Genomic DNA, 56,262 nt, shown 5'->3' with positions numbered 1-56,262 from the left:
CGTCATCTGCGCGATGCCGGGGATTTGCGAGAGCTGGCGCTCCAGCGGCTGTGCCACGGAGGAGGCCATGGTTTCGGGGCTGCCGCCCGGAAGCGATGCGGAAACCTGGATGGTCGGAAAGTCGACCTGGGGCAGTGGCGCAACCGGCAGCAGAGGGTAGGCCACGAGGCCAACGAATAGGATGCCCGCCATCAGCAGCGAGGTGCCGATCGGATAGCGGATGAACGGAGACGAGAAGCTCTCTTGCATGCCCTGCGACCAAAGGCGGGCCAGCGCATCTTCTCTCCGCGTATGACGGAGCCGCGCAGGGGAGTCCCGAGCGCGAATGTGCGTTTCCTTCAGCCCATATGTTTGTTGATTGCCCTGGAACGTCATCGGTCCGGGGCCGGCGTTGTGATCGAAAGACTAGTCCGTTCGCTCGGGCCTGCGAACGGTTTCCTGCTCCGACTGCCTGCGACCTTTGTCGAAGGAGGCTGCAGGGAGATATGCGTTCAATGCAGGCTCGACACAGAGCGTGTTCGCGATTTCGGATCGTTACGGCGCTGTGTCGCACCGTTTTTGGTGTGTCTCACAAGCGGGAGAGGTATAAACAGGAACGATCGCTTCTCCCGCGCTGTTGTGCCATATCGAAATGACATAACGCCTGCCGTTGTCACCGATTCGAGGAAATGTCCGATGCGCCTCCCTCTCCTGACTATCGCCGCGATTGCCACGCTGCTCGGGGCGGCAGATGCGAGCGCCCAGACCTATGATCCGCACTATCCGGTGTGCATGCACGTTTACGCGGGCGGCGGCAGGAGTGGTGGCGGCGGCAGCTGGTTCGACTGCTCCTTCACGTCGCTGCCGCAGTGCCGGGCCACCGCGTCCGGCCTCGCCGCAAGCTGCGACCTCAACCCCTATTATGCCTTCAACGAGCCGCGGCCCCCGCGCCGGCGTCACAAGAACGTGAACTGACGGCTCGCGATGCGATGTCCGGCGGACATGTTGATGCGTCGCTCATGCGGCCTGATCGTCACCACCGGTGCCTTACTGGCGGCCGCGCCGTCGTATGCGCAGACTTACGATCCCAATTATCCCGTCTGCATGCACGTCTATGCCGGCGGGAGTGATGGCGGCGGCGAGCAGCGGCATGACTGCTCCTTCACGTCGCTGCCGCAGTGTCGTGCGACGCCTTCCGGCCAGGCCGCGATCTGTGAACACAATCCGTATTATCCGGTCAACATGCCGCCGCCGGGCTCGCGGCATAAGCGTAGCAGCTAGCGTCGGATGATCGCCCGTGAGGGGGGCGATCCGCCTTGCGCGCAGAAGCTCCAGGCTATTCCTTCTTGATCCCGGACAGCTCCACCACCTTGCGCCAGCGGTCCGTCTCGGCGGTGAGCATGCCGCCGAACTCACCTGCATTGCCGTGCAGCGGGATCGCGCCGAGCTCGGCGATGCGGGCCTTGATCTCCACGTCGGACAAAGCCGAGTCGACCTCGCGATTGAGCAGGTCGACGATTTCGCGCGGCGTGTCGTAGGGCGCGCCGACGCCATAGAACGAAGATGTCTCGTAGCCGGGCAACGTGTCCGCGATCGGCGGCACATCAGGCAGGATCTCCGAGCGCTCACGCGTGGTGATGCCGAGTGCGCGAAGCTTGCCGGCGCGCACCAGCTCGAAAGATGATGTGACGTTGTCGAACATGCCCTGGATCTGGCCACTCATCACGTCGGTCAGGCCCGGCGCGGAGCCGCGATAGGGCACGTGGGTGAACTGGACGCCGGCCGTCGACTTGAACAGCTCGCCAGAGAGATGCAGTGACGTGCCGATGCCCGAGGAGGCGATCGACATCTTGCCGGGATTGGCCCTGGCGTAGGCGACGAAGTCGGCCACGCTCTTCACCGGCAAATCGTTGTTGACGACCAGCAACAGGGGAATCCGCGCGACGCCGGCGACGGGCGTGATGCCCTTGGCGAAGTCATAGGGCAGCGCCGGATCAAACGAGGCGTTGATCGCGTTAGCGGTCGAGGTCAGCAGCAGTGTGTATCCATCCGGCGCGGACGTGATCACCGCCTGCGTGCCGATATTGCTGCCGGCGCCGGGCTTGTTTTCGACAACGAAGGCCTGGCCGAGCCGGTCGGATAGGCGCTGGCAGATCAGCCGCGACAGCAAGTCGGTGGCGCCACCCGGCGCATATGGCACCACCCATCTCACGCTGCGCGACGGATAAGAGGGGTTGCCGATCGCAAAGGCGCGCGGAGCGATCAGTGTAGCAGCGGCAAACGCGGTGGTCTGAAGGAAATGTCGCCTGGTGATCATCGTGGCCTCCAGTTCATCTCTCGCGGGGCGAGGGGTCGCGCGCGACGCGCTCGGATGGCTGGTTGCTATCGCAAGAATCGCGCCAGGCCGCACGACCTTCCCGTCGGCTTGGTAAAGGATGATCGCAGTTAATCGAGAGCTAACCGAGTTTTACCTTGTCTCTTAACACCTGGGCAGGACGCGCGGGCTAAGCTGCCGGGAACAGGCAGATACCGCCCGAAAGAATGAACGGAATGACCACCGGCGTCATCGAGCACACGAAAGCCGCGCGCGCGCCTTCGGCTTCAAAGATCTGGCTGAAGGCGATCGAGCTGACCGCGCGGATCGAGACGCTGCCTGGCCGCCTGTTCGCCGACGTCGTCGACGATTGGGCGCGGCGCCAGCCCGACCGCATCGCGCTGCTCATGGACGACGTAACGCTCGACTACGATGGCCTGTCGAAGCGCATCAATCGCTATGCGCGCTGGGCGCATTCGGTTGGCGTCGCCAAGGGCGATACGGTTGGCCTGATCATGCCGAACGGCATCGACTATCTCGCCGCCTGGCTGGGCATCAGCCGCGTCGGTGGCGTGGTGGCGCTGATCAATACCAAGCTTGTCGGGCAGTCTCTTGCGCATTGCGTCGACGTCGCGAGGCCTTCGCATATCATCGTCGCGCATGAGCTCACAGAGGTGCTGGAGAGCGCCGCGCCGTATCTGAAGACCGAAGCCAAGATATGGACCCATGGCGATGCCCGCAGCGAGCGCGCGATCGATGTTGCGCTGGCCGCGCTCGATGACGGGGCGTTGTCGCCGGAGGAGCACGGCGACGTCACCATCGATGACCGCGCACTGCTGATCTACACGTCCGGCACGACTGGGCTGCCGAAGGCCGCCAGCATCAGCCATCGCCGCATCCTCAACTGGGGTTTCTGGTTCGCCGGCCTTACCGGCGCGACGCCGCAAGATCGTCTTTATGATTGCCTGCCGCTGTTCCACTCGGTCGGTGGCATCGTCGCACCGTGCAGCATGCTCGCCGCCGGCGGCTCGGTGGTGATCGCGGAGAAGTTTTCGGCCTCGAACTTCTGGCCCGACATCGTGCGGCACGACTGCACGCTGTTCCAGTATATCGGCGAACTCTGCCGCTATCTGCTCAAGGCACCACCGTCGGAATACGAAAACCGTCACCGTCTGCGGCTGGTTTGCGGCAACGGCCTGCGCGGCGACATCTGGGAGGATTTCCAGAGCCGTTTCGCCATTCCCCGCATCCTCGAATTCTATGCCGCAACCGAAGGCAATTTCTCGCTGTTCAACGTCGAAGGGCAGCCGGGCGCGATCGGCCGCATCCCGCCGCTGCTTGCGCATCGCTTTCCCGCGGGCCTCGTCAAGCTCGATCCCGACAGCGGCGCGCCGCTGCGCAATGAAGAGGGCTTTTGCATCGCCTGCGCCCGCGGTGAGGCTGGCGAAGCCATCGGCCGCATCGGCAGGGCGGATCAGGGCGGTGGTCGCTTCGAGGGCTATACTGACGCGGGCGAGACCGAGAAGAAAATCCTTCGCGATGTCTTCGCCAGGGACGATGCCTGGTTCCGCACCGGCGATCTGATGCGGCTCGACGACAAGGGCTTCTTCCATTTTGTCGATCGCATCGGTGACACTTTCCGCTGGAAGGGCGAGAACGTCGCGACCTCCGAGGTCAACGACGCCGTGCGCGATTTCACCGGCGTGGTCGATGCCACCACCTATGGCGTCGGCATTCCCGGCACCGACGGCCGCGCCGGCATGAGCGCGATCGTCGTGAACGAGGGCTTCGATATCGCCGCACTGTCTGCGCATCTCGCGCAGCGGCTGCCGGCCTATGCCCGCCCGGTCTTCATCCGCATCTCGCGTGAGCTCGATGCGACCGAGACGTTCAAGCAGAAAAAGGGTGAGCTGGCGCGCGAGGGCTTTGACCCGGCGGCGATCAGCGATCGGCAGTTTATGCTCGATCCGAAATCAGGCGCCTATGTCCCGCTCGGTTTCGACACGTATGCGCGGATCGCGGATGGTACGATCCGGCTGTAGCCGCAGCAAAAATCGGGAGATAGGTCCAATTTTATCTGAATTGTCCAAGAGGCCATTTACTTCTGTCCGGTAAACAGACGGCCATGGGAGGCGGTCATCAAGAGCCGCCGCAAGACATACCAACGATTAACTAAGCAAGAGGCGAGCCAGCCATGTCGGTAAGGTCCAAAGTCATCGAGGCGATCCAGCAGATCGCCAAGGAGCAGCACGTCGCGCTTCCCGCACTCTCGGACGATCTGTCCCTGCACGAAACCGGGTTCGACTCGCTTGCCTTCGCGATCCTGGTCGCGCGCCTCGAGGACGAGACCGGCGTCGACCCCTTCACCATTTCAGAGGACGCAGCGTTCCCCGCCACAGTGGGCGATTTCGTGCGGGCCTACGAAAATGTCCCCGCGTGAGATCTTTGCGCTCCGTGACCATCTCGGCGCGGAGCTGACGGGCCGCACCCTGTCGGACGCGCATGATTGCGTCTCGCTGACCGACATCCTGTCGCAGACCGTCCTCGGCGGCCGCCTGCGCGAGGTGTCCGGCCGGGCCGTTTTGCTGAAGCTGTCGGACCAGCTCCGGTCGGGCCTCGCCATGATCGAGCTCGACGGTGTCGCCCGTCGCATGCTGCTGTGCCCGCCGGACCTTAATCCTGCGCATCTCGACGCGCTGATTGCGGATGCCGGGATCGACGCCGTCGTTACCGATGAGCCCGATCGCTGGGACGGGACCGGCGTGTCGCTGGTCGTCACCGCGCAATTGCCGCTTCAAACCACCGCGCCTGCCGAGACCGAGCGCGCGACCGAATGGCTGATGCTCACCTCGGGCACATCAGGCGTGCCGAAAATCGTCGGCCACACGTTGGAAGCACTCACTGGCGCCATCGTTGCCGAAGGCCCGGCCAAGGGCCCCGCGCCAGTCTGGGCCACGTTCTACGACATCCGCCGCTATGGCGGCCTGCAGATTTTTCTCCGCGCCATCCTCTCCGGCGGATCGATGGTGCTGTCGGATACGCACGAGGCGCTCGCCGATCACGTCGCGCGGCTGAACGCGCGCACGGTCTCCCACATCTCCGGCACGCCCTCGCACTGGCGCAAGCTCCTGATGAGCGGCTCGGCCGCGCAGTTCGCGCCCGGCTATGTTCGCCTGTCCGGCGAGATCGCCGACCAGGCGGTGCTCGACGGCCTCAAGGCCGCATTCCCTAATTCCTCCGTCGGTCATGCCTACGCCTCGACCGAAGCCGGCGTCGGCTTCGCCGTCAATGACGGGCTCGAAGGCTTTCCGGCGAACTATCTCGGCAACCGTAACGGCGTCGAGATGAAGGTCGTCGACGGCTCGCTGCGCATCCGTTCGACGCGCACGGCGCACGCCTATATCGGCCGCAACGCGGCTGCGCTCACTGACGGCGAAGGTTTCGTCGACAGTGGCGATATCGTCGAACTGCGCGGCGATCGCTATTATTTCGTCGGCCGGCGCGGCGGCATCATCAATATCGGCGGGCTGAAAGTTCACCCCGAGGAGATCGAAGCGGCGATCAACCGTCATCCCGACGTGCGGATGTCGCGAGCGAAATCGCGGCGCAGCCCGATCACCGGCGGCATCGTTGTCGCCGACGTGATCCTCGCCGAGGGCACCGATCCGGCGCGGGCGAAGGAGATTCGCGACCAGATCCTGGATCAGTGCCGCGCGCAACTGGCGTCCCACAAGGTGCCGGCGGTGATCCGCTTCGTCGACGCGCTCGACGTCACTCCGGCCGGCAAACTGGCGCGCACTGATGCATAATGTTCTCATCACCGGCGGCAGCCGCGGCATTGGCCTGGCGATCGGCCAGCGCCTGGTCGGCGCCGGCTACAACGTGATCGCGGCCGCGCGACGCGAGAGCGAGGAGCTCAAGGCCGCGATCGCCGGGTCCGAGGGCCGCCTGCATTTCCGCGCCTGCGACCTCGCGGTGATCGATGGCATCCCTGCTTTCGCAAAGCTCGTGCGCGATGAATTCGGCCCGATCTACGGTCTCGTCAACAATGCCGGTCTCGGCACCGAGGGCCTGCTCGCGACCATGCACAATTCAGAGATCGAGGCGCTGGTGCAGCTCAACGTGCTGTCGCCGATCATCCTCACCAAGTATGTCGCGCGCCAGATGATGGCCGATGGCGCCGGCCGCATCATCAACATCTCCTCGATCATCGCGACGACAGGCTATAACGGCCTCTCGGTCTATGGCGCGACCAAGGCCGCCGCCACCGGCTTCACCCGTTCGCTCGCGCGCGAGGTCGGAAAACTCGGCATCACCGTGAACGCGATCGCGCCGGGCTTCATCGACACCGAGCTCACGCACAACCTGTCCGACGAAAGCCGCAAGCGCATCGCCGGCCGCAGCGCGCTGCGCCGCCTGCCCGAGACCGACGACGTCGCGCGCATGGTGGAATATCTGCTCGGCGAGGGCGGTCGTAACGTGACCGGCAGCGTGTTTACGATCGACGCGGGCAATACGGCGTAAAAGGAACTCCGTCGCCACAATTGGGTTGATCCGGCGCGCAATGACATCAAGCCGGATTTGGTCGTAAGATGCCGCGTAAGCGATTGGGTAACGTCAATCGAACTGCCCTAATCGACAAGGAGCAGTCTATGACCACGCCAAGCCAGAGGGCTGCGAACCAGGGCCGGCCCGAGCAATCTCCCGCCAAGCCGGCTGACATTCACTGTCCACCGATGACCCATCAGAATTCCGGCGCCCACGGCCACGAAATGTATCCGCAGCAATTCGTGCGGCTGGTCGGCTGCCATGATGCGTCTCTCGAAGCCTTGCGTAAGCGCGAGAGCGAAAGGCTGCACTAGCCTGCATCGCCTATTCCCAAGGAGTGCGAAGCCGGCCCTGCGCTCCGTCGGCCATTGCATGTGATTGTGCATGTGATTGTGCTTGCTGGCGTGAGCAGGCATCTTGTTGTCGAGCCCGTTTCGGCCAATGATGCCCTGCCTTTTCGGGGGAGCCGGCCGGCGAACCCAAATCGGTCCCGCCACGTATCTCATCTCACCTGCAACCCGACCGGCTTCTGCAATGAGCGCCGCTTCCTTTTACGGCAGCATCCCTGTCTTCCGAGGCTTCACCAGCCTGATGGAGCCAAAACTCTATTCGCCGCTGCCGGATGACTGGAGCATCGGCGTCGCCGACATCGTCGATTCCACCAAGGCGATTGCGGCGCAGCGCTACAAGGCGGTCAACATGGCCGGGGCCGCCGTGATCGCGGCGGTGACGAATGCGCTGGAGGGTCGCGAATTTCCCTTCGTGTTCGGCGGTGACGGCGCCAGCTTTGCGGTCGCGCCGGCCGATCTAGATGCGGCGCACGAAGCTTTGGCTGCGACGGCGACCTGGGTGCGGGAAGACCTCGATCTCAAAATGCGCGTCGCACTGGTGCCGGTGAGCGCCATCCGTGCGAAGGGTCTCGATGTGCGCGTCGCGCGCTTCGGTCCGTCGGCAAATCTGTCCTATGCGATGTTCTCCGGCGGCGGGCTCGCTTGGGCCGACGCTGCGATGAAGCGCGGCGAGTTCGCCGTCGCTGAGGCGTCCTCAGGCACGCAGCCCGATCTCTCCGGCCTGTCCTGCCGCTTCGAGGTGATTCCGGCGTCGCGCGGATTGATCCTGTCGGTGCTGGTGATGCCGGCAAGCGGCGCCGACCCGCAGGCCTTCCGCAAGGTGATCGAGGACGTCATCCATCTCGTCGAGCGCAGTCCGGATTCCGGCCGTCCCGTGCCATCGCAGGGGCCGCCGCTGAAATGGCCGCCGCAGGGCCTTGATTACGAGGCGCGGACGATCCGTGGCGGGTCGTTGCTCAGGCGCCGGGCCGGCCTGCTCGCCTACACGTTTTTCGCCTATGTCCTGATGCGCTTCGACATCAAGGTCGGCGGCTTCCTGCCGAAGGTCTACAAGCGCCAGGTGGTCGAGAATTCCGACTTCCGCAAATATGACGACGGCCTGCGCATGATCCTCGACTGCACGCCGGAGCTCGAGCGCGCCCTGAGCGATCGTCTCGCGACCGCGGCGCGCGACGGTGTCGTGCGCTACGGCCTTTATCAGCAGGATGCCGCGATGATGACATGCTTCACGCCGTCGGCGCTGCGCAGCGACCACGTCCACTTCATCGACGGCGCGCGCGGCGGCTACGCCTCGGCGGCGACGGCGCTCAAGGCGATGGTGGCGGCCGCGACTTAGCGTCCCGCGCGCGTCCAGGTCTCGCCGCCGCAGAGCGCGCCGACGCAGCCTTCGACGCGCAGCGTCTCTGCTGATGTCACCGAGACGCTGCTCGCATAGGTGCTGCCGTCATCGGCGTTGTAGATCTGGCCCGACCATTTGTTCGGCCCTCCGGGCTGCATGCCGGAGAACAGTGGCAGGCCGATCATCGGGCGCCTGGCGAGCGCGGGATTGGGATTCTTGCTGTCGGTGGCGGGCTGGCCGGTCGTGGTGTCGGTGGGCTCGCGCAGCCAGACGATGACGCCGCAGATGCCGCCGCCGCATTTGCTGACTTTCACGCGGGCATCGCCGGCCTGGGTGAGCCAAGTCCCGCTCGCGTCAGCACTTTGCGCATGCGCGGCCGTCGTGCCGGACAGCGCAGCCAAGAGGACGGAGAGAATGGCGAATCTGCGGGACATGGAAGGACCTCGGAATGGAGGCGTCTCCATAGCAGCAAATCAGAATCGCGCAACGCCTGATAGAATCACATTCCTGCGCTCATTTGTCCCAGCGCAAGACGGCGGCCGAGGCCGCCGTCGAGGATCACAAATCCTCACCACGGCAGGCCGCAGAGGTCGATGGTGCCGAGCGTCGGCGCACTGACGATGTCGTACACATAGGGCGCCATATGGGTGAAGCGCACGCGGCCCTCCGGCTGCTCGCAATAGACGCCGCCAGTGAAAGCACGCCATTTGCGGGCCTCGTAGAACGCGACATTGTGCGGCTCGCAGAACAGGATCGCGAAACGAACCGCCTCGTTGGCGCGCATGGTATGCACCGCCGCGTCGATCGCCATGGTGGCATAGCCGCGGCCCCGGCGATCCTCGCGCGTGCAGACGCCACCGATGCCGCCGACATGCGCCTTCTGTCCATTCCAGGTGATCGTGCGGAAATAGATGCCGACATGGCAGACGAGGCCGTCCTCGGGCGTTTCGATCAGCACGCGCAGATCGGCATGGGCCCATTTGACGTGCCCCCAAGGCAGCTTCTCGACGAGATCAGGTCCCCAGACCGCCTGGTGCAAAGGCTCGGCGATCGGCCACGAGGCATCGCCGTTCAAAATGTCGATCTCGATGCTCATGGCCCTGCCTCGTGGTCCCCGGCTGCGTGGTGCATTCGTTCTGTCATAAGCGCTTCAAAGGCAATGATATTTTGCAGCACGCTTGGGTGAACACGCACTTGCGTGCGGCGAAGTTGTGCAATCAGCCCACGCGATCGCATCATGGCTCTTCGCAAATTGGCGGTATTTAACGGCGCAGGAACCTTCTATAAGGGATGACCGTTAGAACACGTTCCCCACCCAGTTGCGGACAAGAACCCATGACATTCACGCTGCCCCCCCTCCCTTACGCCTATGACGCCCTCGGCCAGTTCATGTCGAAGGAGACGCTGGAATTCCACCACGACAAGCATCATCAGGCCTACGTCACCAACGGCAATAACGCGCTCAAGGGCACCGAATGGGAAGGCAAGTCCCTTGAAGAGATCGTCAAGGGCTCGTTCGGCAAAAACCCCGCGGTGTTCAACAACGCCGGCCAGCACTATAACCACATCCACTTCTGGAGCTGGATGAAGCCCAATGGCGGCGGCACCAAGCTGCCGGGCAAGCTCGAGAAGAAGATCAACGAGGACCTCGGCGGCTTCGAGAAGTTCAAGACCGACTTCCAGGCGGCTGGCGTCGGCCAGTTCGGCTCCGGTTGGTGCTGGCTCCAGGTCAAGAACGGCAAGCTCGAGATCTCCAAGACCCCGAACGGCGAGAATCCGCTGGTGCATGGCGCCACCCCGATCCTTGGTTGCGACGTATGGGAGCACTCCTACTACATCGACTATCGCAACCGCCGTCCCGACTATCTCAAGGCGTTCGTCGAGAACCTCGTGAACTGGGAATACGTCGAGTCCCTGTTCGACAAGGCGTAAGCTGGTCGCGTCATTCCGGGGCGCGCGAAGCGCGAGCCCGGAATCCATTCATCCACTTGGGCTGACGCCCGATGGATTCTCAGGCGCGCAATTGCGCACCATGGCTCGGCGCTGACGCGTCGCCCCGGAATGACAAAAAGGCGGTCGCTCACGCGGCCGCTTTTTTGCTGTGCGGAATTGGCCTGGGTCCTTTTCGCCTTCCAGCGGGTGATTTTGTGGGAAATCCGGTTCACGCCGGCACGGTTCGTCCGGTTCCGCGCCGTTTCGGTCCCGTTCCCGTTCGTGGCGGCCATCGCGATGGTGATCGGCAAGCCCTGAGCCGGCCGTGGACAGGCGTAATGTTATAATATAACGTCCCCGGCATGGTTCCCGCCGCGTCCCACGCCCACCAAGACCATGCTCATTCCCACGGTCACTCCCATGACCACGGGCATCCGCATGGGCACGACCACAGCCACGCCCATGTCCATGATGCGGCCTCGCCGCATCCGGCCCAGGACGCGCCCTGGTCGATCCTGCGGATGACCATGGCCGGTCGCCTGACGGCCGCGGTGGCCGTCTGTGCCGTGCTCTGGGCCGTGGTCTTTCTGGCGATGAGGTGATCATGGCGGCCGTGCACTTCCACAACGTCACGCTCGGCTATGACCGTCACCCGGCCGTGCACCATCTCAACGGCGAGGTCGCGCCCGGCGCGCTGGTCGCAGTGATCGGCCCCAACGGCGCCGGCAAGTCGACGCTGCTGCGCGGCATCGTCGGCATCCTCAGGCCCCTCGACGGCAGCATCCATCTCGGCGGGCTCGATAGCAGGGATATCGCCTATCTGCCGCAGAGCGCGGAGATCGACCGCACCTTCCCAATCTCGGTGTTCGACTTCGTCGGCACCGGGCTGTGGCGCGGGACCGGCCTGTTCGGTGGCATCGGCAAGGCCGCGCGCGAAAAGATCCTGCGCGCGATCGCCTCCGTCGGTCTCAACGGGTTCGAGAACCGTCCGATCGGCACGCTCTCGGGTGGGCAGATGCAGCGCGTGCTATTCGCGCGCGTGCTGCTCCAGGATGCGAAGCTCATCGTGCTCGACGAGCCCTTCAACGCCATCGACAGCAAGACCACAACCGATCTGCTCGCACTGGTGAAGCACTGGCATGGCGAGGGCCGCACCGTGCTGGCCGCGCTGCACGACATGGAGATGGTGCGCAATCACTTCAGCGAGACGCTGGTTCTGGCGCGCGGCCCGGTGGCGTGGGGACCGACCGCAGAGGTGCTGACGCCTGAGAACCTGATGGTCGCGATGCGGATGTGCGAGGCTTTCGACGACAGCGCTTCGGCGTGCGCGGCCGACGATGCCCGCTCGCGGGCGGCGTGATCCCAGATGGTCTATGACGCGCTGATCGGTCCGTTCACCGAATTCGAGTTCATGCGGCGGGCGCTTGCCGCCGTGATCGCGCTGTCGCTGGCGGGCGCGCCGATCGGCGTATTCCTGATGCTGCGGCGGATGAGCCTCGTCGGCGATGCCATGGCGCACGCGATCCTGCCCGGCGCCGCCATTGGTTTCCTGCTCTCCGGCCTCAATTTGTTTGCGATGACGGCCGGCGGCTTGATCGCCGGTTTCGCGGTCGCGATCCTGGCCGGCGTTGTCTCACGCTCGACCGGGCTCAAAGAAGACGCTTCGCTCGCGACCTTCTATCTGGCCTCGCTGGCGCTGGGCGTGACCATCGTTTCGATCAAGGGCACCAATATCGACCTGTTGCATGTGCTGTTCGGCAACATCCTTGCGATGGACGACCAGACGCTGCTGGTGGTCGCCTTCAACGCCACGGTGACGTTGCTGGTGCTGGCGGTGATCTACCGTCCGCTGGTGATCGAGAGCGTCGATCCCTTATTTTTGCGGACCGTCAGCCGCGCGGGCGGGCCCGCCCATCTCGCCTTCCTTGCGCTGGTCGTCATCAACCTCGTCAACGGCTTCCAGGCGCTCGGCACCTTGCTGGCGGTCGGCCTCATGATCCTGCCGGCGGGCATCGCGCGGTTCTGGTCGCGCGATCTCACGGTGATGATCTGCATTGCTGTCGTCGCTGCCGCCGTCTCGGGCTATGCCGGCCTCGTGCTGTCGTTCCAGACCCGCGTGCCCTCGGGCCCTGCGATCATTCTCGTCGCGACAGTGTTCTACATCGTCTCCGTCCTGTTCGGCCGCGTCGGCGGCATCGTCCGGCAGTTGTTTCCCGGCCGGCATCTGGAAGCGTGACGATGCGCTTCCTTTTGCTCTTTGTTTCGCTGCTGATCGCCTCACCGCTGCAGGCCGCCGAGCGGCTCAACGTCGTCGCGAGCTTCTCGATCCTCGGCGACTTTGTCCGCACGATCGGTGGGGACCGGATCAACCTGACGACGCTGGTCGGCCCCGACAGTGACGTCCACGTCTACACGCCGGCGCCGGGTGATGCGAAGCGGATCGCGGAGGCGAAGCTCGTCATCGTCAACGGGCTGGGCCTGGAGGGCTGGCTGCCACGTCTAGTGCAGTCCGCCGGGAGCAAGGCGCAGGTGGTCACCGCGAGCGCCGGCATCGCACCCCTGAAGCTCGGTTCGGCCGCCGATCCGCACGCCTGGCAGTCCGTCCCGAATGCTAAAGTCTACGTCGCCGACATCACCAACGCGCTGGCCGCCGCCGATCCGGATGACGCAGAATTCTTTCGCGCCCGGGCCAAGGCCTATCTGGAAAAGCTCGAAACGCTCGACCGTGAGGTCCGCGAGGCGGTCGCCAAAATCCCGCCGGAGCGGCGCAAGGTGATCTCCACCCACGATGCCTTCGGGTATTTCGCCGCCGAATATGGCGTCCAGTTCGTGGCTCCCCTGGGGGTCTCCACCGAAACCGAGCCCAGCGCGCGGGACATCGCTGCCATCATCGGCCAGACCAAGGCCCATAAGATCCCGGCCGTTTTCCTGGAGAATATCAGCGACGACCGGCTGATCCGGCGAATCGCGGCCGAGACCGGGGCAAAGGTCGGCGGGACCCTGATTTCGGACAGTTTGACCGGCGAAAAGGGCCCTGCACCCACTTACATTGATATGGTCAGGCACAATATAAAGGCCCTGACCAGCGCGCTTGACCATTAGGGCAGGGGGCCACCCCGTCGGGGCGACCCCGCCTCGCCTTGCGTCGCGCGGAAGCCCTATGTCCGGAGTTGTTATGTCTGAAGCGACCTCCCCCAAAATTCCCGTGACCGTCCTGACCGGCTATCTCGGAGCCGGCAAAACCACGCTTTTGAACCGCATCCTGTCGGAGAACCACGGCAAGAAATACGCCGTCATTGTCAACGAATTCGGCGAGATCGGCATCGACAACGACCTCATCATCGGCGCCGATGAGGAAGTGTTCGAGATGAACAACGGTTGCATCTGCTGCACCGTGCGCGGCGATCTCGTGCGCATCATGGACGGTTTGATGAAGCGCAAGGGCAAGTTCGACGCCATCATCGTCGAGACCACCGGCCTTGCCGATCCCGCGCCGGTCGCCCAGACCTTCTTCGTCGACGAGGACGTGCAGAAGAACGCCCGCCTCGACGCGGTGGTGACGGTCGCCGACGCCAAATGGCTGTCCGACCGACTCAAGGATGCACCCGAGGCCAAGAACCAGATCGCGTTCGCCGACGTCATCGTGCTGAACAAGACCGATCTCGTCACCAAGCCGGAGCTTGCCGAGGTCGAGGCCCGCATCCGCGGCATCAATCCCTATGCCAAGCTGCATCGCACCGAGCGCTGCTCGGTGGCGCTGGCCGACGTGCTCGATCGCGGCGCGTTCGACCTCGACCGCATCCTCGACATCGAGCCTGACTTTCTGGAGGTCGACGATCATGACCACGACCATGACCACCACGGCCACGATCATCATCACCACCATGATCACGGCCACGGCCTGAAGCACTATCATGACGAGGACATGCAGTCGCTGTCGCTCAAGACCGACAAGCCGCTCGATCCGAACGTGTTCATGCCCTGGCTCCAGAACCTGGTGCAGGTCGAGGGCGGCAAGATCCTGCGCTCCAAGGGCATCCTCGCCTTCCACGACGATGACGACCGCTATGTCTTCCAGGGCGTCCACATGATGCTGGAAGGCAACCACCAGCGGAAGTGGAAGGACGGCGAGCCCCGTGAAAGCCGCCTCGTCTTCATCGGCCGCGAACTGCCGGAAGAGCTCATTCGTACGGGCTTCGAGAGCTGCATCGTCTCGTGATGAAAGAGTTCACGCCGGCTCCCGATTCCGCTTCGATCGTCTCCGTCACCGACCGCGTCAAGCCGGTCACGCTCGGCATGGGCGTGACCTCGGCGCATTTCCTCGGGCCCCGCGCCGCCTTCGTCGGTGGTGAGGAGAACGTCGCGTTCATCGACGCCAAAGGCGAGATCACCACGGTCCCCGTGCACAGCGGCGGCATTCTCTCGACTGCCTCAGACGGCAAGCGCCTCGTGATGGGCGGCGATGACGGCAAGGTCGTCGCGCTCGACGCCAAGGGCGAGGTGACGCTGCTCGCCACCGATCCGAAGCGGCGCTGGATCGATGCGGTGGCGCTGCATCCGGATGGTGCCTTCGCCTGGTCTGCCGGCAAGACGGCGACCGTCAAGAGCGGCAAGACCGAGGAGAAGTCGCTCGAAGTGCCATCGACTGTCGGCGGTCTCGCGTTCGCGCCGAAGGGGCTGCGGCTTGCCATCGCGCACTACAACGGCGCGACGCTGTGGTTTCCGAACATGGAGGGATCCGCCGAATTCCTGCCCTGGGCGGGTTCGCATCTCGGCGTCACTTTCAGTCCGGACAACAAATTCCTGGTCACGACCATGCATGAGTCGGCGCTGCACGGCTGGCGGCTCGCCGACAACAGGCACATGCGCATGACCGGCTATCCCGGCCGCGTCCGCTCGATGTCCTGGAGCGCTGGCGGCAAGGGGCTGGCGACCTCGGGTGCTGACACCGTCATCATATGGCCGTTCGCCAGCAAGGACGGCCCGATGGGCAAGGAGCCCGCGATGCTGGCGCCGCTGCAGGCGCGCGTCGCGGTGGTGGCCTGCCATCCGAAGAACGATATCTTCGCCGCCGGCTACAGCGACGGCACCGTACTGATGGTGCGTCTGGAAGACGGTGCCGAGATCCTGGTCCGCCGTAACGGCACGCCACCGGTCGCCGCGCTCGCCTGGAACGCCAAGGGCACGCTGTTGGCCTTTGCCGACGAAAATGGGGACGGCGGCTTGCTGGAGCTTTGATCTGTCATCGTTCCGGCCGTATAGGGAATCATGCGGTTCCTGACGACCTTCCAGATTGCTGATTTCGCCGACACGCTGGTCAGCCTGTTTACGGCCTTCGTGCTGGGCACGCTGATCGGCGCCGAGCGGCAATATCGCCAGCGCACCGCCGGCCTGCGCACCAATGTGCTGGTCGCGGTTGGGGCCGCCGCCTTCGTCGATCTCGCAATGCATCTGACCGGCGCCGACGGTGCGGTGCGGGTGATCTCCTACGTCGTGTCCGGCATCGGCTTCCTTGGCGCCGGTGTCATCATGAAGCAGGGCATGGACGTACGCGGCCTCAACACCGCAGCGACGCTGTGGGCTTCGGCCGCCGTCGGCTCTTGCGCCGGGGCCGACATGGTCGCGCAGGCCGCGGCGCTCACCGTGTTTGTCATCGCCGGTAACACGATGCTGCGTCCGCTGGTCAACGCTATCAACCGCATCCCGTTGAATGAGAAGACCTCGGAGGCGACCTATTACTTCAAGCTCGCGGTTGCGGCCGACGCGTTGCCCGACATGCGCGACCGCCTCGTCGACAAGCTCGAGGCCGCGAAATATCCGGTGGCCGATGTGGACGTGGTCGAGATCGGAGAGGACATTCTGGAGATCGTCGCCAAGCTGGTCGCGACCGCGGTCGACCCGAATGAATTGAATGTCGTGGCGACCGATCTCCAGCATCTTCCGGGCGTGCGCCACGCCACCTGGGAAGTCAGTACGACGGACTAGGCGCGGCGATTTGGCGCGCGAGCGGCGGTTCCCGCTTCGCCGGGACCGGAACCGCAGCCGGAGAACTTCGTTGATCCCGCTGATAGAGGCGGTGACCGATATGCCCGGCCAAGATGATAAGCGCAGACTGAAGCTCGATTTGACGATTGCCGGCTCGCTGTTCGCTGCGGGCATCGCGGTGTCCGTGATGTCACTCGCGCAAATCCGAGCCGAGAGCCGGATGGAGCTGGCGCAGGCGACGCGGCCACTCCAGGGCACGCCGTCCAACGATCAGGACAAGACGCCCGCCGAAGCAAAACCCGGCGGCGACCGGCCGACCACCCCGGCCCCCGAGCCGGCGCGTCCCGACCCGCAGACGCAGGGTGCGGCAGGCTCAGCCAAACCGGCATTGCCGCCCGCACCGGCAGAGAAGATCGCGCCGCCGATCAAGGACAAGCAGTAGACCACGCTCGTCTTTTTGCCATAACCGCGCGATGGCCTTCCGTCGCGCGTTCTACGGTGCATGGGGTTGTTTTCGCAGTTTCTGTCAGCGCACCAGCACATTCCGGAACTGCCAGGGATCGCTGGTGTCGATGTCTTCCGGGAACAGTCCCGGACGATCCGTCAGCGGCGTCCAGTCGGTGTAGAATCCTTTCACCGGGCCGAGATACGGCAGCTGGATTTCCAGCAAACGATCGAAATCCATCTCGTCGGCTTCGACGATGCCTTCCCTCGGGTTTTCCAGCGCCCACACCATGCCGCCGAGAACGGCGGAGGTTACCTGCAGGCCGGTGGCGTTCTGGTAGGGCGCGAGCTTGCGGGTCTCTTCGATCGAGAGCTGCGAGCCGTACCAGTAGGCATTGTTGTCGTGGCCGAACAGCAGCACGCCGAGCTCGTCGATGCCGTCGACGATCTCGTTCTCGTCGAGGATGTGGTGCTTTTCCTGCATCTTCGCGGCGCGGCCGAACATTTCATGCAGCGACAGCACGGCATCGTCAGCCGGATGATAGGCATAGTGGCAGGTCGGCCGATAGACCGCCTTGCCCGATGCGTCACGCACCGTGAAGTAATCCGAGATCGAGATCGACTCGTTGTGGGTGACGAGGAAGCCATACTGCGCGCCGCGGGTCGGGCACCAGGTGCGCACGCGCGTGTTGGCGCCGGGCTGCATCAGATAGATGGCGGCGCCGCAGCCGGCTTCGTGGGTATGCGCATTCTCGGGCATCCATTTTTCGTGGGTGCCCCAACCGAGCTCTGACGGCTGCACGCCTTCCGACAGGAAGCCTTCCACCGACCAGGTGTTGACGAAGACATCAGGTTCTTTCGGCTTCTTGGCGCGCTGGGTGTCGCGTTCGGCGATATGGACGCCCTTGATGCCGGCCTGCCGCATCAGGTCGGCCCATTCGGCCTTGGTCTTCGGCTTGGGGGCATTGAGCTTCAGGTCGGCGGCGACATTGAGCAGCGCCTGCTTGACGAAAAAGGACACCATGCCGGGATTGGCGCCACAGCAGGAGACAGCCGTCGTCGAGCCGGCGGGGCGGGCCTTCTTGGCGGCAAGCGTGACTTCGCGAAGCGCGTAGTTCGAGCGCGCTTCCGGGCCCTTTGACGAATCGAAATAGAAGCCGAGCCAGGGCTCGTTGACGGTGTCGATGTAGAGAGCGCCGAGCTCGTTGCAGAGCTCCATGATGTCGGTCGAGCCGGTGTCGACCGACAGATTGACGCAAAAACCCTGGCCGCCGCCTTCGGTGAGCAGCGGGGTCAGCAGTTCGCGATAATTGTCCCTGGTCACGGCCTTCTGGATGAAGCGGACATTCTGCTTCTCGCAATGCGCCTTGCGGCCCTCGTCCTTGGGATCGATCACGGTGACGCGCGACTTGTCGTAATCGAGATGCCGCTCGATCATCGGCAACGTGCCTTTGCCGATGGAGCCGAAGCCGACCATGACGATGGGACCGGTGATCTTCGCGTAGATCTGCGAGGTGGGGCTCATGAATGGCTTCTCCGGAACGTGCTGGATCAGGCGCCGCGGCGCTTGGCGGTGACTTCGATTTCGACCTTCATCTCGGGCTTGTAGAGCGCCGAGACGGCGACCAGCGTTGCTGCAGGCCGGATGTCGCCGAGGACTTTGCCGCAGACCCCGAAGTGGGCGTCGGCGTCCTTGATGTCGGTGAGGTAATAGGTCACGCGGACGACATCGGCCATCTCAAAACCGCCCTCCTTCAGGGCAGCCTCGATGGTCTTGAAGCAGTTGCGTGACTGGCTCGTGACATCGGCCGGCATGGTCATCGTGGTGTAGTCGTAGCCGGTGGTTCCCGCGACGAAGGCGAACTCGCCGTCGATCACGGCGCGGCTGTAGCCCGCAGTCTTCTCGAAGGGGGAGCCGGTGGAAATCAAGCGACGGGACATGGGTTCGGCCTCAACTGAAGGAAAATTTCGTGCGGTTTACGGGCAATTTGCGGGCCCGCGCAACCCCAAACGACTAGAGCTGAGCGCAGGCGCGGTCGGGCGTTGCCGCTCAATGCGGCTTCGGTCGCCGCCATCGTGGCGATCCCTTAGGCCGCGTGCGCCTGGAGGGCGCGAAGGACCCTCCGTTTGGGCAGGGCCGCGCCGGTCGGGATGATCATCCCGTCGGCGCCATCGAGCGCGCCGTCGGCGAATTCGATCGCCAGCAGGCGGTCGCGCTCGAACGGACCGGGCAGCACCAGCGCGCCGGTCTTCTCGCCCGAGAAGCCGAAGCGGGCATAATAAGGCGCATCGCCGAGCAGGATCACGGCGGCATGCCCGCGCGCCCGGGCGGCGGCCAGCGCTTGTTGCATCAGCGCGGCGCCGATCCCGAGCTCGCGGCAGGCAGGGTCAACCGCCAGTGGTCCGAGGACCAGAGCGGGCCTGCCTCCGGCGCTGACGTGCCACAGCCGCACGGTTCCCACGAGTTTGCCCTCGCGCATCGCCGACAGGGCAAGGCCTGTGGCGGGCGCACGTCCGTCGCGCAGGCGCTGGCAAGTGCGGTCATGGCGGTCTTCGCCAAAAGAGGCATCCAGCAGCGCTTCACGCGTCGCGACGTCGACAGCACGTTCCGCACGGATCACGAACGGAGCGGCTTTCGAGGTGAGGGCGACTTGTGGCTTCCGAAAAGCAGTCATGGCGCGTCAGTCCCCGCTTGAACGGACGTGCCCGATAGGCACGCCTGTCCAAGACGTCGTCAGATCGAAATATCAGGGAGGGAGCCGGCGGACCGGCTCCCGGGGGTCGTCAGGCCTCAGAACGAGAGGCAGATCAGATGTGATACGTCCGCAGCGGCGGGATGCCGTTGAACGCCACCGCCGAGTAGGTCGACGTATAGGCCCCGGTGCCTTCGATCAGCAGCTTGTCGCCGATCTCGAGCGTCACCGGAAGCGGATACGGGCTCTTCTCGTACAGCACGTCGGCGCTGTCGCAGGTCGGGCCTGCGAGCACGCACGGCGTCATGTCCGCGCCGTCATGCGGCGTGCGGATGGCGTAGCGGATCGACTCGTCCATCGTCTCGGCGAGACCGCCGAACTTGCCGATGTCGAGATAGACCCAGCGCACCTCGTCCTCGTCGCTCTTCTTCGAGATGAGCACGACCTCGGATTCGATGATGCCGGCGTTGCCCACCATGCCGCGGCCCGGCTCGATGATGGTCTCCGGAATCTGGTTGCCGAAGTGCTTGCGCAGCGCGCGGAAGATCGAGCGGCCGTAGGTGACCACCGGCGGCACGTCCTTCAGGTACTTGGTCGGGAAGCCGCCGCCCATGTTGACCATGGTCAGGTTGATGCCGCGCTCGGCGCAGTCACGGAACACCTGCGAGGCCATCGCCAGCGCACGGTCCCACGCCTTCACCTTGCGCTGCTGCGAGCCGACATGGAAGGAGATGCCGCACGGCTCCAGGCCCAGGCGCTTGGCGACGTCGAGCACGTCGACGGCCATTTCCGGGTCGCAGCCGAACTTGCGCGACAGCGGCCACTCGGCGCCGGCGCAATCATAGAGGATGCGGCAGAACACCTTCGCACCGGGGGCGGCACGGGCGACCTTCTCGACCTCGGCGGTGCAATCGACCGCGAACAGGCGGATGCCGAGCGCGAAGGCGCGCGCGATGTCGCGCTCCTTCTTGATCGTATTGCCGAAGGAGATGCGGTCGGGCGTAGCTCCAGCGGCCAGCGCCATCTCGATCTCGGCGACGGTCGCGGTGTCGAAGCAGGAGCCCATGGAGGCCAGCAGCGCCAGCACTTCCGGCGCCGGGTTCGCCTTGACGGCATAGAACACGCGGCTGTCGGGCAGCGCCTTGGCGAAGGTCTGGTAATTGTCGCGCACGACCTCGAGGTCGACGACGAGGCACGGCTCGGTGTCGAGACCTTCCTTGCGGCGATTGCGCAGGAATTCCTGGATACGTTCCGTCATAGCACTCTCCAACGGCCCCAGCGACGGGGTCCGCATCAACATGACGTCGGATAAGAGCGCTCCGGCCACATCGCGCGATGGAGGCGCGTTGAGGCCAAATGACTCAAACCAGACTGTGCTGCCGTGGATTGGTTGGGAGAGTTTCCCGCCCGCACACCTGGCAATGAAGGACAAGCCTTTTCAGTAGCCCGCGCCGGCGTTGGAATGCCGGTAGAGACCAAAAAAGCCCGATCCGTCGTTGCTTTAAGTCGCGTCCCCCGTTGAGAGCGGGGTGCGCCGGTTCGCCTCCGGCTGCCAGTCACGGTTGCAAAAAGTGAAGTCACCTTCGACAAGGCATCTCTTTGAGAGAGATGCTGGGCGCTCCGGGTTTGCGTAAGTCTTGGACCGTAGTCTTCTGACTTCCGCACTTCCGAAGAGCCCCTCGGCTTCTTCACCCCTTGGCGGCTGTCCGGCCTCTTGTCCGGATACCTACCGACTGACACACGACCACAGGCACGTGCGAAATTGGGCAAGAGCGCACATAAGGCTTTTGACTCCGCTTCGCAAGATTTTTTTTAGGCTGAGAACAGAATTGCCTAACATCTGCTTGCGCAGTGTTGCGCGAGCGACGCGGAAGATGAATGCGCGTTAAGTTTTCTGTGTCGAGCGCGTGACTCAGGCGCGCGAAGCGTCAGCCGCGCTTGAAGAACGGCTCAACGCGCTGAGCTGCGCGGACGAACGCGGTCATCACCAGCACGCCGAGTGCGAACAGCACGGCCTGCAGAATGTGCGCACCCTGGTCGCCGAGCCCGAGCAGAATAGCGAGCGCCCAGCCGCCGGCAAATGCCGCGCCGAACACTTCCGCGCCGATCAGGATGGCGGCGCTGAGGACGGTGATGACGCTCGGCCAGACGATCTGACGGGAAGAGGAGGAGGGCGCGTTCATGGGCGTTCAAGATCCGGTGTTTCGAGGGCCGCAATCTCCCCGAAAAGGCGGGCGGGAGCAAGGCCAAATGGCCCAAAAAAGCCCCATCGCGTGCTATAGCTGGACCCAACAAATCGGCTCAATAAACTGGACCAGCGATGTCAGATCCCCGCCAAACCACGGACTCCGAGACCAATCCGCTGCTGAAGGCCTGGGTGACGCCGTTTGCGACCCCGCCCTTTGACGAGATCACGCCCGAGCACTTCCTGCCCGCCTTCGAGCAGGCCTTCGCCGACCACTCCGCCGAGATCGCCGCGATCACCAGCGATCCGGCCGTGCCCGACTTCGCCAACACCATCATTGGGCTGGAGCGCTCCGGCAAGCTTCTGAACAAGGTCGCTTCGGTCTTCTACGACCTGGTTTCGGCGCATTCCAATCCGGCCATTCTGGACATCGACAAGGAAGTCTCCTTGCGGATGGCGCGGCACTGGAATCCGATCATGATGAACGCCGTGCTGTTTGGTCGCATCGCCCAGCTGCACGAGAACCGCGCTAATCTCGGCCTCGACCCGGAGCAGCTCCGCCTGCTGGAGCGCACCTACACCCGCTTCCACCGCGCCGGCGCCGGCCTGTCCGACGAAGCCAAGACGCGCATGGCCGAGATCAACGAGAAGCTGGCCCAGCTTGCGACCGGCTTCAGCCATCATCTGCTCGGCGACGAGCAGGACTGGTTCATGGAGCTCGGCGAGGCCGACCGCCAGGGCCTGCCGGAGAGCTTCGTCGCCGCCGCCAAGGCTGCGGCAGAAGACCGCGGCATGGAAGGCAAGGCCATCGTGACGCTGTCGCGCTCCTCGACCGAGCCGTTCCTGAAGAGCTCGGCCCGTCGCGACCTGCGCGAGAAGGTCTACAAAGCCTTCACGGCGCGCGGCGACAACGGCAATTCCAACGACAACAACACCACCATCGGCGAGGTCCTGAAGCTGCGTGAGGAGAGCGCCAAGCTTTTGGGCTACCCGACCTTCGCCGCCTACCGGCTCGAGGATTCCATGGCCAAGACGCCGGATGCGGTTCGTGGCCTGCTGGAGCGGGTCTGGAAACCGGCCCGCGCCCAGGCGCTTGCCGACCGCAACGAGATGCAGGCGCTGATCACGGCGGAGGGCGGCAATTTCAAGCTCGCGTCCTGGGACTGGCGCTTCTACGCCGAGAAGCTCCGGCTTCAGCGCGCCAATTTCGACGACGCCGCGATCAAGCCCTATCTGACGCTCGACCACATGATCGCGGCCGCCTTCGACTGCGCCACGCGCCTGTTCGGCGTTACCTTCGCCGAACGCAAGGACGTGCCGGTCTGGCACCCCGACGTCCGCGTCTGGGAGGTGAAGGGCCTCGACGGCAGGCACAAGGCGCTGTTCTACGGCGACTATTATGCCCGGCCGTCCAAGCGCTCCGGCGCCTGGATGACCTCGCTCCGCGACCAGCAGAAGCTCGACGGTGAGATCGCACCCCTCGTCATCAATGTCTGCAATTTTGCCAAGGGTACTGGCAGCGAGCCTTCGCTGCTGTCGCCCGACGATGCCCGCACACTCTTTCACGAGTTCGGCCATGGCCTTCACGGCATGCTGTCCAACGTGACCTATCCATCGCTGTCGGGTACCTCGGTATTCACCGACTTCGTCGAGCTGCCGTCGCAGCTCTACGAGCACTGGCAGGAGCGGCCCGAGGTGCTGCAGCAGTTCGCCCGCCACTACCAGACCGGCGAGCCGCTGCCGGACGATCTGCTCAAGCGCTTCCTTGCCGCGCGAAAGTTCAACCAGGGTTTTGCCACCGTCGAGTTCGTTTCCTCGGCGCTGGTCGACCTCGAGTTCCACTCCCAGCCTGCCGCCGCCGCGCAGGATGTCCGGGCCTTCGAGAAGAAGGAGCTGGAGAAGATCGGCATGCCCGAGGAAATCTCGATGCGGCACCGGCCCACGCAGTTCGGCCACATCTTCTCCGGCGATCATTATGCGGCCGGCTATTACAGCTACATGTGGTCGGAGGTGATGGACGCCGACGCCTTCGGTGCCTTCGAGGAAGCCGGCAACATTTTCGATCCTGCCGTTGCCAAGCGCCTGCATGACGACATTTACTCGAGCGGCGGGTCGGTCGATCCGGAAGCGGCCTACGAGGCCTTCCGCGGCCGGCCGCCCGAGCCCGACGCGCTGCTCCGCCGCCGCGGCCTGCTCGACGGCGCCAAGGCGGCCTGACCGGCATGCGCGCGCTGTTGGGACTGCTGCTCGCCGCCGCAATGATGCTCGCATCGGGCGCGGTGAGCGCACATCCTCACGTCTGGATCACCGCAACCAGCGAATTGCTCTATGCCGAGGACGGCAGCATCACCGGCGTTCGCCACGCCTGGACCTTCGACGACATGTTCTCGGCCTATGCGGTGCAGGGGCTCGAGGCCAAGAAGAAGGGGGCCTATACGCGCGAGGAGCTGGGGCCGCTGGCGCAGACCAATGTCGAGTCGCTGAAGGAATATGCCTACTTCACCTTTGCGCGAGCTGATGGCAAGAAGGAGCGCTTCAGCGAGCCGGTCGATTATTATCTCGACTACAAGGACACGGTGCTGACCCTGCACTTCACCTTGCCGCTGAAGACGCCGCTCAAGCCGAAGCAACTGATGCTGGAAGTTTTCGACCGCTCCTTCTTCATCGACTTCCAGATGGCCAAGGACAATCCGGTCAAGCTTGTCGGCGCGCCCGCTGGCTGCCAGATGAAGCTCGACCGTCCCAGCGATGGCACCGCGACGGCGCAGACGCTCAACGAGCAGACCTTCATGGACGGCCCGAATGCCAATTTCGGCATGATGTTCGCCAACAAGATCACGGTGGATTGCCCTTGAAGTCGCATCTCTCGCCTCTTGGGCGCGGGCTCCTCGCCTGCGCCGCCGTACTCCTCGTCGTCGGCGTGGCCGATGCTGCGCTCCACGATCTCCTCGCGCAAAATCCGTTCGGCGCGCCGCGTCCGGCGCAAGCGGCCGAGCCGGAGGCCAGCGGCCTCATCGGCTGGCTGCTGGCCAGACAATCGGAATTCTATCGCCAGATGTCGTCGACCATCCGCGCAGCGAAGACCGACGGATCTGCGGTGTGGACGCTGCTCTTCATCTCCTTTGCATACGGAATATTCCATGCCGCCGGCCCCGGCCACGGCAAGGCAGTGATCGCCTCCTATCTCGTCGCCAACCGCGAGACTGCGCGGCGCGGCATCGCGCTGTCGTTTGCGTCCGCGCTGATGCAGTCGCTGGTCGCGGTCCTGATCGTCGCCATCTCGGCCTGGGTTCTGAACGCCACCGCAAAGACCATGTGCAAGGCGGAAGGCGCGATCGAGATCGCGAGCTATGGCCTGATCGCGCTGTTTGGCTTGCGGCTGGTCTGGGTCAAGGGCCGCACCTTCATCCGCGCTCTCCAGGCGACGCAGCCGGTGCCGGCGATCGCCGGCGTGCCCCATGACCATCATGATGCGCATGATCATCACGATCACGATCATGATCATCATCACCATGATCATAGCCATGCGCACGCTCATCACGACCATGGGCACGAGCACATCCAGGACGAGCATTGCGGCCATTCCCACGGGCCCACGCCGAGCGAACTCGCCGGTCCCGGTGGCTGGCGGCGCGGTTTTGCCGCGATCCTGACCGTCGGCATCCGCCCCTGCTCGGGCGCGATCCTGGTGCTGGTGTTCGCGCTCGCCCAGGGCCTGTTCTGGGCCGGCATCGCCGCGACCTTCCTGATGGGGCTGGGCACCGCGATCACGGTTGCGGCCATCGCCGTGATCGCCGTTTCCGCCAAGGACATTGCCGGCCGCCTGGGCGGAGCCCGTGACGGCGGCGGCGCGCTGTTCATGCGCGGCATCGAATTCGGCGCCGCCGCCCTCGTGCTGCTGTTTGGCGCGGGCCTGTTGTTCGGTTACATCGCGGCCGAGCGGACGACGTGTTTTTGAAAGGCTGGCCTCGTAGCCCGGATGGAGCGAAGCGCAATCCGGGGCAGTGCCGATGCGGAGAAACCCCGGATTACGCTTTCGCTCCATCCGGGCTGCGGCCTCAGGCGCTCACACCGGCAACAACCGCTTCAACAACGGCATGAAGAAGATCCCGAGATTGATCGCAAAGCCGATGCTCCAGAGGATGGAGCGCAGCGTCGGGCGGTTGCCGAGATAGGTCAGCACATAGGCGATCCGTACGATCAGGAACAGCAGTGCGAGCTCGTCGATCAGGCGCTGCGGCGAGTCCCGAAATTCGGCGAGCAGCACGGCAAAGGCGAAGAACGGAAAGGTCTCGATCCCGTTCTGGTGCGCGCCCAGCGCGCGCTGCGCGATGGCGTCCTCATAGAAGGCGGGGTCGCGCGGCCGGGCATTGTCGAAGCCGCGAAACCTGATCCATTTGATAGAGGCGATCGTCAAGAGATAGAGCAGCAGCGCTCCGAGAACGCACCATTCCGCGAGTGTCATCTTTCCTCCCCCCGCTTGGGCGTGACCCTAGCCAAACCCGGCTCATCTTGACAAGTTCGGAGCAACGCGCGACCCACGATGCCATGACGACCATCGCCGCCCCCATCGTTTCAGCGAAGCCAGCAGTGCCATCGGCTCAGCCGCGCGTCGGCGTGCTGCTGGTCAATCTCGGCACGCCCGACACGGCCGACGCCTCGGGCGTGCGGGTCTATCTCAAGGAATTTCTCTCGGACGCCCGCGTCATCGAGGACCAGGGCCTGATCTGGCAGCTGGTGCTGAACGGCATCATCCTGCGCAGCCGTCCCCGCACCAAGGCGCTCGACTACCGGAAGATATGGAACACTGACAGGAACGAGTCGCCGCTGAAGACCATCACGCGGTCGCAGAGCGACAAGCTCGCCGCCGCGCTGTCGGACCGCGCGCATGTCGTGGTGGACTGGGCGATGCGCTACGGCAATCCCTCGATCAAGGCGGGCATCGACGCCCTGATCGCGAAGGGGTGCGACCGTATCCTCGCCGTGCCGCTTTATCCGCAATATTCCGCCCCGACCTCGGCGACCGTCTGCGACGAAGTGTTCCGCGTGCTCGCTCGCCTGCGCAATCAGCCGACGCTGCGGGTGACGCCGCCTTACTACGAGGACGAGGCCTATATCGAGGCGCTGGCCACCTCGATCGAGACGCATCTGGCGACACTGCCGTTCAAGCCCGAGCTGATCGTCGCCTCCTTCCACGGCATGCCGAAATCCTATGTCGACAAGGGCGATCCCTATCAGAGCCACTGCGTCGCCACCACCGAGGCGTTGCGCCGCCGGCTCGGCATGGACGACACAAGGCTGCTGCTGACCTTCCAGTCGCGCTTCGGCAATGACGAGTGGCTGCAGCCCTACACCGACAAGACGATGGAGCGCCTCGCCAGGGAAGGCGTGCGCCGCATCGCGGTGGTGACGCCGGGCTTTTCCGCCGACTGCCTGGAGACGTTGGAGGAGATCGCGCAGGAGAATGCCGAGATATTCAAGCATAATGGCGGCGAGCAGTTTTCCGCGATCCCCTGCCTCAACGACAGCGATCCCGGCATGGACGTGATCCGCACGCTCGTCTTGCGTGAGCTTCAAGGCTGGATCTGAGGAGCGCTCCATGAACCGCCGCGAATATCTGGCGCTTCTTGGGACGCTCGCGGCATGGCCGGCTTCGGTGCTGGCGCAGCAGCCGAGCGAGACGCGCCGGCTCGGCGTGCTCTCGGTCACGGCCGATGACGTGATCGGGCAGGCCCGCCTGGCCGAGGCGCTCGCTGCCCACGGCTGGAAGGAGCAAGACAATATCAAGGTCGATTGGCGCAGCGGGGCCGGCGATCGTGCCCCCATCGCCCGGCTTGCCGATGAGCTGATCGCGCTCAAGCCTGACGTCCTGCTTGCGATCGGCACGCCGTCGGTGGAGGAGCTGCGCCAGCGCACCACGACGACGCCGATCGTGTTTGCCGTCGTCACCGATCCCGTCAGCCAGGGCTTTGTGCAGAACCTCGCGCATCCCGGCGGCAACATCACCGGCTTCACCGATTATGACGGTCCGCTCGCCGGCAAATGGCTGGAGATGTTGACGCAGGTCACGCCGAAGGTCTCTCGCGTCTTCGTCGTCTACAATCCCGCCACCGCGCCGTTTGCGCCCCTGATGCTGCGCACGATCGAGGACGCCGCGCGCACGCTTCACGTCACCGTCGAACCCGCGCCGGTGCATGATGCCGCCTCGATCGCGGCGCTGGCCTCGCGCAAGGACGGCGGCCTCCTGGTGCTGCCCGACTTTTTCACCATGGCCAATCGTGCGCCGCTCCTGGCGGCGATCACCGAGGCCCGCGCGCCGGCGGTGTTCTGGAGCCGCGTCTTCGTCGATGAGGGCGGGCTGATGTCCTACAGCACGGACAGTGCCGAGCAGCTGCGGCGTGCGGCCTCCTATATCGACCGCATCCTGAAGGGCGCGTTGCCCGCGGATCTTCCGGTCCAGAACCCCACCAAGTTCGAGCTCGCCGTCAACCTGAAGACGGCCAAGGCGATTGGCGTCTCCATCTCCCAGGGACTGCTCGCAATCGCGAACGATGTCATCGAGTAGCGGCGCAATTGTTAACTTTTGCCGCTAGGTTTGCGCCTGGGGGCTTTCAAGAGCCCTTCGCAAATACATAAACGTGACCGTTCCCTCTCGTGGCGTCTTGTGCAGAATGGTGTGGATGCCGCCGTGAAAAGCGACCGCTGAACCGGTAGGGTCCTGGTCCCGACCAATGGCAGCGCGGGAAAGGGCATTTTCCCGCCTTGGAGGAAATATGAGCGGCTTCGACATTTTCGCGATTGTTCTGGTGTTGCTCGTCATCGTCACGCTCATTGCTGGCGTGAAGACGGTGCCGCAGGGCTATGACTGGACCATCGAGCGGTTCGGCAAATACACCCAGACGCTGAGCCCGGGGCTCAACCTGATCGTGCCCTATTTCGACCGCGTCGGCCGCAAGATCAACATGATGGAGCAGGTGATCAACATTCCCGAGCAGGAGGTGATCACCAAGGACAACGCCACCGTGACGGTGGACGGCGTCGCCTTCTTCCAGGTGTTCGACGCGGCCAAGGCGAGCTACGAGGTCGCCAATCTCGAGCAGGCGATCATCGTGCTGACCATGACCAACATCCGCTCGGTGATGGGCTCGATGGATCTCGACCAGGTGCTGTCGCACCGTGACGAGATCAACGAGCGCCTGCTGCGCGTGGTCGATGCCGCGGTCTCGCCCTGGGGCCTCAAGGTCAACCGCATCGAGATCAAGGACATCGTGCCGCCGGCCGACCTCGTCGAAGCCATGGGCCGGCAGATGAAGGCCGAGCGCGTCAAGCGCGCCGACATTCTTCAGGCCGAAGGTGCGCGCCAGTCCGAGATTTTGCGGGCCGAGGGCGCCAAGCAGGGGCAGATCCTTCAGGCCGAAGGCCGCCGCGAGGCCGCCTTCCGTGACGCCGAGGCGCGCGAGCGGTCGGCGGAAGCAGAGGCCAAGGCGACGCAAATGGTCAGCGAGGCCATCGCCAAGGGCGACGTGGCCGCGCTGAACTACTTCATCGCCGACAAATACATCAAGGCGTTTGGCCAGTTCGCGGATGCACCGAACCAGAAGATCATCATGCTGCCGATGGAGGCCACGAGCTTGCTGGGCTCGCTCGCCGGCATCGGCGAGATCGCCAAGGCGACGTTCGGCGAAAGCGCCGCATCCGCTTCAGCCGCCGCCCGCCGCGGCTCGGTGCCAGCGTCGGCGCCCACGCCGCCATCGGTGCCGCCGCGGTAACGGGATTTACGCGCATGCGCCGGAAGAGTGGGCACCGGTTTTCCGATAAGATCATGCGCCAATATCAAGAGGTCGTGTCATGACCGACATGTTCGTCTCGCTAGGTACCTGGAACTGGCTGATCTTCGGCTTCATCCTGATGGCGCTGGAGGTGATCGCGCCCGGCGTGTTCCTGTTCTGGCTTGGGCTCGCCGCGCTTCTGGTGGGCCTGATCTCGTTCGCTGTCGTCATATCCTGGCAGATCCAGCTCGTAATGTTCGCAGTGTTCGCCGCCGCCGCCGTGCCGGTCTGGCGCCGGCTCGCCCGGCCAAGGCTGGACGCCAGCGGCAGCCCCTTCCTCAACAAGCGCAGCGAGGCGCTGTTGGGCCGCGAGTTCACGCTGGAGAAGCCGATCATCGACGGCAACGGCACCGTGCGCATCGGCGACACGGTCTGGCGTGTCGCGGGCCCGGATACGCCTGCGGGGACGAAGGTGAAGGTGGTGCAGGTGGACGGCGCCAATCTGACGGTGGCAGCGGCGTAGTCTCTTCTTACCTCGCCCCGCTTGCGGGGAGAGGTCGGATCGCTCTTGCGATCCGGGTGAGGGGGTACAGGTATCTCGATGACCTCAAGCGCGGAGAGAGGCCCCTCACCCCAACCCTCTCCCCGGTCTGAACAAGAAGAACGGGGAGAGGGAGGAGAGAGCCCTCAGCTCTTCTTCCACCTCTCCGCAAACTTGTGCAGCGGCATGAACGTCCCGCGCAAGTCCCGCCCGAGCGGCGTCAATCCGTAACCACCACCTTCGCCCAGCTCCACAAACCCCGCCTCGCGCAACTCCGTCAGCCGGGCCTGCAGCACCGTCGGAGAGGCCTCGTCGCAGGCTGCGCGCAGCGCGCGCGAGGTGAGCGGTTCGTTGCGCAATTCCCAGAGAATCCGCAGGCTCCAGCGCCGGCCCAGGAGATCGAGCAGGGCCATGATCGGCCGGCCGGTGCGCGAGCCACGCACGCGGCTTTCCCCTGCCTCTTTTGCCATCGCACCCCTCTTGCGGTTTGCTACGGATAATGTAGCGTGATGCTACAGTAATTGTAGCAAGAAAGACGCTCATGTCATCCCCAGAGCCGCGTATTGCCCCGCTCGCGCCGCCTTATCCCCCGGAGATCCAGGGGCAGTTTGACCGCATCATGCGCGGCGCGCCGCCGCTGGCGCTGTTCCGGGTGATGGCGGGCCACGCCCGCGCCTGGGACAAGTTTCGCGCCGGCGGCCTGCTCGATCCCGGGCCGCTCTCCTTGCGTCAGCGCGAGATCGTCATCGATCGCACCTGTGCGCTCAACCGTTGCGAATATGAATGGGGTGTCCATGTCGCGATCTTCGCAGGTCCAGCCAAGCTCGCGGAGGATGAGGTCCGCGCGACGGTGCAGGGCGATGCGAATTCATCCTGCTGGTCGCCGGCCGAGCAGGCCCTGATCGCGGCAGTGGACGCATTGCATCATCGCGCGACGCTTGCCGATGCCGAGTTCGCTGCGCTGTCGGCGCATTACGACGAGGCGCAAATTCTGGAGGTCATGCTGCTGTGCGGATTCTATCGCACGGTGTCATATCTGGCGAACGGCTTGCGGCTGCCGCTGGAGGAGAAGGCGGCGCGATTTCCGGCGTAGGTCTCTCCGCCGTCATTGCGAGCGCAGCGAAGCAATCCAGAATCTTTCCGCGGAGACATTCTGGATTGCTTCGTCGCAAGAGCTCCTCGCAATGACGAGTGGTGGGAGAACGCCCTACGCCACGCCCGCGCGCAGCAGATCGTGCAGATGCACGATGCCGACCACCTTGTCCGCCTCGGTCACGACCAGTGTCGTGATCTTGCGGGTGTTCAGCACCTCGATCATCTCGGTCGCGAGCATCGAGGGCGGCACGGTCTTCGGCTGCTTCGTCATGATGTCGTCCACCAATGCCGTCAGCAGATCAGGCCGCATGTGACGGCGCAGATCGCCGTCGGTGATGATGCCGACGGCCTCGTTCGCGGCGTTGACGATGCAGACGCAGCCGAGCCCCTTGGCCGACATCTCCATCACGGCGTCCGACATCTTGGTGCCTTCAGGCTTGACCGGGATCTCCGCGCCGGTGCGCATGTAGTCGCGGACGAATTTCAGCATCGCGCCGAGCTTGCCGCCGGGATGGAAATGGGCGAATTCCAGCGCGGTGAAGCCGCGGCCTTCGAGCAGCGCAATCGCAATGGCATCGCCGATCGCGACCTGCATCATCGTCGAGGTGGTCGGCGCCAGATTGTGCGGGCAGGCCTCGCGCGCCTTCGGTAGCTCGAGCACGATGTCGGCGGCCTGTCCGAGCGAGGACGCCGCGTTCGACGTCACCGCGATCATCGGGATCGCGAAACGCGCCGAATAGTTCACGAGCGTCTTCATCTCCGGCTGCTCGCCGGACCAGGACATCGCCATGATGACGTCGTCGGTGGTGATCATGCCGAGGTCGCCATGGGCGGCTTCGGCGGTGTGAACGAAGAAGGCCGGCGTGCCGGTCGAGGCCAGGGTCGCCGCGATCTTGCGCGCCATGTGACCGGATTTGCCGAGCCCGGTGACGATGACGCGGCCCTTGGCGTTGCGGATCAGATCGACCGCCTTGGCGAACGCCTCGCCGAGCGGGCCGCGCAGGGCGGCCGCGAGCGCGTTGATGCCGCCGCCCTCGGTCTCCAGCGTGCGGAGCGCGGATTCGACGCTTGTCGGGGTGGAGCTGGATGATGAGGTCATCAGCGGTTTCGAACTCGGCATGTTCTGGTCCAGGGAGGAGGGGCGTCGGCCCGTAGGCCGTCTCTTTAGCACGCCGCGGCCCTCGAGGCGACGCGAGCCCCAAAACCCTCAACCGGTCATTAACCATAATTGTTTAACTCCATTAACGATGGTTCCCCGTGTTTGCGGATGGTCATCGAAGAAGTGTCTGATTTTGTTGGAGTTATTCCATCGTGGGGTCGCCTCCAGGTAGGGGCCGGAGCAATCGCGCGTACGTCTTCCGCGCCGCGTTGCCATGCCTGTTGCTGACCGCACTGGAAACTGGCCCGGCGGCCGCCCAGAGCCTGACGCCCGACCTGTTCAATCCCAACCGCGGTGGCTTCGTCGCGCCCGATACGCTGCCGATGCGTCGCACGGCCGGTGTCCCGCAGGCGCCGTCGGATGCGGTCCCGGTGCCGCCGGATCCAAACGACGATCCGCGCAAGAGCCGTGAGACGCCGGCGCCATCGCGTATCGGCCAGGTGCCGACCTACGGCCTGCCCGCGGCCAACGGCGCGAGCAGCTCCGGCTATGACTCTCTGAACCGCAAGCGCCAGCTGCCAAAGCTCTATCCCGGCCAGCCAAAGCCGAAGAAGCCCGCAGGTCCGGGCTCGCCGGTGCCGTCCGCAACACCGACGCTGTCACCTCTCGGTGCGCCACGCATCGCGCCGCCGCCGTCGGAGACCGCGAACAAGACGCCGGTACCGCCGGCGATGGCGGGCACCGTACCCGGTCAGCCGCTGCGCCGTCGCCTCAAGGCCGACGACGATGCGTTCGGCGCGGTCGGCGATTACGCCGGCAGCTTTTTGATCAAGGGCGGGCTCGAGCTCTCCACGGGCTACGACACCAATCCGGCGCGCCTGCAAAAGCCGATCGGCTCGCCGGTCTATGTCATCGCGCCCGATCTCCTCGTCCAGTCCGACTGGGAGCGCCACGCGCTGGTCGCTGACTTGCGCGGCTCGTTCTCCGGCTACACCAACAACATGCCGGCCACGATCGATGGCCTTGCCTCGCCGTCGCCGGTCGAGATCAACCGCCCCGATTTCACCGGCCATGTCGACGGCCGCTTCGACGTCGATCGCGACCTCAAGCTGACCTCGCAGCTGCGCCTGCGGCTCGCCACCGACAATCCCGGCAGCCCGAACGTGCAGGCCGGCCTGCAGAAATATCCGATCTACGCCACCTATGGCGGCACCCTCGGCTTCGACCAGACTTTCAACCGTTTTCAGGTCGCGGCCGGCGCGACGGTGGATCGCACTGCCTACACGGACTCCAAGCTCACCGACGGCTCGACCTTCAGCAACGACGACCGTGACTTCAACCAGTACGGCGGCGTCGGGCGCTTCTCCTACGAGCTGAAGCCGGGCCTCAAGCCGTTCGTCGAGATCGAGGGCGACAACCGCGTCCACGACCAGGCCGCCGACCGCAACGGATATCTGCGCGATTCAAATGGTGGCTATGCCAAGGTCGGCTCGTCCTTCGAATTCTCGCGCATCCTCACCGGCGAAATCTCGGTCGGCTATTCCGCGCGCAACTATGTCGACCCGCGGCTGAGCCAGCTCTCGGGTTTCCTCACCTCGGGTTCGCTGATCTGGAACGCGAGCGGGTTGACGACCGTGAAATTCAACACCGATACGCAGATCGCGGAAACCACGATCCCCGGCTCCTCCGGCGTGCTCGTGCACACCTATGCCGCCGAAGTCGACCATGACTTCCGCCGCTGGCTCACCGCAATCGGCAGGTTCACCTACGGCACCTACGACTACCAGGGCCAGAACCGCAACGACAAGACCTACTCGCTCGAAGGCAATCTGATCTACAAGCTCAATCGTAATTTCTGGATCAAGGGCACGCTGCGCCACGACATCCTTGATTCGAACCAGCCGGGCTCGAGCTCGCAGGGGACGGTGGCGATGCTGGGGGTTAGGTTGCAGAATTAGTGCCGGCCGCCACGCGCATTCTCTGCGAGAAGGCGTGGCTCTTTCCATTGTCCTTCCGGGGCGCGCGAAGCGCGAGCCCGGAATCCATTTATCCACCAACGCTGAGGGCCGATGGATTCCGGGTTCGCGCCAAGTGGCGCGCCCCGGAATGACAGGTTCTACCGCGGCAGATCCGTCTTCCCCATCAGGAACGTGTCGATCGACCTTGCACACAGCCGGCCTTCACGAATAGCCCACACCACCAGCGATTGCCCACGCCGCATGTCGCCTGCCGAAAACACGTTCGGGCGCGAGGTCTGGTAGTCGAGCGTGTTGGCCTTGACGTTGCCGCGCGGGTCGAGATCGACCGCGAGTTGCTTCAACAGGCCCTCGTGCACGGGATGGACAAAGCCCATCGCGAGCAGGACGAGCTCGGCGTCGAGCTCGAACTCGGTGCCTTCAATCGGCTTGAACTTGTCGTCGACGCGCACGCAGTGCAGCTTCTTGACCTGCCCGTTCTCGCCCGAAAACTTCTGCGTCAGCACCGCGAATTCGCGCACCGCGCCTTCGGCCTGGCTCGACGACGTGCGCATCTTCAGCGGCCAGTTCGGCCAGGTCAGGCCCTTGTTCTCATGCTCGGGCGGCGCCGCCATGATCTCGAGCTGGGTCACCGAGAGCGCGCCTTGGCGCAGCGAGGTGCCGATGCAATCGCTGCCAGTGTCGCCGCCGCCGATGACGACGACATGCTTGCCGCCGGCCAGAATCTCGCTGACGCCGTTCAGCGGCTCGCTGGAGACGCGGCGATTTTGTTGCGGCAGGAAATCCATCGCGTAATGGACGCCGGAAAACTCTCGGCCGGGGATCGGCAGGTCGCGCGGGGCTTCCGCGCCGCCGGTCAGCGCGATCGCGTCGTACTGGTTCAGCATCTCGCGCGGATCGACATTGCCGTCGACGCCGACATGGCTGTTGTAGTGGAAGGTAACGCCTTCGCCTTCCATCTGCTTGACGCGACGGTCGATGACGCCCTTCTCCATCTTGAAGTCGGGAATGCCGTAGCGAAGCAGTCCGCCGGCCTTGGCGAACTTCTCGAACAGATGCACGTCGTGGCCGGCGCGCGCGAGTTGTTGTGCGCAGGCCATGCCGGCCGGACCGGAGCCGATCACCGCGACCTTCTTGCCGGTCTTCACGGCGGCCACTTCAGGCTTCAGCCAGCCATTGTCCCAGGCGCGATCGACGATCGCACATTCAATGGTCTTGATGGTGACCGGATTGTCGTCGATGTTGAGCGTGCAGGAGGCTTCGCACGGCGCCGGACAAATGCGGCCGGTGAACTCCGGGAAATTGTTGGTCGAGTGCAGATTGCGCGAGGCTTCCTCCCAGTTGCCCTGGTAGACGAGGTCGTTGAAATCGGGGATCTGGTTGTTGACCGGGCAGCCGGGCGTGCCGGGCGCGACCGAGCCTGTGCCATGGCAATAGGGAATGCCGCAGTTCATGCAGCGCGCGGCCTGGTCGCGCGTTTCCTTTTCGGTCAAGGGAACGACGAACTCGTTGTAATGCTTCACGCGCTCGGCAGCCGGGGTGTACTTGCGGTCGTGCCGTTCGATTTCGAGAAAACCCGTGATCTTGCCCATTAAACCCGAAGTCCCTGCCGCTTGGTCGTTGTTCTCTTACCCCTCATCCTGAGGAGTGGCGCACCTGGCGCCGCGTCTCGAAGGATGAAGGCCCCGCTGGTTGTCTCATGGTTCGAGACGGCGCTTCGCGCCTCCTCACCATGAGGCTTCTTCCTAAGCCCCGATCGCGATTTTCGGTTCGGCGTCCGCGTTGGCGGCCATTTCGCGCAGCGCGCGCCGGTACTCGACCGGCATCACCTTGCGGAATTTGGGCAGCCATTCCTTCCAATTGGCGAGGATCTCGGCGGCGCGCTCGGAACCGGTCGCCTTGGCATGGCGCGTGATCAGGACGTGAAGGCGCTCGACGTCGGAATCGAGCAGGTCCTTGAACACGTCGACCCGGCCATGCGCCTCGAGGTCGCCGGAGTGGTGATAGGTGCCGGCGTTGATCAGCTCTTCCGACAGCACCGGCTCGAGCTCGACCATCGCCATGTTGCACAGCTTGTCGAAGCCGCCGGTCTCGTCGAGCACATAGGCGATGCCGCCGGACATGCCGGCCGCGAAGTTGCGCCCGGTCCTGCCCAGCACGACTACGATGCCGCCGGTCATGTATTCGCAGCAGTGATCGCCGGCGCCTTCGACGACGGCGATCGCACCCGAGTTGCGCACGGCGAAACGCTCACCGGCGACGCCGCGGAAGTAGCACTCGCCCTGGATAGCGCCGTACATCACGGTATTGCCGACGATGATGCTTTCTTCCGGCACGATGCTGCTGTTGGCCGGCGGCTTGACGATGATCTTGCCGCCCGAGAGGCCCTTGCCGACATAGTCGTTGGCTTCACCTTCGAGCTCGAAGGTGACGCCGTTGGCGAGCCACGCACCGAAGGCCTGGCCGGCAGTGCCCTTGAGGCTGACGTGGATCGTGTCCTGCGGCAGGCCGGCATGGCCGTAGATCTTGGCGACCGCGCCCGACAGCATCGCACCGGCAGAACGGTTGGTGCTGTTGATCGTGGCCTCGATCCTCACCGGCGCGCCGCGGTCGAGCGAGGGCTGCGCTTTCTCGATCAGCTTGCGGTCGAGCACGGCTTCCAGATGATGGTTCTGGCGCTCGGAGTGATAGATCTTCTGGCCCTTCTCTTCCTTCTGCTTGACGAACAGCTTGGAGAAATCGAGGCCCTTGGCCTTCCAGTGCGCGACCAGCTTGGTCTGGTCGAGCAGTTGAACCTGGCCGACCATCTCGTTGAAGGTGCGGAAGCCGAGCGAGGCCATGATCTCGCGGACTTCCTCCGCGACGAAGAAGAAGTAGTTGATCACGTGCTCGGGCTGACCGGTGAAGCGCTTGCGCAGGACAGGGTCCTGGGTCGCGACGCCGACCGGGCAGGTGTTGAGATGGCACTTGCGCATCATGATGCAGCCGGCAGCAATCAAGGGCGCGGTGGCAAAGCCGAATTCGTCGGCGCCCAAGAGCGCGCCGATCACGACGTCACGGCCGGTGCGGAAGCCGCCGTCGACCTGGACCACGATGCGGCTGCGGAGTCGCTCGCGCACCAGCGTCTGGTGGGTTTCGGCAAGGCCGATCTCCCACGGCGAGCCGGCGTGCTTGATCGAGGTCAGCGGCGAAGCGCCGGTACCGCCCTCGAAGCCCGCGATGGTGACATGGTCAGCGCGCGCCTTGGCAACGCCCGCGGCCACCGTGCCGACGCCGATCTCGGAGACGAGCTTGACCGAGACGTCGCCCGTCGGGTTGACGTTCTTGAGGTCGTAGATCAGCTGCGCCAGATCTTCGATCGAGTAGATGTCGTGATGCGGCGGCGGCGAGATCAGGCCGACGCCCGGCGTCGAATGCCGGACCTTGGCGATGGTCGCGTCGACCTTGTGGCCGGGCAGCTGGCCGCCTTCGCCGGGCTTTGCACCCTGGGCCATCTTGATCTGCATCATGTCGGAGTTGACGAGATACTCCGTGGTGACGCCGAAGCGGCCCGAGGCAACTTGCTTGATCGCCGAGCGCATGCTGTCGCCGTTCGGCAGCGGCTTGAAGCGATCCGCTTCCTCGCCGCCTTCGCCGGTGTTGGACTTGCCGCCGATCCGGTTCATCGCAATTGCAAGCGTCGTGTGCGCCTCGCGCGAGATCGAGCCGAAGCTCATCGCGCCCGTGGCGAAGCGCTTGACGAGGTCCTTGGCCGGCTCGACCTGGTCGAGCGGGATAGGCTTGCGCTTTTCTTCGTCCGCGTTCTTGATCCGGAACAGGCCGCGCAGCGTCAGAAGGCGCTCCGACTGCTCGTTGAGGATCTTTGCGAAGGCGCGATAGCGCTCCAGCGAATTGCCGCGCGCGGCGTGCTGCAGAAGGCCAACCGATTCCGCGGTCCATGCATGGTCCTCGCCGCGGCTGCGATACGCATACTCGCCGCCGACATCGAGCGCGGTCTTGTAGACCAGCGCTTCGCCGAATGCGTCGGCATGGCGGCGCACGGCTTCTTCCGCGATCTCGGCAAGGCCCACGCCCTCGATGCGGGTGTGCGTGCCGGCGAAGAACTTTCCGACGAAGTCAGCCTTGAGGCCGACCGCGTCGAAGATCTGCGCGCCGCAATAGGACTGGTAGGTCGAGATGCCCATCTTGGACATCACCTTGAGCAGGCCCTTGCCGATCGACTTGATGTAGCGCTTGACGATCTCGTAATCGTCGAGCGAGCCGGGCAGGCGGTCCTTCATCGCGACGATGGTTTCGAAGGCAAGATAAGGGTTGATCGCTTCGGCGCCGTAGCCCGCGAGACAGGCGAAGTGATGCACTTCGCGCGGCTCGCCGGATTCGACGACCAGGCCGACCGAGGTGCGCAATCCGGTGCGGATCAGGTGATGATGCACGGAGGCGCAGGCCAGCAGCGACGGGATCGGCACGCGGTCCGAGCCGACCATGCGGTCGGACAGGATGATGATGTTGACGCCCTCGCGCACCGCGCTTTCCGCACGCGCGCAGAGCTCGTCGAGCACCTGGTCCATGCCCGCCGCGCCGAGGCCGGCGTGGAAGGTGGTGTCGAGCGTGCGCGACTTGAAGTGCGATTCTGCCACATCCGAGATCGAGCGTATCTTTTCGAGATCCGCGTCGGTCAGGATCGGCTGACGCGCTTCCAGACGCTTGGTGGTGGCAAGGCCCTGCAGATCGAACAGGTTTGGCCGCGGTCCGATGATCGAGACCAGGCTCATCACCAGCTCCTCGCGGATCGGATCGATCGGCGGGTTGGTGACCTGCGCAAAGTTCTGCTTGAAGTAGGTGAACAGCGGCTTGGCCCTGTCCGACAGCGCCGAGATCGGCGTGTCGTTGCCCATCGAGCCGGCTGCTTCCTCACCGATGGCCGCCATTGGCGTCATCAGGATCGCGATGTCTTCCTGGCTGTAGCCGAACGCCTGCTGGCGATCGAGCAGCGACAGGTTCGAGCGCACGCCGGTGGTCGGCGCCTTCGGCAGCTCTTCCAGCACGATCTGGGTCCGCTCCAGCCACTCCTTGTAGGGATGGCTCCTGGCGAGCTCGGCCTTGATCTCGTCGTCGGGGATCAGGCGGCCCTGCTCGAGGTCGACCAGCAGCATCTTGCCGGGCTGAAGCCGCCACTTGGTGATGATCTGGTCCTCGGGGATCGTAAGCACGCCCATCTCGGACGCCATTACGATGCGGTCGTCCTTGGTCACGAGATAGCGCGCCGGCCGCAAGCCGTTGCGGTCGAGCGTTGCGCCGATCTGACGGCCGTCGGTGAAGGCGATCGCGGCGGGGCCGTCCCACGGCTCCATCAGGGCAGCATGATATTCGTAGAAGGCGCGGCGCTTCTCATCCATCAGCGGATTGCCGGCCCACGCCTCCGGAATCATCATCATGACGGCGTGCGGCAGTGAGTAGCCGCCCTGCACCAGGAATTCGAGCGCGTTGTCGAAACAGGCGGTGTCCGACTGTCCCTCGTAGGAGATCGGCCAGAGCCGGTTGATGTCCTTGCCGTAGAGATCGGAGCTTACCGAGGCCTGGCGCGCGGCCATCCAGTTGGTGTTGCCGCGCAGCGTGTTGATCTCGCCGTTATGCGCGATCATGCGGTAGGGATGCGCCAGCGACCACGCCGGGAAGGTGTTGGTCGAGAAGCGCTGGTGAACGAGAGCGAGTGCACTCTCGAAATCCGTCTCGTGCAAATCGGGATAGTACTTGCCGAGCTGGTCGGCGAGGAACATGCCCTTGTAGATCACGGTGCGGCAGGACATCGAGCACGGGTAATACCCCGCGAGCCCGCGGTCGCGGCGCTGGTAGATCGCCTGCGAGATCGACTTGCGCAGGATGTAGAGATGGCGCTCGAAATCGTCCTCGGTCTTGGCGGTACCGTTGCGGCCGATGAACACCTGCATGCAGGCGGGCTCGGTCGGCTTCACGGTCACGCCGAGCGAGGAATTGTCGGTCGGCACATCGCGCCAGCCAAGCAGGGTCAGGCCCTCTTCCTTGATCTGGTCGGCGATGATGCTCTTGATGACGTTGCGCCAGGCGGTGTCGCGCGGCATGAACAGCGCGCCGATGGCGTATTCGCCGGGCGCGGGCAGCGCGAAGCCGTTTTCCTTCGCCATGCGGCTGAAGAAGGCATGCGGGATCTGCACCAGGATGCCGGCGCCGTCACCGGCGCGCGGGTCGGCGCCGACGGCACCGCGGTGCTCGAGATTGCAGAGGATGTTGAGCGCGTCCGAGACGATCGCGTGGGACTTGTTGCCCTTGATGTTGGCGATGAAGCCGACGCCGCAGGAATCCTTCTCCAGGCTCGGATCGTAGAGACCCTCGGCCGGCGGGCGCGAATTGTGTTCCTGAATCGGATCGGTCGTTTTCGAGGCGACCGTCGCCGACAGCTCTTCTGCCACGATGCCTGCGCGCTCGAATTGCGACCCGTTCATGTCCTCGTCCTCTCCATGCGGTAAGCTGCCTCACCGCTATCTTCGGCGCACCTTGGACGTTCCGCGGCACCCGCCTCTGGGTCACCGCTCGTCCGTTGCGAGCCGCATTTTCTTAAATTCAGGCCAAGGCGTTCTTCGTCCCCGAGAACGGCTTTGCCTGTTGCCTTCGTGGCGCTCGAAAGCACCGATTTTCGTTGCAATCCCTATGCCGGAACCGCAAGCAAAATTAAGACAGTCTTCCTGTCCTAACAATCACCTTGCCAAATTTTTGTCTATCACACAAGCGCGCGGAAGTCCCGATTCCCAAAGGGTCAATCGCCGCTTTCTGCATGGCGCGCGGCCCCGGTTTTGAAGCAAACGCGCCCTGATCCGGCCCAAGCGGTGCCGGAATCCCCAACCAAGCTTCGGATCAGCCCTTCGAAAGGCGCGCCACGCCGCAAGAAGCGAAAGAGCGCGAGCATTCGGGGGCCTGACAGGAGCGTGTCGACCATGAAGTTTTTCACAGGATGTGTGGCCGCTGCCACGCTGACGCTGGCTGCAACCGCTGCCCAGGCACAAGTTCCGGCGAGGGGCATTTCCGGCGGGGCCACGATCGCGGTGTCGGATTTCGACGGACCTTACGGGCCGGCCGACGCCGCGCCGCCGCCGCGTTACGGCTATGGCTATGGCTATGAGGAACGCGGCCCCGCGCCGGTGCTGCTGCCGGCCACCGAGGTCTATGCGGTGCTGCGCGAAAACGGCTTCTCGCCGCTCGGCATTCCGCGCCTGCGGGGCGCCGTCTATACCATCGCGGTGATCGATCGCCGCGGTGACGACGGCCGGCTCGTGATCGACGCCCGCGACGGACGGATCATCCGCTTCATGCCGGCCGCCGACGCCTATGGCATGGCGCCAGCCTATGAGGAGCCGTCGGTTGCGCCTTACCGGCCGCAAAGCGCGCTGCCGCGACCGACCATGGTCCGTGGTGGCCCGCCGCGCCCACCGGCTCCGATCCCACATGTCGCCAGCCGCACCATACCGCTGCCCAAGGCGGCTCCGCCGCGCGCCGAGACGCCGGCGGCAGCAGTGAAGCCCGCCGAGCAGACGGCGCAGCAGGCTCAGTCCGCGCAGCAGACTGCCGCCGTGCAGGCCAAGCCAGCCGAGGCCGCGCCGCAAGCCGCGGCGGCCCCGACCGTCGGCCAGGCCAAGCCGGCAGCGACGATCCTGCCGACGCAGGACATGCCGGCCGCGCAGGGGCTGGATTAGGCCTGAGCAAACAAAAAGCGCCCGAAGACGTCGGGCGCTTTTGCGTCAGAGCGGCCGAGCCTCAGCTGCGCGGATACCCCGCCGCGTCCAGGATCAATTTCGCCACCTCTTTCGGATGCGACACCAGCGAGAGGTGGCCCGCATCGAGCTCGATGGTGGTTGCGTTCATGCGCTTGGCGAGGAAGCGTTCGAAATCGGGGTTGATGGTGCCGTCGTTCTTCGACACCGCGTACCAGCTCGGCTTCGAATGCCAGGCGGCTTCGGTGGTGCGGCCGGCAAAGATCGAGGCGGCCGTCGGCCATTGCACGGCATAGAGCTCCTTCGCGCGTTCCGGCGCGACGCCGTTGGCGAAATATTTCAGGAAGGCGTCTTCCGAGAGTGTGGTGTAGCCGTCGCGCTCGACGACGCCGGCACGCGCAGGTCCCGCCGGAAACTGTTTTGACAGCGCGACAAAGTCCTCATTGGCATCCGGCGCACGCGCGGCGATGTAGACGAGGCCGGTGACCTTCGGATCGGTGCCGACCTGGCTGATCACGGTGCCGCCCCAGGAATGCGCCACCAGCACGGTCGGACCATCCTGCTCGGCCAGCACGCGCTTGGTCGCTTCGACCGAATCGGCGAGCGATCCCAGCGGATTCTGCACGGCGGTGACGTTGAGGCCTGCGGCCTGGAGGATCGGAATCACCTCCGACCAGCTCGAGCCGTCAGCCCAGGCGCCGTGCACCAGCACGACGTTCTTGGCTTTCATGGTCTGCGCATGCGCGAGGCTGATGGGGGCCGTCAGCAGGCTTGCGGCGACGAAAAGGCTGCGCCAGAGAGTCATGATCGTTCTCCGTCTTGTTTGGGGCTCGGTAAACAAAATACGGAGCGTGGAGCGGCAGCGTTACGTCAGCTCACCGGCCCGTGATGCGATGCAGCAGTTCAATCGGGCGATTAAGCAAAATGGCATCGTCTTTGCGAAAGCCTGGACCTCTTGCGCAGAGCGCAAACAAAAAAACGCCCCGGGGCACCGGGGCGTTTTCGCAACCTGGAAGTCAATGCGCTGCTTAGGCGGCGGCCGAACTCTCGATCACCTGCGCCTTAGACGCGCCGGCGTTGATCGCGATCTGGCGCGGCTTCTTGGCTTCGGGAATCTCGCGCACGAGGTCGACATGGAGCAGGCCGTTCTCGAGCGAGGCGTCCTTCACCTGCACGAAATCGGCAAGCTGGAAGGCGCGCTCGAAGGCACGTGCGGCAATGCCGCGGTAGAGCACTTCGGACTTCGAGTTCTCGTTGGCGACTTTCTCGCCCTTGATCGTCAGCGTGTTTTCCTTCGCGACGATGGAGAGCTCATCCTTGGCGAAGCCGGAGACCGCAACGGTGATGCGGTAGTCGTTCTCGCCGGTGCGCTCGATGTTGTAGGGGGGATAACCGGGGCTGCCGTCAGAGCTCGTCTGGTCGAGCAGGTTGAAGAGACGGTCGAAGCCGACGGTGGAACGATAGAAGGGGGTGAGGTCGTAGGTACGCATGGTCAAGTCCTCCATTGAGCGACTGTTTGGCAACCCGCCCGCCAATCGGGCCGGGCTTTAGTCTGTGTGCAGCCTGATGTTCCGGTTCCGAAACACTGGTAGCGGCCTGCACCATGGTGATATGGGTTCAAGGGAACGGCGTTCAAGAGGGCGGTTACTCGCGCCTTTTCGGCGCTCCCGCCCTTGATTTGCAGCCCTTTGCGCCCAAGCATTTCGAATCATGACGCTGGTCTCGATCCCGTCCAATCCCGTTCCCGAAGACGTCGTCAGCGGCACCATCAAGACGCCCGACGGCGTCGAGCTGCGCTTTGCGCGCTGGGCGCCGCCGGCGAACCGCAAGGGCACCGTCTGCGTTTTCACCGGACGCAGCGAGCAGATCGAGAAATATTTCGAGACCGTGCGCGATTTGCGCGACCGCGGCTTTGCGGTGGCAATGTTCGACTGGCGCGGGCAGGGGCATTCCTCACGCCGCCTGCGGGATCTGCGCAAGGGCTATGTGCGCAACTTCGCCGACTACGAGATCGACGTCGAGACCTTCGTGCAGCAGGTGGTGCTGCCGGATTGTCCGCCGCCGTTCTTCGCACTGGCCCATTCGATGGGCGGCGCAGTTTTGCTGCGGCTGGCGCATGCGCAGAAGCGCTGGTTCGACCGCATGGTGCTTTCGGCGCCGATGATCGACCTGCCCGGCCGCGCCACCTCGTTTCCGGTGCGGACATTGCTGAAGACGATGCGGATGCTGGGGCGGGGCAGCGCTTACGTACCCGGTGGCAGCGATCACCTCACCGGGCTGTCGCCCTTCATCAACAATCCCCTGACCAGTGACCCCGTGCGCTATGCGCGCAACGCCGCGATCCTCGAAGAAGATCCGACGCTCGGCCTGGCGTCACCGACCGTCGCCTGGGCCGATTCCGCGTTCCGTGCGATGAAGACCTTCAGGGGCATGAACTATCCGTCCGAGATCCGCCAGCCGATCCTGATGCTGGCGGCCTCCAACGACACCGTGGTTTCGACCGCGGCGATCGAGGAGTTCGCCTACCACTTACGCGCCGGCTCCCATCTCGTGATCGCCGGCTCCAAGCACGAGATCCTGCAGGAGCAGGACCGCTACCGCTCCCAGTTCTGGGCCGCGTTCGATGCGTTCGTGCCGGGCACGCCGTTGTTCAAGTGATACGTATCCGCGAAGGCAGTGCGCTCCCTCGCCCCGTTCTTACGGGGGCGCGACGAGCTTCGCTCGCGCTGAGAGGGTTGGGGTGAGGGGCTGCTTCCACAAGCACGGTGACAGTTGGACTCGCGGCCACCCCTCATTGTCCGTCATTGCGATGAGCTCTTGCGACGAAGCAATCCAGACTGCCTCCCCTGAGACAGATTGGATTGCTTCGCTGCGCTCGCAATGACGGCGGATGGATTCCGACCTCACAGTGTCTTCAGATACTCGATCAAATCGTAGCGCTCCTGCTCCTTGAGCAGACGGCCGATAGTGCCGTCCTTGCCGGGGCCTGGCGTACCATCGAACGAGTGGCCGGCATTGCTGTTGCCGTACATCTCGGTGCCGTCGGACGCGCGCGTCGAGAAGCGCGACTGCCCGGTCTTGCAGCTCTCGTCGTCGGAGACCGCAAAGCCGACCTGTTTCGGATCGTAGTCGCGACCACCACCCATGCAGAACGATTTGGGGCGCTCGGCCGCGGGGCTCAGCATCCAGTAGAGCGAGGGTACCGATCCGTTGTGCAGGTAAGGCGCGGTGGCCCAGACGCCGTTGAGCGGGCGCGCGCGATACCAGGGACCCGGCTCATTCTTGTCGGCCGGCTGCGGACCGGGGTTCGGACAGTTCTGGCGCTTACCCCACCAGATATCCTGCACCTTCGGATTGATCTTCGCATCGTCCATCGCCTTGCGGCTGACGATGTCGACGAGCACCATCAGGCCGAGCGAGTAGGGCATATCGGTCGAAGAGACATCGGGCAGATTGCAGTTCCACCAGGCGTTGAGCTTTTGCGTGGGATCGAGCTTGAGAAAGCCCGGCACTTGAACCGTTCGCGTCGCAAGCACGCTGGCCTGAGCGGGATCGGTCCCCATGCCTTTTGCGCTCTTCTGGACCTCGTTCAGGAATTTTTCGTCGCCGATGGTCTCCCAGCGATCCGAGGCCCAGATGCTCCGGTCCGGAAATTCGGTGTCGAACACGGGGTCGTTGACCGGCCCGAGATGGCATTCAACGCAGATCTCCGCGTAGAGCTTGCGGCCGCGTTTGACGCGGTCGCCGTCGATCTTCCACGCAGCATCGCCGAAGATGTCCGACGGCCATTTCGGCGATGTCAGGCCGGAGAGCTGCTTTTTCGGATAGGGCGCCGACCCCTTCAGCAGGTCCTCGATCCAGTTCAGGTTCTTGATGTCCATCGAGGAGCGGAACAACGTGTCCTTGGGCGTATTGTCGGACAGATTGAGCAGCGCGGTCACGCCCAGCGCCTCGCCGGCGTTGCGGATCAGCGGTTGCTCGATCGACGCATCATACTGCGCGAATTTGAGCCAGGGCACGGTCCAGATCGGCGGGAAGCTGACCGGCGCATCCTTGGCATGCAGGTTCTTCTCGAACCCGCTGAGGCCGCTGAGCGTCATGTCCTGGGCGAAGACCTGATTGCCGATGCGGTTGAGCGCGTCGAGGCGGCCATAGCCTTCCTCGGTGTCCTGCTGCTGCTCTTCCCGCTTGGTCTTCTCGTTGAATCTCGTCTTGCCGTCGATGGTCTTGCTGTAGGTCGTTTCCCAGTCTTTCAGGAAGGTGCCGATCGCTTGCAGCTTCTGCTTCAGTGCATCGCGATCCGCATCGCTGGCGGAAGTGCCGAGCACGCGGTCGGCAAAGCGCGTGAAGCGGCCCGGCACGAGGAGCGTGTAGGCGATCGACAGGCCGGTCGTGACCTCGAGCTTCCTGAGATCGGTCATCGCCGGGCCGCCATCGAAGCGGATATCGATGCCTTTGTAGTGGATCTGGCCGGTGTGGCAGGCGGCGCAGGTGAGGCCGATCCGATCTTCGCCGATCTTGCCGGTCGCGGGATCGGGCACGCCGGTCATGCGCGCAAAGCCGACCGGCAGGCCGCCGACGTTTTCAGCCTGGGCGCCCCAGTTGACAGGCGGATCCCACAGCCGCGCCGGTACCGGCTTGGTCTTGTCGTAGACATTGGCGTAGCCGAAGCGGCGCAGTGTAGTGTCGTCGGTGTTGATCGTCTGCGGGCTCGGGATGAAGCCGAAGCGCTGCAGATGATCGCTGTCATGCAGCATCCCGGGCTTGGCGAAGAAATGCAGCCGCGGCTGCTCCAGCGCCATGAACCAGCTATAGGGCACCGGGAAGGTCGCGGTGCCCTGGCTCGCGTGATGAAACCAGTGCCGGTCCTCCAGCGCCCAGTTCTGCTCGAGCCAATATGCCGCCCGGGGTTCGACAAGCTTCGGCAATGGCGGGGCGACGAACTGCCCGATGACGCTGGGCAGCATCGGCTGGAATTGATCGGGAAACCGTAGCGCCACGATGCCAAAGACGAGGAGCGCGGCGACGAGACCGCCGACAGCGCGCAATATAAGTGAAGGCGGTGTAACCGGCTGGCTGACGAGCCGTTGGGTGATCCTGTCCGGGAATTTGCGCTCGTTGAACAATGTCCTCACCTCGGCCACGCTGAGATAGCGGTCGTCACCCTGACCCTTGCCCATGATCTTGAGCAGGACCGGCCATTCGAACTTCATCAGGAGCGGGTAGTACCAGCGCGCTTGATTGCCGGCGCGCTTGAGATTGTCCTTCATGAAGCTCTGGATTTGCGCGGCGTTGAGCCCGGTCTCGGTGCCTCCGTCGGGATCGGCATAGGTGCTGCCGAAACCGGCGAGCCGTGCGATCTCGTCCTCGTCGACCTTGCCGTCGACGCCGAGGATGCGCGAGCCTGCACCAAGCTTGTCGAGCGGACCGCCGCGCAAGCCATTGAGCTGCGCGCCCCAGAAGATGCTTTGCAGAATGTGACAGGCGCCGTTGGCGATCAGCGCGACGCCGCGCACCTGGATGCGGGCCGACAATTTCCTCGCTCCGGTCTCGCCACTCGCATTTGCGATGGTTTGCGACAGCGTCCGGAGCGGGACGGTCCCGCCATCGACAAAGCCTTCGCCGACGAGGCCGCGCAGGAACGGGCAGGGATTGTTCGGCGAGACCTGGATCGATGGGTCGATGGGGGGCTTCGAGACAGAATCGTTCATGGCCCAAAATCCTGAAAACAGCGAATCTTGAAATGCAGACGCGCCGATAGAGCGCGGAAAGTCCTAACAAACCGACAGCAATTCACACTACTTCAGCGTGTAGCGAAATGTGGCTGAATTCACTGTCGTGTCAATAAAACTGGGCGAGAGATCGTCGCTTGACCGCCGTTTGCCCTCAGGATTCGGCAGCACGTCTGACGTCGCTCTGGACCAAGGTGAGCTTGCTGGCCGGGACGCCCGCCTTCAGGAGCCCGTCGCGGTAATGCGCGATGTCCTCGGGACGCTTCCAGTGAAAATTCCGCAAATGGCGGTCGACATTCAGGGTCGGGTAGTTGCCCATCAACACTTGGGTCGCCTCGATCGCCTCGCCGGTCCGTCCCAGTTGCGCCAGCGCCGCGGCGCGGATCGCCAGCGCCTGCATGTGGTTCGGGTTGACGTAGAGTTGCTCGCGGGCCCACGATAGGGTCGCGTCGTATTGGCCGACGAGATAGTGGCTGAACGCGTTCAGCGCCGCCCATTGATAGCGCGGGTCGCTGTTGTCGCGCTGAGCGGCCATCGAGAACAGCTCGATCGCCTGGCGGTGCTCGCCGATGACGAAGTGGCAGATTCCGAGCACGCCGCGTGCGCCCATGTCGTAGGGGTTGAGCGCGACCGCGCGCTTGGCGGCGTCCATCGCCGCCTCGTCATGGCCTTCCAGCGCGTGCGCCCAGGACAGGATCGAGAACGCAAAGGACGATCGCGGGTCGAGCCGGACGCTGGTTTCGGCGAGGCTCATCGCCTCGGACCACATCTCGCGCGTGCCCTTGACCCAGCCGAACTGGATGCTCTGGATCTGGATCGTGGCGAGATAGGCATGCGCGATCGACAGTTTGGGATCGACCGCGATTGCTTCCCGAAACAGGCCGACGGCCATGGTCAGATCTTCCTTGGTCTGCCGGTAGTAATGCGACAGGCCCTTCAGGAAGCGGTCCCAGGCGGTGATGTCATTGGTCGGGCGCGCGGGCGCGGAGGCTTCGGCCCGGACGATCTCGGTGGCGATGGCCGCGGACAGATTGGTCGTGATCTCGTCCTGCATCGCGAAGAGGTCGCCGATGTCGCGGTCGTAGCGACCGGTCCAGAGCTGCTCGCCGGTCTCCGGCGCGATCAGCTCGGCGGTGACGCGGATCTTGGCGCCGGCGCGCCGCACCGAGCCCTGGATCAGATAGGTGGCGTCGATCTCGCGCGCGATCACGCGCGTGCTGACATTCTTCCCCTTGAAGGCGAAGGTCGAGTTGCGGCTCAGCACCCGGTAGAACGATTGCAGCGACAGCGCGTGGATCAAATCCTCGGTCAGGCCGTCGGAGAAATATTCGTCCTGGGCATCACTGAGATTGGCAAACGGCAACACGCCGACGATCGCGGTGCGGTACTGCTGCGAGAGCGCTGATCCTTCCTTCAGCTCGGGCGCGAGTGCGGTCGCGCCGTCAGGCGTCCAGGTCCAGATCCCGACCGGATCCTTGATGTTCTTGAAGCGGTGGTTGCCGCCATCGACCAGCGGCACGGTGAGATGCTTGCTCGCTTCCTTGCAAGCCTTGGCCGAGATTGCGAACCCGCCGGGGCTTGCAACGGATTCGAGGCGGACGGCGATGTTGACGTCGTCACCGAACACCTCGTCCTCATCGGCGATCACGTCACCCATATGGATGCCGAGCCGAAACTGCATGGTGCGGTCGGCGGGCAGATGGTGATTGCGCTCGGCCATCAGCAGCTGCATCGCGATCGCGGCCTCCGCGGCACCGACGATGGAGGGGAATTCCAGCAGAAAGCCATCGCCGGTGTTTTTGACGACGCGACCGCCGTGATTGAGGATGATCGGATGGATCGCGCTGCGATGGGCCTTGAAGGTGGCATGGGTGCCAGCCTCGTCATGGCCCATCATCCGCGAATAGCCGGCGACATCGGCGCAGACGATGGCAGCCAGACGTCTTTCCATATCCTCGGAGCTCCAAGGGCGAGGACTACCACCGCGTGGCAGTCGCCGCGAATCCCGCATTTCAAGAACTGGCGCCTTTATAGAGCAGATGATGCCGAACGAAAGTATGATCCGCATTGCAAATTCGACGCAAATCCTCAGCATTCCCGGTGGTGGACGGCGGGGTGCGAACCGACTAAGGCCCGTGCTTTGAGACCGCCCGGCCGGGCGGCGGGAGGGCCTTTATCATGCTGGGCATTCACGAACCCTGGCTCTTCGTCCTGTCGGGCGTGCTGCTCAACATCACGCCGGGGCCGGATACCGTCTATGTCATCGGCCGCAGCATGCAGATGGGCTGGCGCGGCGGGGCGGCGGCGGCCTTTGGCATCAGTTGCGGCTGCTTTTTCCACGTGGCGGGCGCGGCGATCGGCCTTTCGGCGCTTTTGATGGCGTCATCCACTGCGTTCGCGGTCCTGAAGCTGGTCGGCGCGGCCTATCTCGTCCTGACCGGGCTCCAGATGCTGTGGTCGCGCCCGGCGCTGGTGGCGGTCAAGGACGAGGTCGAGCGGAGCTCGCTGCGGCGGGTTTTCCTGCAGGGGGTCTTCACCAACGCGCTCAATCCCAAGGTCGCGCTGTTCTTCCTGGCCTTCCTGCCTCAATTCGTCGCAGCCGATGCGTCGCACAAGCCGCTCGCCTTCCTGACGCTCGGCCTGATCTTCATCTGCACGGGAACCTTGTGGTGCCTGGTGCTGGCTGCGTTCGCGGCCAAGGCCGCCAACCGGCTACGGCAGTCCGAGGGCGTGATCGCCTGGGTCAACCGGACCCTCGGCGGTCTCTTCATCTATCTCGGCATCCGCGTCGCCATGCTGGAGACGCGATAGCTCATCCGAACGGATCAGTGGATCTCACGTCAGGCGAATTCTTTCAGCAGCGCGCTGCCGGCCAAATAGACGCCCAGCAAAATCATCGCGACCAGGAACCAGCGGCGAAACGCGTCCGCCGGCATTCGCATTCGCACCGACTGGCCGATGAACATGCCGGCGAAGGCCATCACCATGGCGATGGCGCCAGGCACGGCATTGGCCGGGGTCAGCAATCCGCCGGCGGTCAGGTTGAAGGCGAGCGCCAGCGTCGCAGTCGTGAAGAACACGCCGAGCGCCTGCACCAACTCGTCCTTTTCCATGCCGATCGCCTGCATGAACGGCATCGAGGGGATCACCTGCACGCCGGTCGAGGCCGAGATCACGCCAGTGATGAGGCCGACCACGCCGCCGACCCATTTCTCGTTCTTCGGCGCGACGTGGAACTTGAATTTGCTGAGGCCGATGATGGCGTAGATCACCAGCAGAATGCCGAGCACCACGGTGCCGTAGCGGGCATAGGGGCCCGTCAGCGCGCCGGCATTGAGCCAGCATCCGATCACGGTGCCGATCATCAGCGGCCACAACCGCTTCAGGATGTCGCGCAAATGGGGGCCGACAAAGGTCTGCCAGATGTTGGTGACGATGGCGGGCACGATCACGATGGCGATCGCGCGGCTGGGCGCCATGTTCACCGCGAGCAGGCCCATGGACACCGTCGGTAGCCCAAGCCCGACGACGCCCTTGACGAATCCGGCGACCAGAAAGACGGCGGCGATGAGAATGAGAAGCGGGTCAATCATGATCTCTGCACATTGACCGAAGCCGCGCCCAGGCACAATCTGGAGGTTACGGAGACAGCCTTCGTTTAGGACGGAGGCTAGAGCATGATCCGGAAAAGTGCGCAGCGGTTTTCGGAAAAGATCATGCTCAAACTACAAGTTTGGAGGAAAAGCCTGTGCGTTTCGACCTCGTCGATCTCCAGCTCTTCATCGCCGTCGCCGACCAGCGCAGTATCACCCGCGGCGCCGAGCGGTCGCATCTAGCGCTGGCTTCGGCCAGCGCGCGGATCAAGGGGCTCGAGGACGCGCTCGGCGTTGCCCTGCTCAAGCGTGGGCGGCGCGGCGTCGAATTGACGGCCGCCGGCGAGAGCCTGCTCGATCATGCCCGGCTCGTGATCCACCAGGTCGAGGCCATGCGCGGCGATCTCGCCGGCTTTGCCAGCGGCATGCGCGCCAGCGTGCACTTCCTGGCCAACACCTCGGGTCTGTCGGAGCATCTGCCAAAAGCGCTCGCCGGCTTCCTGCGCGAGCATCGCGACGTCGCCATCGACATCGAGGAGCGCGAGAGCACCGACATCGCGGCCGCGATCACCGCCGGCGCCGCCGATCTCGGTTTTGCAGCCGAGCATGCTCTGCCCGACCATATCGAGCGGTTCGTGTTTAGCGAAGATCGTTTGACCTTGGTGACGTCGAAGCGTGGCCCGTTCGCCGGCCGCCGCCAGATCGATTTCCAGGAGGCGAACGCTTGCGAGTTCGTCGGCCTGACCAGCGCCACCGCGCTTCAGATGCATATATCAAAGCACGCGGCGCGGCTCGGCATGCGCCCGCATTTCCGCGCGCGGCTACGCGACTTCGACGCAATCTGCCAGCTGGTCTCAGCCGACGTCGGCGTCGCGCTGGTGCCGGAATCCGCCGCACGACGCTGCGCCAAACTGATGCCGCTTGCCATTGTCCGCCTGCGCGACGCCTGGGCGAACCGCCGCCTCGTGATTTGCGCGCGCAGCTTCAAGGCGCTGCCGCGGCCGGCCAAGATGCTGGTGGAGCATTTGCGCGCGGCGGCGGTATGAGGATGTCGCGCGATTCGCACCGGCGGTGGGCTCCCTCTCCCGCTTGCGGGAAAGGGCTGGGGAGAGGGTGTCTCCGCGAGAAAGATTCCCCAAGAGGAGAGAACCCTCACCCGCCGCGCTCTGCGAGCGCCATAGCCGAGGCTTCGCCTCGGCGTCACTTTAGGACGGCCGCCGAGGGCGGCCTATGCTCTCCCACAGGCGGGAGAGGTAAGAACGACCTACTTCGCCGTCTCGACCCCGGCGTCCTTGATCACCTTCGCCCATTTCGCGGTCTCGTCCGCGATGAACTTTCGAAAATGCTCCGGCTCGTCGCCGATCAACGTCGCGCCCTGCTGGGCGAGCTTGTCCTTCACCGCAGGATCCGCCATCGCCTTCGTCGCGAGATCATGCAACGCAGTGACGATCTCCTTCGGCGTCCCCTTGGGCGCCACCATGCCGTACCAGTTCTCGATACGCAGATCGGGAAAGCCGGCTTCCTTCGTGGTCGGCACGTCGGGTGCGGTCGGGGCGCGTTCCACTGAGCCGACCGCGATCGGCTTCAGGGCGCCGGCCTTGATCTGCGGCAGCAGCACCGGGAGATCGAGGAACGTCATCTGCACCTGCTGGCCCAGCAGATCGTTCACCGCGGGCGCGGCGCCGCGATAGGGCACGTGGACGATGTCAATCCCGGCCGTCAGCTTGAACAATTCGCCGGCGAGATGCGGCAGGCTGCCGGGGCCGGAGGAGGCGAAGTTGAGTTTTCCGGGCTGCGCCCTGGCGAGCGCGACTAGTTCACCGATGTCCTTTGCGGGGACGTTGGTGGCCAAGACCAGCATTTCCGGCACGGTCGCCACCAGCGTCACCGGCGTCAGGTCATTGAGCGTGTCGTAGGCGACCCTCTCCATGCTCGGGCTGATCGCAAGCGCGCCGGCGGAGGAGATGGCGATGGTGTAGCCGTCGGGCGCGCTTTTGGCGACCGCATCGGTGCCGAGCACGCCGCCCTGGCCGCCGCGATTGTCGATCAGCACCGGCTGGCCCGCCAGTTCCGACATGCGCTGGCCGATGACGCGAGCGATAATGTCGTTGGGGCCGCCGGCCGGGAACGGCACGATCAGCTTGATCGGTTTTGCCGGAAAATTCTGCGCCGTCGCCACTGACGGCGGCAGCAGGACCAATCCCAAGCAAAGTCCCAGGAACAATTCCAGGAACAATTCCGAGAACAATTCAGTGAGAAGCCTGCGTGAGATGGTCATGCAAGCCTCCCGCTAGCGCTTGTTATTGGTTGAGCAGTTTCAGAGCTTCTTCGTGAACCCTGGCGTCGCCGGCCGCAACGATGCGTCCGCCGCCCTGAGCCGGCTTGCCTTCCCATGTGGTGACGATACCGCCGGCGCCGGTCACGATCGGGATCAGGGCTGCGATGTCGTAAGGCTTCAGCTCGGTCTCCACCACGAGATCGACGTGGCCCGCCGCCAGCATGCAATAGGAGTAGCAGTCGCCGCCATAACGTGACAGCCGCACGCCTTTCTCGATCCGGCCGAAGACCGCGCGGTCGCGCTCGTTCATCAGCAGCGGGCTGGTGGTGTAGGTCGTGGCCTCCGACAGCGAGGCGCAGCGGCGGACCTGGAGTCGGCGCTCGCCTGAGGGGCCTTTATAGGTGGCCGAGCCGTTGTCGCCCGAAAAGCGCTCGCCGATGAAGGGCTGGTGCATCATGCCGTATACCGGCGCGCCTTTGTGCAAGAGCGCGATCAGCGTGCCCCAGATCGGAAAGCCGCCGATGAAGGATTTCGTGCCGTCGATGGGGTCGAGCACCCACACGTAGTCGGCGTCCTCGCGCTCATTACCGAATTCCTCGCCGACGATGCCGTGCTGGGGGAAGCTCGCCTTGATCAGTCGTCGCATGACCGCTTCGGCGGCGCGGTCGGCCTCCGTCACCGGATCGAAATCCTTGGTCTTGCTCTTGTCGTCAATCGACAGCGAGGTGCGGAAGAACGGCAGGATGGTTTCGCCGGAGGCGGTGGCAAGCCGTCCGATGAAGGCTGAGAAATCGATCACCGTCACGGCGCATCCTCGAAACGAAAGTCGGGTGAAGCTTTTATCTGCCTAGCTCAAATCGCCTCTCGCGTGCAGCGCTGTCTTAATTTGCACCCTGGTATTTTGGATGCGGATACCGGTAACCCCAAGCGAGCCCTATGCTGGCGAAATATCGATCACAGTGTTGAGAACTTAGTTCCTTGTATGCCTTGTTCGTATGCAAATGGCTATCAACCCATTGAATTTCCTTATTAAAGAAACTGAATCTGGATTTCGCTGGAAGCAAATGAGCCATGTATTTTTGCATGGGAAATGGCTCAAAAGCCCTTGCGCTTTGTGCGGCGCGGCCGCATATTGTTGCGGTGCGGTAGCGCTTCTCGCGTTACTGCTGCCCTCCTTGGGCGTTTCCTCCCTAGACTTGGGCCGCTTCTTCATCAGAAGCGGCCCTTTTTTCTTTGGGTCTCTGTTTCAGTTCTACGCGCGTGTTGACGTAAAGCGAAAAATGTCCGCGCCAGATGAGTGCGTTCTGATCGCGGAAGCCGGCGCCTATTCCGCCGCGGCCTGGAACGGGCCAAGATCGCCGAACGGGATCGTGGTCGCCAGCACGTCGGCGAGGACGCCGAAGTCGCTTGCCACCTGGGCAAAGCGCGGGCCGCGCTCGCGCCGGCGCTCGTCCATGTAGATCGCGCGGTTGAGCTCGAGCTGCACCGCGTGCAGGCCGCTCGCCGGGTTGCCGTAATGCTCGGTGATGAAGCCGCCGGCATAGGGCTTGTTGCGGCCGATCGAATAGCCGAGCCCCGTCAAGGTTTCCTCGACGCGGTCAGGCAGCAGCGGCGTGCAGCTCGTGCCGTAGCGGTCACCGATCACGACGTCGGGCCTGCGCGGCTCGTCTCTGCTGACGCCGACCGACGGCATCGAGTGGCAGTCGACCAGCACCACGGTGCCGAACATCTGATGCACCTTGTTGATCAGCCGGCGCAGCGCGCGATGATAGGGCTTGTACAGCGTCTCGATCCGCGCCAGCGCCTCGTCGACCACGATGCGGTCGCGATAGATCTCCTGGCCGTCGCCAACCACGCGCGGAATAGTGCCAAGGCCGCCGGCAACCCGCATCGAGCGGGTGTTGGCAAAGCTTGGCAGCCGGCCGCTGAACATCCGGGGGTCGAGCTCATAGGGCTCGCGATTGACGTCGACATAGGAGCGCGGAAAATTCACCCGCACGGTCGGAAAGCCGCGCTCGCTCAGATCGCCGATCAGCTCGTCCATGAAGGAATCTTCGGACCGCCGCAGTTGCGGCAGGTCGATCCGCGATGCCGCGAGGAACTCGTCGGGATAGGTCGAGCCGGAATGGGGCGAGTTGAAGATAACAGGCGCGCGCCACTCGGCGGGCTCCACGATCTCGAAGGCTGGCGACGTGTCGCCGTCAAACCGGGTCATCTTCTCAGGCTTCGTCCCTTCACGCCGCGCGATCCAGCCTGGTCCCAGATCGAGTGATTCGGCCGGTCGAGCGGCTCTTATGTGTCGTCATTGTCCGGAATCGCAACCAATCTGCCAAGCGAAAAGATGTGATTGGCGCTGGAACATGTCTTAACCGTGTGGGCAGGGGAGCGGGGATGCGCGGGCGCGGCTCGATTGATTCGTGCCGCATTCCGGTTCACAACAACCCGGCAGTGCGGCCGTCAGGGTAAAGATTTTCACCCCAAATTTACCCTCTGTCGGGCTTAGTGACCTCTGCATATCCTCTGGGGATTCGACGTTCTCGCCATGCCAAAAATCCTGCTCGCCGAAGACGACAACGACATGCGCCGTTTCCTGGTCAAAGCGCTGGAAAACGCCGGTTTTCAGGTCTCGTCCCATGACAACGGCATGGCCGCCTATCAGCGGTTGCGG

The 56,262-nt window shown here is 64.3% G+C and carries 53 protein-coding genes (2 of these 53 only partly in view); 31 read left to right on the top strand and 22 right to left on the bottom strand.

What is annotated here, in order from left to right; genetic code table 11:
- A protein-coding gene (locus ABIA96_RS04690) for an efflux RND transporter permease subunit (protein WP_354135865.1) crosses the window boundary here: on the bottom strand, positions 1-249 show its start. Its footprint begins 2,886 nt before the window's first position; only the first 249 of its 3,135 coding nucleotides appear in the window; the start codon lies at positions 247-249; its stop codon lies off the left edge, out of view.
- A gap of 426 nt (positions 250-675) precedes the next feature.
- On the opposite strand from ABIA96_RS04690, the gene ABIA96_RS04685 reads away from it, so the two are divergent.
- Both ABIA96_RS04685 and ABIA96_RS04680 read left to right on the top strand, forming a co-directional pair.
- Positions 676-954, top strand: coding sequence for a DUF3551 domain-containing protein (locus ABIA96_RS04685; RefSeq protein WP_354135864.1), 279 nt, complete (start codon positions 676-678; stop codon positions 952-954).
- Between the two features lie 33 nt (positions 955-987).
- A complete protein-coding gene (locus tag ABIA96_RS04680; protein WP_354135863.1) occupies positions 988-1,260 on the top strand; it encodes a DUF3551 domain-containing protein in 273 nt (90 codons plus the stop codon).
- 55 nt (positions 1,261-1,315) lie between these two features.
- Here the strand turns inward: ABIA96_RS04680 and ABIA96_RS04675 are convergent, their stop codons facing one another.
- On the bottom strand, positions 1,316-2,296 hold the full coding sequence (locus ABIA96_RS04675; protein ID WP_354135862.1) for a Bug family tripartite tricarboxylate transporter substrate binding protein: 981 nt from the start codon (positions 2,294-2,296) through the stop codon (positions 1,316-1,318).
- A gap of 224 nt (positions 2,297-2,520) precedes the next feature.
- Here ABIA96_RS04675 and ABIA96_RS04670 point away from each other — a divergent pair, with 224 nt between their 5' ends.
- The 6 genes from ABIA96_RS04670 (at position 2,521) to ABIA96_RS04645 (ending at position 8,527) form a co-directional block, all read left to right on the top strand.
- A complete protein-coding gene (locus ABIA96_RS04670) occupies positions 2,521-4,335 on the top strand; it encodes a long-chain-acyl-CoA synthetase (RefSeq protein WP_354135861.1) in 1,815 nt (604 codons plus the stop codon).
- A 152-nt stretch (positions 4,336-4,487) separates the two neighbouring features.
- Positions 4,488-4,733, top strand: a complete 246-nt coding sequence (locus ABIA96_RS04665) for an acyl carrier protein (RefSeq protein ID WP_007597226.1) — start codon at positions 4,488-4,490, stop codon at positions 4,731-4,733.
- Complete coding sequence (locus ABIA96_RS04660; protein WP_354135860.1) at positions 4,720-6,102, top strand: class I adenylate-forming enzyme family protein; 1,383 nt, start codon at positions 4,720-4,722, stop codon at positions 6,100-6,102. Before ABIA96_RS04665 ends, ABIA96_RS04660 begins: the two co-directional genes overlap by 14 nt.
- Entirely contained in the window at positions 6,095-6,817 is a 723-nt protein-coding gene (locus tag ABIA96_RS04655) for an SDR family NAD(P)-dependent oxidoreductase (protein WP_354135859.1), read from the top strand. Before ABIA96_RS04660 ends, ABIA96_RS04655 begins: the two co-directional genes overlap by 8 nt.
- A gap of 128 nt (positions 6,818-6,945) precedes the next feature.
- Positions 6,946-7,155 carry a hypothetical protein gene (locus tag ABIA96_RS04650; protein ID WP_354135858.1) on the top strand — a complete coding sequence of 70 codons (210 nt, stop codon included), beginning with the start codon at positions 6,946-6,948 and terminating at the stop codon, positions 7,153-7,155.
- A 220-nt stretch (positions 7,156-7,375) separates the two neighbouring features.
- Positions 7,376-8,527, top strand: coding sequence for a DUF3095 domain-containing protein (locus ABIA96_RS04645; RefSeq protein ID WP_354135857.1), 1,152 nt, complete (start codon positions 7,376-7,378; stop codon positions 8,525-8,527).
- On the opposite strand, the gene ABIA96_RS04640 is transcribed toward ABIA96_RS04645, so the two are convergent.
- Both ABIA96_RS04640 and ABIA96_RS04635 read right to left on the bottom strand, forming a co-directional pair.
- On the bottom strand, positions 8,524-8,964 hold the full coding sequence (locus ABIA96_RS04640; protein ID WP_354135856.1) for a DUF2147 domain-containing protein: 441 nt from the start codon (positions 8,962-8,964) through the stop codon (positions 8,524-8,526). The genes ABIA96_RS04645 and ABIA96_RS04640 overlap by 4 nt on opposite strands.
- 134 nt (positions 8,965-9,098) lie before the next feature.
- On the bottom strand, positions 9,099-9,626 hold the full coding sequence (locus ABIA96_RS04635; RefSeq protein WP_354135855.1) for a GNAT family N-acetyltransferase: 528 nt from the start codon (positions 9,624-9,626) through the stop codon (positions 9,099-9,101).
- A 239-nt stretch (positions 9,627-9,865) separates the two neighbouring features.
- Here ABIA96_RS04635 and ABIA96_RS04630 point away from each other — a divergent pair, with 239 nt between their 5' ends.
- The 9 genes from ABIA96_RS04630 to ABIA96_RS04590 all read left to right on the top strand — a co-directional run bounded on the left by ABIA96_RS04630 (position 9,866) and on the right by ABIA96_RS04590 (position 16,889).
- The gene (locus tag ABIA96_RS04630) at positions 9,866-10,462 is read left to right on the top strand and encodes a superoxide dismutase (RefSeq protein WP_014491764.1); all 597 of its coding nucleotides are present in this window, start codon (positions 9,866-9,868) and stop codon (positions 10,460-10,462) included.
- Positions 10,463-10,824: 362 nt separating this feature from the next.
- On the top strand, positions 10,825-11,064 hold the full coding sequence (locus ABIA96_RS04625; protein WP_354135854.1) for a hypothetical protein: 240 nt from the start codon (positions 10,825-10,827) through the stop codon (positions 11,062-11,064).
- 2 nt (positions 11,065-11,066) lie between these two features.
- Entirely contained in the window at positions 11,067-11,822 is a 756-nt protein-coding gene (locus ABIA96_RS04620) for a metal ABC transporter ATP-binding protein (RefSeq protein WP_354135853.1), read from the top strand.
- A 6-nt stretch (positions 11,823-11,828) separates the two neighbouring features.
- On the top strand, positions 11,829-12,698 hold the full coding sequence (locus tag ABIA96_RS04615) for a metal ABC transporter permease (RefSeq protein ID WP_354135852.1): 870 nt from the start codon (positions 11,829-11,831) through the stop codon (positions 12,696-12,698).
- Positions 12,699-12,700: 2 nt separating this feature from the next.
- Positions 12,701-13,564: a metal ABC transporter solute-binding protein, Zn/Mn family gene (locus tag ABIA96_RS04610; protein ID WP_354135851.1), complete on the top strand. Its 864-nt coding sequence runs from the start codon at positions 12,701-12,703 to the stop codon at positions 13,562-13,564.
- A 73-nt stretch (positions 13,565-13,637) separates the two neighbouring features.
- Positions 13,638-14,681, top strand: a complete 1,044-nt coding sequence (locus ABIA96_RS04605; protein ID WP_354135850.1) for a CobW family GTP-binding protein — start codon at positions 13,638-13,640, stop codon at positions 14,679-14,681.
- Positions 14,681-15,700 carry a WD40 repeat domain-containing protein gene (locus tag ABIA96_RS04600; RefSeq protein ID WP_354135849.1) on the top strand — a complete coding sequence of 340 codons (1,020 nt, stop codon included), beginning with the start codon at positions 14,681-14,683 and terminating at the stop codon, positions 15,698-15,700. The genes ABIA96_RS04605 and ABIA96_RS04600 overlap by 1 nt, the downstream gene beginning before the upstream one ends.
- 30 nt (positions 15,701-15,730) lie before the next feature.
- On the top strand, positions 15,731-16,447 hold the full coding sequence (locus tag ABIA96_RS04595) for an MgtC/SapB family protein (protein WP_354135848.1): 717 nt from the start codon (positions 15,731-15,733) through the stop codon (positions 16,445-16,447).
- A gap of 100 nt (positions 16,448-16,547) precedes the next feature.
- Entirely contained in the window at positions 16,548-16,889 is a 342-nt protein-coding gene (locus ABIA96_RS04590; protein WP_354136413.1) for a hypothetical protein, read from the top strand.
- An 84-nt stretch (positions 16,890-16,973) separates the two neighbouring features.
- On the opposite strand, the gene ABIA96_RS04585 is transcribed toward ABIA96_RS04590, so the two are convergent.
- The 5 genes from ABIA96_RS04585 to ABIA96_RS04565 all read right to left on the bottom strand — a co-directional run bounded on the left by ABIA96_RS04585 (position 16,974) and on the right by ABIA96_RS04565 (position 21,767).
- A complete protein-coding gene (locus ABIA96_RS04585) occupies positions 16,974-18,416 on the bottom strand; it encodes a homospermidine synthase (protein ID WP_354135847.1) in 1,443 nt (480 codons plus the stop codon).
- 26 nt (positions 18,417-18,442) lie between these two features.
- A complete protein-coding gene (locus ABIA96_RS04580) occupies positions 18,443-18,832 on the bottom strand; it encodes a RidA family protein (RefSeq protein WP_354135846.1) in 390 nt (129 codons plus the stop codon).
- A gap of 146 nt (positions 18,833-18,978) precedes the next feature.
- Positions 18,979-19,566 carry a GNAT family N-acetyltransferase gene (locus ABIA96_RS04575; protein WP_354135845.1) on the bottom strand — a complete coding sequence of 196 codons (588 nt, stop codon included), beginning with the start codon at positions 19,564-19,566 and terminating at the stop codon, positions 18,979-18,981.
- 133 nt (positions 19,567-19,699) lie between these two features.
- Complete coding sequence (locus ABIA96_RS04570) at positions 19,700-20,842, bottom strand: type III PLP-dependent enzyme (RefSeq protein WP_354135844.1); 1,143 nt, start codon at positions 20,840-20,842, stop codon at positions 19,700-19,702.
- 670 nt (positions 20,843-21,512) lie between these two features.
- Positions 21,513-21,767 (bottom strand): hypothetical protein, encoded by a 255-nt coding sequence (locus ABIA96_RS04565; RefSeq protein ID WP_354135843.1) that lies wholly within the window; start codon positions 21,765-21,767, stop codon positions 21,513-21,515.
- 137 nt (positions 21,768-21,904) lie between these two features.
- On the opposite strand from ABIA96_RS04565, the gene ABIA96_RS04560 reads away from it, so the two are divergent.
- The 3 genes from ABIA96_RS04560 to ABIA96_RS04550 are packed head-to-tail and all read left to right on the top strand — an operon-like array spanning position 21,905 to position 25,727.
- A complete protein-coding gene (locus tag ABIA96_RS04560) occupies positions 21,905-23,986 on the top strand; it encodes a M3 family metallopeptidase (RefSeq protein WP_354135842.1) in 2,082 nt (693 codons plus the stop codon).
- A 5-nt stretch (positions 23,987-23,991) separates the two neighbouring features.
- Positions 23,992-24,624, top strand: a complete 633-nt coding sequence (locus ABIA96_RS04555; protein WP_354135841.1) for a DUF1007 family protein — start codon at positions 23,992-23,994, stop codon at positions 24,622-24,624.
- Positions 24,621-25,727, top strand: a complete 1,107-nt coding sequence (locus ABIA96_RS04550) for a nickel/cobalt transporter (RefSeq protein WP_354135840.1) — start codon at positions 24,621-24,623, stop codon at positions 25,725-25,727. The genes ABIA96_RS04555 and ABIA96_RS04550 overlap by 4 nt, the downstream gene beginning before the upstream one ends.
- Before the next feature lie 108 nt (positions 25,728-25,835).
- On the opposite strand, the gene ABIA96_RS04545 is transcribed toward ABIA96_RS04550, so the two are convergent.
- The gene (locus ABIA96_RS04545; protein WP_354135839.1) at positions 25,836-26,234 is read right to left on the bottom strand and encodes an MAPEG family protein; all 399 of its coding nucleotides are present in this window, start codon (positions 26,232-26,234) and stop codon (positions 25,836-25,838) included.
- Between the two features lie 83 nt (positions 26,235-26,317).
- On the opposite strand from ABIA96_RS04545, the gene hemH reads away from it, so the two are divergent.
- The 4 genes from hemH (at position 26,318) to ABIA96_RS04525 (ending at position 30,061) form a co-directional block, all read left to right on the top strand.
- A complete protein-coding gene (hemH, locus tag ABIA96_RS04540; RefSeq protein ID WP_354135838.1) occupies positions 26,318-27,358 on the top strand; it encodes a ferrochelatase in 1,041 nt (346 codons plus the stop codon).
- A gap of 10 nt (positions 27,359-27,368) precedes the next feature.
- Positions 27,369-28,334, top strand: a complete 966-nt coding sequence (locus ABIA96_RS04535; RefSeq protein ID WP_354135837.1) for an ABC transporter substrate-binding protein — start codon at positions 27,369-27,371, stop codon at positions 28,332-28,334.
- Between the two features lie 208 nt (positions 28,335-28,542).
- Entirely contained in the window at positions 28,543-29,538 is a 996-nt protein-coding gene (locus tag ABIA96_RS04530; protein WP_354135836.1) for an SPFH domain-containing protein, read from the top strand.
- A 79-nt stretch (positions 29,539-29,617) separates the two neighbouring features.
- Entirely contained in the window at positions 29,618-30,061 is a 444-nt protein-coding gene (locus tag ABIA96_RS04525; protein ID WP_354135835.1) for an NfeD family protein, read from the top strand.
- 164 nt (positions 30,062-30,225) lie between these two features.
- On the opposite strand, the gene ABIA96_RS04520 is transcribed toward ABIA96_RS04525, so the two are convergent.
- A complete protein-coding gene (locus ABIA96_RS04520) occupies positions 30,226-30,549 on the bottom strand; it encodes a winged helix-turn-helix transcriptional regulator (RefSeq protein WP_354135834.1) in 324 nt (107 codons plus the stop codon).
- A 71-nt stretch (positions 30,550-30,620) separates the two neighbouring features.
- Between ABIA96_RS04520 and ABIA96_RS04515 the strand changes: the two genes are divergently transcribed.
- A complete protein-coding gene (locus ABIA96_RS04515) occupies positions 30,621-31,172 on the top strand; it encodes a carboxymuconolactone decarboxylase family protein (protein WP_354135833.1) in 552 nt (183 codons plus the stop codon).
- A gap of 114 nt (positions 31,173-31,286) precedes the next feature.
- On the opposite strand, the gene ABIA96_RS04510 is transcribed toward ABIA96_RS04515, so the two are convergent.
- Positions 31,287-32,294, bottom strand: coding sequence for a KpsF/GutQ family sugar-phosphate isomerase (locus ABIA96_RS04510; RefSeq protein ID WP_354135832.1), 1,008 nt, complete (start codon positions 32,292-32,294; stop codon positions 31,287-31,289).
- 191 nt (positions 32,295-32,485) lie between these two features.
- On the opposite strand from ABIA96_RS04510, the gene ABIA96_RS04505 reads away from it, so the two are divergent.
- The gene (locus ABIA96_RS04505) at positions 32,486-34,231 is read left to right on the top strand and encodes an outer membrane beta-barrel protein (protein ID WP_354135831.1); all 1,746 of its coding nucleotides are present in this window, start codon (positions 32,486-32,488) and stop codon (positions 34,229-34,231) included.
- A gap of 158 nt (positions 34,232-34,389) precedes the next feature.
- Here ABIA96_RS04505 and ABIA96_RS04500 read toward each other — a convergent pair whose 3' ends face one another.
- Together ABIA96_RS04500 and gltB are read right to left on the bottom strand one after the other, a co-directional pair.
- Positions 34,390-35,841, bottom strand: a complete 1,452-nt coding sequence (locus tag ABIA96_RS04500; protein WP_354135830.1) for a glutamate synthase subunit beta — start codon at positions 35,839-35,841, stop codon at positions 34,390-34,392.
- 153 nt (positions 35,842-35,994) lie between these two features.
- Entirely contained in the window at positions 35,995-40,728 is a 4,734-nt protein-coding gene (gltB, locus tag ABIA96_RS04495; protein ID WP_354135829.1) for a glutamate synthase large subunit, read from the bottom strand.
- 489 nt (positions 40,729-41,217) lie between these two features.
- On the opposite strand from gltB, the gene ABIA96_RS04490 reads away from it, so the two are divergent.
- The gene (locus tag ABIA96_RS04490; RefSeq protein WP_354135828.1) at positions 41,218-41,973 is read left to right on the top strand and encodes a hypothetical protein; all 756 of its coding nucleotides are present in this window, start codon (positions 41,218-41,220) and stop codon (positions 41,971-41,973) included.
- Positions 41,974-42,034: 61 nt separating this feature from the next.
- On the opposite strand, the gene ABIA96_RS04485 is transcribed toward ABIA96_RS04490, so the two are convergent.
- Positions 42,035-42,796, bottom strand: a complete 762-nt coding sequence (locus ABIA96_RS04485) for an alpha/beta fold hydrolase (RefSeq protein ID WP_354135827.1) — start codon at positions 42,794-42,796, stop codon at positions 42,035-42,037.
- Between the two features lie 223 nt (positions 42,797-43,019).
- Entirely contained in the window at positions 43,020-43,481 is a 462-nt protein-coding gene (locus tag ABIA96_RS04480; protein WP_354135826.1) for an Hsp20 family protein, read from the bottom strand.
- A gap of 220 nt (positions 43,482-43,701) precedes the next feature.
- On the opposite strand from ABIA96_RS04480, the gene ABIA96_RS04475 reads away from it, so the two are divergent.
- On the top strand, positions 43,702-44,649 hold the full coding sequence (locus ABIA96_RS04475; RefSeq protein ID WP_354135825.1) for an alpha/beta fold hydrolase: 948 nt from the start codon (positions 43,702-43,704) through the stop codon (positions 44,647-44,649).
- A gap of 245 nt (positions 44,650-44,894) precedes the next feature.
- On the opposite strand, the gene ABIA96_RS04470 is transcribed toward ABIA96_RS04475, so the two are convergent.
- Positions 44,895-47,702, bottom strand: a complete 2,808-nt coding sequence (locus ABIA96_RS04470) for a di-heme-cytochrome C peroxidase (protein WP_354135823.1) — start codon at positions 47,700-47,702, stop codon at positions 44,895-44,897.
- A gap of 175 nt (positions 47,703-47,877) precedes the next feature.
- Positions 47,878-49,674 (bottom strand): adenylate/guanylate cyclase domain-containing protein, encoded by a 1,797-nt coding sequence (locus ABIA96_RS04465; RefSeq protein WP_354135822.1) that lies wholly within the window; start codon positions 49,672-49,674, stop codon positions 47,878-47,880.
- 227 nt (positions 49,675-49,901) lie between these two features.
- Between ABIA96_RS04465 and ABIA96_RS04460 the strand changes: the two genes are divergently transcribed.
- Positions 49,902-50,534 carry a LysE family translocator gene (locus ABIA96_RS04460; protein WP_354135821.1) on the top strand — a complete coding sequence of 211 codons (633 nt, stop codon included), beginning with the start codon at positions 49,902-49,904 and terminating at the stop codon, positions 50,532-50,534.
- Between the two features lie 29 nt (positions 50,535-50,563).
- On the opposite strand, the gene ABIA96_RS04455 is transcribed toward ABIA96_RS04460, so the two are convergent.
- Positions 50,564-51,316: a sulfite exporter TauE/SafE family protein gene (locus ABIA96_RS04455; RefSeq protein WP_354135820.1), complete on the bottom strand. Its 753-nt coding sequence runs from the start codon at positions 51,314-51,316 to the stop codon at positions 50,564-50,566.
- Between the two features lie 155 nt (positions 51,317-51,471).
- Here ABIA96_RS04455 and ABIA96_RS04450 point away from each other — a divergent pair, with 155 nt between their 5' ends.
- Positions 51,472-52,362 (top strand): LysR substrate-binding domain-containing protein, encoded by an 891-nt coding sequence (locus ABIA96_RS04450; protein WP_354135819.1) that lies wholly within the window; start codon positions 51,472-51,474, stop codon positions 52,360-52,362.
- A 218-nt stretch (positions 52,363-52,580) separates the two neighbouring features.
- Here ABIA96_RS04450 and ABIA96_RS04445 read toward each other — a convergent pair whose 3' ends face one another.
- The 3 genes from ABIA96_RS04445 to ABIA96_RS04435 all read right to left on the bottom strand — a co-directional run bounded on the left by ABIA96_RS04445 (position 52,581) and on the right by ABIA96_RS04435 (position 55,809).
- Positions 52,581-53,594, bottom strand: coding sequence for a Bug family tripartite tricarboxylate transporter substrate binding protein (locus tag ABIA96_RS04445; protein ID WP_354135818.1), 1,014 nt, complete (start codon positions 53,592-53,594; stop codon positions 52,581-52,583).
- 22 nt (positions 53,595-53,616) lie between these two features.
- Entirely contained in the window at positions 53,617-54,399 is a 783-nt protein-coding gene (gene hisN / locus ABIA96_RS04440) for a histidinol-phosphatase (RefSeq protein ID WP_354135817.1), read from the bottom strand.
- Positions 54,400-54,918: 519 nt separating this feature from the next.
- Entirely contained in the window at positions 54,919-55,809 is an 891-nt protein-coding gene (locus ABIA96_RS04435; protein ID WP_354135816.1) for an N-formylglutamate amidohydrolase, read from the bottom strand.
- Between the two features lie 327 nt (positions 55,810-56,136).
- Here ABIA96_RS04435 and cpdR point away from each other — a divergent pair, with 327 nt between their 5' ends.
- Positions 56,137-56,262, top strand: partial view of a cell cycle two-component system response regulator CpdR gene (gene cpdR / locus ABIA96_RS04430; protein WP_007597092.1) — the beginning only. It continues 234 nt past the right edge of the window; the window shows 126 of its 360 coding nt (coding positions 1-126); its start codon is at positions 56,137-56,139; its stop codon lies off the right edge, out of view.

It is taken from the genome of Bradyrhizobium sp. LB11.1, assembly GCF_040549385.1.
Taxonomy (GTDB): Bacteria; Pseudomonadota; Alphaproteobacteria; order Rhizobiales; family Xanthobacteraceae; genus Bradyrhizobium.
The sequence above is the reverse complement of the archived record's forward strand: the minus strand, read 5'-3'. Positions and strand labels throughout refer to the sequence as shown.

Bases quoted from the DNA above. Each gene is read 5' to 3' on its own strand.
- ABIA96_RS04685 (WP_354135864.1), top strand. From the start codon at position 676: ATGCGCCTCCCTCTCCTGACTATCGCCGCGATTGCCACGCTGCTCGGG.
- ABIA96_RS04680 (WP_354135863.1), top strand. From the start codon at position 988: ATGCGTCGCTCATGCGGCCTGATCGTCACCACCGGTGCCTTACTGGCG.
- ABIA96_RS04675 (WP_354135862.1), bottom strand. From the start codon at position 2,296: ATGATCACCAGGCGACATTTCCTTCAGACCACCGCGTTTGCCGCTGCT.
- ABIA96_RS04670 (WP_354135861.1), top strand. From the start codon at position 2,521: ATGAACGGAATGACCACCGGCGTCATCGAGCACACGAAAGCCGCGCGC.
- ABIA96_RS04665 (WP_007597226.1), top strand. From the start codon at position 4,488: ATGTCGGTAAGGTCCAAAGTCATCGAGGCGATCCAGCAGATCGCCAAG.
- ABIA96_RS04660 (WP_354135860.1), top strand. From the start codon at position 4,720: ATGTCCCCGCGTGAGATCTTTGCGCTCCGTGACCATCTCGGCGCGGAG.
- ABIA96_RS04655 (WP_354135859.1), top strand. From the start codon at position 6,095: ATGCATAATGTTCTCATCACCGGCGGCAGCCGCGGCATTGGCCTGGCG.
- ABIA96_RS04650 (WP_354135858.1), top strand. From the start codon at position 6,946: ATGACCACGCCAAGCCAGAGGGCTGCGAACCAGGGCCGGCCCGAGCAA.
- ABIA96_RS04645 (WP_354135857.1), top strand. From the start codon at position 7,376: ATGAGCGCCGCTTCCTTTTACGGCAGCATCCCTGTCTTCCGAGGCTTC.
- ABIA96_RS04640 (WP_354135856.1), bottom strand. From the start codon at position 8,964: ATGTCCCGCAGATTCGCCATTCTCTCCGTCCTCTTGGCTGCGCTGTCC.
- ABIA96_RS04635 (WP_354135855.1), bottom strand. From the start codon at position 9,626: ATGAGCATCGAGATCGACATTTTGAACGGCGATGCCTCGTGGCCGATC.
- ABIA96_RS04630 (WP_014491764.1), top strand. From the start codon at position 9,866: ATGACATTCACGCTGCCCCCCCTCCCTTACGCCTATGACGCCCTCGGC.
- ABIA96_RS04625 (WP_354135854.1), top strand. From the start codon at position 10,825: ATGGTTCCCGCCGCGTCCCACGCCCACCAAGACCATGCTCATTCCCAC.
- ABIA96_RS04620 (WP_354135853.1), top strand. From the start codon at position 11,067: ATGGCGGCCGTGCACTTCCACAACGTCACGCTCGGCTATGACCGTCAC.
- ABIA96_RS04615 (WP_354135852.1), top strand. From the start codon at position 11,829: ATGGTCTATGACGCGCTGATCGGTCCGTTCACCGAATTCGAGTTCATG.
- ABIA96_RS04610 (WP_354135851.1), top strand. From the start codon at position 12,701: ATGCGCTTCCTTTTGCTCTTTGTTTCGCTGCTGATCGCCTCACCGCTG.
- ABIA96_RS04605 (WP_354135850.1), top strand. From the start codon at position 13,638: ATGTCTGAAGCGACCTCCCCCAAAATTCCCGTGACCGTCCTGACCGGC.
- ABIA96_RS04600 (WP_354135849.1), top strand. From the start codon at position 14,681: ATGAAAGAGTTCACGCCGGCTCCCGATTCCGCTTCGATCGTCTCCGTC.
- ABIA96_RS04595 (WP_354135848.1), top strand. From the start codon at position 15,731: ATGCGGTTCCTGACGACCTTCCAGATTGCTGATTTCGCCGACACGCTG.
- ABIA96_RS04590 (WP_354136413.1), top strand. From the start codon at position 16,548: ATGCCCGGCCAAGATGATAAGCGCAGACTGAAGCTCGATTTGACGATT.
- ABIA96_RS04585 (WP_354135847.1), bottom strand. From the start codon at position 18,416: ATGAGCCCCACCTCGCAGATCTACGCGAAGATCACCGGTCCCATCGTC.
- ABIA96_RS04580 (WP_354135846.1), bottom strand. From the start codon at position 18,832: ATGTCCCGTCGCTTGATTTCCACCGGCTCCCCCTTCGAGAAGACTGCG.
- ABIA96_RS04575 (WP_354135845.1), bottom strand. From the start codon at position 19,566: ATGACTGCTTTTCGGAAGCCACAAGTCGCCCTCACCTCGAAAGCCGCT.
- ABIA96_RS04570 (WP_354135844.1), bottom strand. From the start codon at position 20,842: ATGACGGAACGTATCCAGGAATTCCTGCGCAATCGCCGCAAGGAAGGT.
- ABIA96_RS04565 (WP_354135843.1), bottom strand. From the start codon at position 21,767: ATGAACGCGCCCTCCTCCTCTTCCCGTCAGATCGTCTGGCCGAGCGTC.
- ABIA96_RS04560 (WP_354135842.1), top strand. From the start codon at position 21,905: ATGTCAGATCCCCGCCAAACCACGGACTCCGAGACCAATCCGCTGCTG.
- ABIA96_RS04555 (WP_354135841.1), top strand. From the start codon at position 23,992: ATGCGCGCGCTGTTGGGACTGCTGCTCGCCGCCGCAATGATGCTCGCA.
- ABIA96_RS04545 (WP_354135839.1), bottom strand. From the start codon at position 26,234: ATGACACTCGCGGAATGGTGCGTTCTCGGAGCGCTGCTGCTCTATCTC.
- hemH (WP_354135838.1), top strand. From the start codon at position 26,318: ATGACGACCATCGCCGCCCCCATCGTTTCAGCGAAGCCAGCAGTGCCA.
- ABIA96_RS04535 (WP_354135837.1), top strand. From the start codon at position 27,369: ATGAACCGCCGCGAATATCTGGCGCTTCTTGGGACGCTCGCGGCATGG.
- ABIA96_RS04530 (WP_354135836.1), top strand. From the start codon at position 28,543: ATGAGCGGCTTCGACATTTTCGCGATTGTTCTGGTGTTGCTCGTCATC.
- ABIA96_RS04525 (WP_354135835.1), top strand. From the start codon at position 29,618: ATGACCGACATGTTCGTCTCGCTAGGTACCTGGAACTGGCTGATCTTC.
- ABIA96_RS04520 (WP_354135834.1), bottom strand. From the start codon at position 30,549: ATGGCAAAAGAGGCAGGGGAAAGCCGCGTGCGTGGCTCGCGCACCGGC.
- ABIA96_RS04515 (WP_354135833.1), top strand. From the start codon at position 30,621: ATGTCATCCCCAGAGCCGCGTATTGCCCCGCTCGCGCCGCCTTATCCC.
- ABIA96_RS04510 (WP_354135832.1), bottom strand. From the start codon at position 32,294: ATGCCGAGTTCGAAACCGCTGATGACCTCATCATCCAGCTCCACCCCG.
- ABIA96_RS04500 (WP_354135830.1), bottom strand. From the start codon at position 35,841: ATGGGCAAGATCACGGGTTTTCTCGAAATCGAACGGCACGACCGCAAG.
- gltB (WP_354135829.1), bottom strand. From the start codon at position 40,728: ATGAACGGGTCGCAATTCGAGCGCGCAGGCATCGTGGCAGAAGAGCTG.
- ABIA96_RS04490 (WP_354135828.1), top strand. From the start codon at position 41,218: ATGAAGTTTTTCACAGGATGTGTGGCCGCTGCCACGCTGACGCTGGCT.
- ABIA96_RS04485 (WP_354135827.1), bottom strand. From the start codon at position 42,796: ATGACTCTCTGGCGCAGCCTTTTCGTCGCCGCAAGCCTGCTGACGGCC.
- ABIA96_RS04480 (WP_354135826.1), bottom strand. From the start codon at position 43,481: ATGCGTACCTACGACCTCACCCCCTTCTATCGTTCCACCGTCGGCTTC.
- ABIA96_RS04475 (WP_354135825.1), top strand. From the start codon at position 43,702: ATGACGCTGGTCTCGATCCCGTCCAATCCCGTTCCCGAAGACGTCGTC.
- ABIA96_RS04470 (WP_354135823.1), bottom strand. From the start codon at position 47,702: ATGAACGATTCTGTCTCGAAGCCCCCCATCGACCCATCGATCCAGGTC.
- ABIA96_RS04465 (WP_354135822.1), bottom strand. From the start codon at position 49,674: ATGGAAAGACGTCTGGCTGCCATCGTCTGCGCCGATGTCGCCGGCTAT.
- ABIA96_RS04460 (WP_354135821.1), top strand. From the start codon at position 49,902: ATGCTGGGCATTCACGAACCCTGGCTCTTCGTCCTGTCGGGCGTGCTG.
- ABIA96_RS04455 (WP_354135820.1), bottom strand. From the start codon at position 51,316: ATGATTGACCCGCTTCTCATTCTCATCGCCGCCGTCTTTCTGGTCGCC.
- ABIA96_RS04445 (WP_354135818.1), bottom strand. From the start codon at position 53,594: ATGACCATCTCACGCAGGCTTCTCACTGAATTGTTCTCGGAATTGTTC.
- ABIA96_RS04435 (WP_354135816.1), bottom strand. From the start codon at position 55,809: ATGACCCGGTTTGACGGCGACACGTCGCCAGCCTTCGAGATCGTGGAG.